The sequence below is a fragment of the Enterobacter cloacae complex sp. P42RS genome, assembly GCF_014930595.1.
Lineage (GTDB): Bacteria > Pseudomonadota > Gammaproteobacteria > Enterobacterales > Enterobacteriaceae > Enterobacter > Enterobacter bugandensis.
Map to the genome: position 1 here is coordinate 81,263 of NZ_JADBRK010000009.1, position 57,671 is coordinate 138,933.

48 protein-coding genes and 1 tRNA gene (1 of these 49 cut by a window edge) are annotated in these 57,671 nt (G+C 55.4%); 28 read left to right on the forward strand and 21 right to left on the reverse strand.

Annotated features, from left to right (window positions below; genetic code table 11):
* Window position 1 precedes the first annotated feature (1 nt).
* The 6 genes from IM314_RS13190 to nagB all read right to left on the reverse strand — a co-directional run bounded on the left by IM314_RS13190 (window position 2) and on the right by nagB (window position 6,249).
* A tRNA-Met gene (locus IM314_RS13190) sits at window positions 2-75 on the reverse strand.
* Between the two features lie 227 nt (window positions 76-302).
* On the reverse strand, window positions 303-1,967 hold the full coding sequence (gene asnB, locus IM314_RS13195) for an asparagine synthase B (protein WP_041910781.1): 1,665 nt from the start codon (window positions 1,965-1,967) through the stop codon (window positions 303-305).
* 250 nt (window positions 1,968-2,217) lie between these two features.
* Complete coding sequence (nagD, locus tag IM314_RS13200) at window positions 2,218-2,970, reverse strand: ribonucleotide monophosphatase NagD (RefSeq protein ID WP_028012353.1); 753 nt, start codon at window positions 2,968-2,970, stop codon at window positions 2,218-2,220.
* Between the two features lie 45 nt (window positions 2,971-3,015).
* Window positions 3,016-4,236 carry an N-acetylglucosamine repressor gene (locus IM314_RS13205; protein WP_028012354.1) on the reverse strand — a complete coding sequence of 407 codons (1,221 nt, stop codon included), beginning with the start codon at window positions 4,234-4,236 and terminating at the stop codon, window positions 3,016-3,018.
* Window positions 4,237-4,244: 8 nt separating this feature from the next.
* Window positions 4,245-5,393, reverse strand: coding sequence for an N-acetylglucosamine-6-phosphate deacetylase (nagA, locus tag IM314_RS13210; RefSeq protein ID WP_028012355.1), 1,149 nt, complete (start codon window positions 5,391-5,393; stop codon window positions 4,245-4,247).
* A 55-nt stretch (window positions 5,394-5,448) separates the two neighbouring features.
* Window positions 5,449-6,249: a glucosamine-6-phosphate deaminase gene (gene nagB, locus IM314_RS13215; RefSeq protein WP_028012356.1), complete on the reverse strand. Its 801-nt coding sequence runs from the start codon at window positions 6,247-6,249 to the stop codon at window positions 5,449-5,451.
* Window positions 6,250-6,577: 328 nt separating this feature from the next.
* Between nagB and nagE the strand changes: the two genes are divergently transcribed.
* The 4 genes from nagE (at window position 6,578) to chiQ (ending at window position 12,596) form a co-directional block, all read left to right on the forward strand.
* Window positions 6,578-8,530: a PTS N-acetyl glucosamine transporter subunit IIABC gene (nagE, locus tag IM314_RS13220; RefSeq protein ID WP_028012357.1), complete on the forward strand. Its 1,953-nt coding sequence runs from the start codon at window positions 6,578-6,580 to the stop codon at window positions 8,528-8,530.
* A 179-nt stretch (window positions 8,531-8,709) separates the two neighbouring features.
* Complete coding sequence (gene glnS, locus IM314_RS13225; RefSeq protein WP_041910779.1) at window positions 8,710-10,377, forward strand: glutamine--tRNA ligase; 1,668 nt, start codon at window positions 8,710-8,712, stop codon at window positions 10,375-10,377.
* Between the two features lie 447 nt (window positions 10,378-10,824).
* A complete protein-coding gene (chiP, locus tag IM314_RS13230; RefSeq protein WP_028012359.1) occupies window positions 10,825-12,222 on the forward strand; it encodes a chitoporin in 1,398 nt (465 codons plus the stop codon).
* A 47-nt stretch (window positions 12,223-12,269) separates the two neighbouring features.
* Entirely contained in the window at window positions 12,270-12,596 is a 327-nt protein-coding gene (gene chiQ / locus IM314_RS13235) for a ChiQ/YbfN family lipoprotein (RefSeq protein ID WP_028012360.1), read from the forward strand.
* A 92-nt stretch (window positions 12,597-12,688) separates the two neighbouring features.
* On the opposite strand, the gene fur is transcribed toward chiQ, so the two are convergent.
* The 4 genes from fur to ybfF form a co-directional block, all read right to left on the reverse strand.
* On the reverse strand, window positions 12,689-13,135 hold the full coding sequence (gene fur / locus IM314_RS13240; protein WP_028012361.1) for a ferric iron uptake transcriptional regulator: 447 nt from the start codon (window positions 13,133-13,135) through the stop codon (window positions 12,689-12,691).
* Between the two features lie 288 nt (window positions 13,136-13,423).
* Window positions 13,424-13,954 carry a flavodoxin FldA gene (gene fldA / locus IM314_RS13245; protein WP_008501067.1) on the reverse strand — a complete coding sequence of 177 codons (531 nt, stop codon included), beginning with the start codon at window positions 13,952-13,954 and terminating at the stop codon, window positions 13,424-13,426.
* A 155-nt stretch (window positions 13,955-14,109) separates the two neighbouring features.
* Window positions 14,110-14,397 (reverse strand): LexA regulated protein, encoded by a 288-nt coding sequence (gene ybfE, locus IM314_RS13250; RefSeq protein ID WP_014883017.1) that lies wholly within the window; start codon window positions 14,395-14,397, stop codon window positions 14,110-14,112.
* Window positions 14,398-14,525: 128 nt separating this feature from the next.
* Window positions 14,526-15,299 (reverse strand): esterase, encoded by a 774-nt coding sequence (gene ybfF, locus IM314_RS13255; RefSeq protein WP_193359057.1) that lies wholly within the window; start codon window positions 15,297-15,299, stop codon window positions 14,526-14,528.
* A gap of 183 nt (window positions 15,300-15,482) precedes the next feature.
* Here ybfF and seqA point away from each other — a divergent pair, with 183 nt between their 5' ends.
* Both seqA and pgm read left to right on the forward strand, forming a co-directional pair.
* A complete protein-coding gene (gene seqA / locus IM314_RS13260) occupies window positions 15,483-16,031 on the forward strand; it encodes a replication initiation negative regulator SeqA (RefSeq protein WP_028012363.1) in 549 nt (182 codons plus the stop codon).
* A gap of 24 nt (window positions 16,032-16,055) precedes the next feature.
* Complete coding sequence (pgm, locus tag IM314_RS13265) at window positions 16,056-17,696, forward strand: phosphoglucomutase (alpha-D-glucose-1,6-bisphosphate-dependent) (protein WP_062935923.1); 1,641 nt, start codon at window positions 16,056-16,058, stop codon at window positions 17,694-17,696.
* A 104-nt stretch (window positions 17,697-17,800) separates the two neighbouring features.
* On the opposite strand, the gene potE is transcribed toward pgm, so the two are convergent.
* The 9 genes from potE to kdpF all read right to left on the reverse strand — a co-directional run bounded on the left by potE (window position 17,801) and on the right by kdpF (window position 29,733).
* Window positions 17,801-19,114 (reverse strand): putrescine-ornithine antiporter, encoded by a 1,314-nt coding sequence (gene potE / locus IM314_RS13270; protein WP_193359058.1) that lies wholly within the window; start codon window positions 19,112-19,114, stop codon window positions 17,801-17,803.
* Complete coding sequence (gene speF, locus IM314_RS13275; RefSeq protein ID WP_193359059.1) at window positions 19,111-21,309, reverse strand: ornithine decarboxylase SpeF; 2,199 nt, start codon at window positions 21,307-21,309, stop codon at window positions 19,111-19,113. Before speF ends, potE begins: the two co-directional genes overlap by 4 nt.
* A 254-nt stretch (window positions 21,310-21,563) precedes the next feature.
* The gene (gene speFL, locus IM314_RS13280; protein ID WP_003858645.1) at window positions 21,564-21,668 is read right to left on the reverse strand and encodes a leader peptide SpeFL; all 105 of its coding nucleotides are present in this window, start codon (window positions 21,666-21,668) and stop codon (window positions 21,564-21,566) included.
* A gap of 279 nt (window positions 21,669-21,947) precedes the next feature.
* Entirely contained in the window at window positions 21,948-22,625 is a 678-nt protein-coding gene (gene kdpE, locus IM314_RS13285; RefSeq protein ID WP_008501074.1) for a two-component system response regulator KdpE, read from the reverse strand.
* Window positions 22,622-25,309 carry a two-component system sensor histidine kinase KdpD gene (gene kdpD / locus IM314_RS13290; RefSeq protein WP_060573616.1) on the reverse strand — a complete coding sequence of 896 codons (2,688 nt, stop codon included), beginning with the start codon at window positions 25,307-25,309 and terminating at the stop codon, window positions 22,622-22,624. Before kdpD ends, kdpE begins: the two co-directional genes overlap by 4 nt.
* Window positions 25,310-25,885 carry a potassium-transporting ATPase subunit KdpC gene (kdpC, locus tag IM314_RS13295; RefSeq protein WP_048957829.1) on the reverse strand — a complete coding sequence of 192 codons (576 nt, stop codon included), beginning with the start codon at window positions 25,883-25,885 and terminating at the stop codon, window positions 25,310-25,312.
* A 12-nt stretch (window positions 25,886-25,897) separates the two neighbouring features.
* Window positions 25,898-27,946 carry a potassium-transporting ATPase subunit KdpB gene (gene kdpB, locus IM314_RS13300; protein ID WP_193359060.1) on the reverse strand — a complete coding sequence of 683 codons (2,049 nt, stop codon included), beginning with the start codon at window positions 27,944-27,946 and terminating at the stop codon, window positions 25,898-25,900.
* Window positions 27,947-27,964: 18 nt separating this feature from the next.
* A complete protein-coding gene (gene kdpA / locus IM314_RS13305; RefSeq protein WP_193359061.1) occupies window positions 27,965-29,644 on the reverse strand; it encodes a potassium-transporting ATPase subunit KdpA in 1,680 nt (559 codons plus the stop codon).
* On the reverse strand, window positions 29,644-29,733 hold the full coding sequence (kdpF, locus tag IM314_RS13310) for a K(+)-transporting ATPase subunit F (protein WP_014069365.1): 90 nt from the start codon (window positions 29,731-29,733) through the stop codon (window positions 29,644-29,646). The genes kdpA and kdpF overlap by 1 nt, the downstream gene beginning before the upstream one ends.
* 309 nt (window positions 29,734-30,042) lie before the next feature.
* Here kdpF and IM314_RS13315 point away from each other — a divergent pair, with 309 nt between their 5' ends.
* The 7 genes from IM314_RS13315 (at window position 30,043) to nei (ending at window position 36,148) form a co-directional block, all read left to right on the forward strand.
* Window positions 30,043-30,249, forward strand: a complete 207-nt coding sequence (locus IM314_RS13315; protein ID WP_014069366.1) for a YbfA family protein — start codon at window positions 30,043-30,045, stop codon at window positions 30,247-30,249.
* 598 nt (window positions 30,250-30,847) lie between these two features.
* Window positions 30,848-32,260, forward strand: a complete 1,413-nt coding sequence (phrB, locus tag IM314_RS13320; RefSeq protein ID WP_193359062.1) for a deoxyribodipyrimidine photo-lyase — start codon at window positions 30,848-30,850, stop codon at window positions 32,258-32,260.
* 10 nt (window positions 32,261-32,270) lie between these two features.
* Window positions 32,271-33,014 carry a type 2 GTP cyclohydrolase I gene (locus IM314_RS13325; RefSeq protein ID WP_028012373.1) on the forward strand — a complete coding sequence of 248 codons (744 nt, stop codon included), beginning with the start codon at window positions 32,271-32,273 and terminating at the stop codon, window positions 33,012-33,014.
* A gap of 14 nt (window positions 33,015-33,028) precedes the next feature.
* A complete protein-coding gene (pxpB, locus tag IM314_RS13330) occupies window positions 33,029-33,685 on the forward strand; it encodes a 5-oxoprolinase subunit PxpB (protein ID WP_193359063.1) in 657 nt (218 codons plus the stop codon).
* On the forward strand, window positions 33,679-34,611 hold the full coding sequence (gene pxpC, locus IM314_RS13335) for a 5-oxoprolinase subunit PxpC (RefSeq protein WP_028012375.1): 933 nt from the start codon (window positions 33,679-33,681) through the stop codon (window positions 34,609-34,611). Before pxpB ends, pxpC begins: the two co-directional genes overlap by 7 nt.
* Window positions 34,598-35,338: a 5-oxoprolinase subunit PxpA gene (gene pxpA, locus IM314_RS13340; protein WP_193359064.1), complete on the forward strand. Its 741-nt coding sequence runs from the start codon at window positions 34,598-34,600 to the stop codon at window positions 35,336-35,338. The genes pxpC and pxpA overlap by 14 nt, the downstream gene beginning before the upstream one ends.
* A gap of 18 nt (window positions 35,339-35,356) precedes the next feature.
* Window positions 35,357-36,148 (forward strand): endonuclease VIII, encoded by a 792-nt coding sequence (nei, locus tag IM314_RS13345; protein WP_193359065.1) that lies wholly within the window; start codon window positions 35,357-35,359, stop codon window positions 36,146-36,148.
* Window positions 36,149-36,247: 99 nt separating this feature from the next.
* On the opposite strand, the gene IM314_RS13350 is transcribed toward nei, so the two are convergent.
* Window positions 36,248-37,531, reverse strand: coding sequence for a citrate synthase (locus tag IM314_RS13350; protein ID WP_028012378.1), 1,284 nt, complete (start codon window positions 37,529-37,531; stop codon window positions 36,248-36,250).
* A 638-nt stretch (window positions 37,532-38,169) separates the two neighbouring features.
* On the opposite strand from IM314_RS13350, the gene sdhC reads away from it, so the two are divergent.
* The 8 genes from sdhC (at window position 38,170) to sucD (ending at window position 47,935) form a co-directional block, all read left to right on the forward strand.
* Entirely contained in the window at window positions 38,170-38,574 is a 405-nt protein-coding gene (sdhC, locus tag IM314_RS13355) for a succinate dehydrogenase cytochrome b556 subunit (protein ID WP_026080740.1), read from the forward strand.
* A complete protein-coding gene (sdhD, locus tag IM314_RS13360; protein WP_003858621.1) occupies window positions 38,568-38,915 on the forward strand; it encodes a succinate dehydrogenase membrane anchor subunit in 348 nt (115 codons plus the stop codon). The genes sdhC and sdhD overlap by 7 nt, the downstream gene beginning before the upstream one ends.
* Window positions 38,915-40,681, forward strand: coding sequence for a succinate dehydrogenase flavoprotein subunit (sdhA, locus tag IM314_RS13365; RefSeq protein WP_041910764.1), 1,767 nt, complete (start codon window positions 38,915-38,917; stop codon window positions 40,679-40,681). The genes sdhD and sdhA overlap by 1 nt, the downstream gene beginning before the upstream one ends.
* A 15-nt stretch (window positions 40,682-40,696) precedes the next feature.
* Window positions 40,697-41,413: a succinate dehydrogenase iron-sulfur subunit SdhB gene (gene sdhB, locus IM314_RS13370; RefSeq protein WP_008501090.1), complete on the forward strand. Its 717-nt coding sequence runs from the start codon at window positions 40,697-40,699 to the stop codon at window positions 41,411-41,413.
* A gap of 348 nt (window positions 41,414-41,761) precedes the next feature.
* Window positions 41,762-44,569, forward strand: a complete 2,808-nt coding sequence (gene sucA / locus IM314_RS13375) for a 2-oxoglutarate dehydrogenase E1 component (RefSeq protein WP_041910763.1) — start codon at window positions 41,762-41,764, stop codon at window positions 44,567-44,569.
* A gap of 14 nt (window positions 44,570-44,583) precedes the next feature.
* Window positions 44,584-45,804, forward strand: a complete 1,221-nt coding sequence (gene odhB / locus IM314_RS13380) for a 2-oxoglutarate dehydrogenase complex dihydrolipoyllysine-residue succinyltransferase (protein WP_041910762.1) — start codon at window positions 44,584-44,586, stop codon at window positions 45,802-45,804.
* A gap of 95 nt (window positions 45,805-45,899) precedes the next feature.
* A complete protein-coding gene (gene sucC / locus IM314_RS13385; RefSeq protein ID WP_006809579.1) occupies window positions 45,900-47,066 on the forward strand; it encodes an ADP-forming succinate--CoA ligase subunit beta in 1,167 nt (388 codons plus the stop codon).
* Window positions 47,066-47,935, forward strand: coding sequence for a succinate--CoA ligase subunit alpha (gene sucD, locus IM314_RS13390; RefSeq protein ID WP_008501094.1), 870 nt, complete (start codon window positions 47,066-47,068; stop codon window positions 47,933-47,935). Before sucC ends, sucD begins: the two co-directional genes overlap by 1 nt.
* 83 nt (window positions 47,936-48,018) lie before the next feature.
* Here sucD and IM314_RS13395 read toward each other — a convergent pair whose 3' ends face one another.
* Window positions 48,019-48,735: a GntR family transcriptional regulator gene (locus IM314_RS13395; RefSeq protein ID WP_153656207.1), complete on the reverse strand. Its 717-nt coding sequence runs from the start codon at window positions 48,733-48,735 to the stop codon at window positions 48,019-48,021.
* 170 nt (window positions 48,736-48,905) lie between these two features.
* Here IM314_RS13395 and mngA point away from each other — a divergent pair, with 170 nt between their 5' ends.
* From mngA to ybgC, 7 genes are all read left to right on the forward strand, one after another.
* Window positions 48,906-50,822 (forward strand): PTS 2-O-a-mannosyl-D-glycerate transporter subunit IIABC, encoded by a 1,917-nt coding sequence (gene mngA, locus IM314_RS13400; RefSeq protein ID WP_193359066.1) that lies wholly within the window; start codon window positions 48,906-48,908, stop codon window positions 50,820-50,822.
* A 24-nt stretch (window positions 50,823-50,846) separates the two neighbouring features.
* Window positions 50,847-53,477, forward strand: a complete 2,631-nt coding sequence (mngB, locus tag IM314_RS13405) for a mannosylglycerate hydrolase (RefSeq protein ID WP_193359067.1) — start codon at window positions 50,847-50,849, stop codon at window positions 53,475-53,477.
* A gap of 680 nt (window positions 53,478-54,157) precedes the next feature.
* On the forward strand, window positions 54,158-55,726 hold the full coding sequence (gene cydA, locus IM314_RS13410) for a cytochrome ubiquinol oxidase subunit I (RefSeq protein ID WP_028012385.1): 1,569 nt from the start codon (window positions 54,158-54,160) through the stop codon (window positions 55,724-55,726).
* Window positions 55,727-55,741: 15 nt separating this feature from the next.
* A complete protein-coding gene (gene cydB, locus IM314_RS13415) occupies window positions 55,742-56,881 on the forward strand; it encodes a cytochrome d ubiquinol oxidase subunit II (protein WP_028012386.1) in 1,140 nt (379 codons plus the stop codon).
* Window positions 56,882-56,895: 14 nt separating this feature from the next.
* On the forward strand, window positions 56,896-57,009 hold the full coding sequence (cydX, locus tag IM314_RS13420) for a cytochrome bd-I oxidase subunit CydX (RefSeq protein WP_003858598.1): 114 nt from the start codon (window positions 56,896-56,898) through the stop codon (window positions 57,007-57,009).
* A complete protein-coding gene (gene ybgE / locus IM314_RS13425; RefSeq protein WP_008501100.1) occupies window positions 57,009-57,299 on the forward strand; it encodes a cyd operon protein YbgE in 291 nt (96 codons plus the stop codon). The genes cydX and ybgE overlap by 1 nt, the downstream gene beginning before the upstream one ends.
* 148 nt (window positions 57,300-57,447) lie before the next feature.
* Window positions 57,448-57,671: the 5' portion of a tol-pal system-associated acyl-CoA thioesterase gene (ybgC, locus tag IM314_RS13430; RefSeq protein WP_003858593.1), read on the forward strand. The gene runs 181 nt beyond the window's last position; 224 of the gene's 405 nt are visible here — the first part of the coding sequence; the start codon lies at window positions 57,448-57,450; the stop codon falls past the right edge of the window.

A 57,671-nucleotide genomic window follows, 5' to 3' on the forward strand; every position in this document is an offset into this window, starting at 1 on the left:
GTGGCTACGACGGGATTCGAACCTGTGACCCCATCATTATGAGTGATGTGCTCTAACCAACTGAGCTACGTAGCCATCTTTTTTTCGCGTTACCTTATCGGCGTTGCGGGGCGCATTATGCGTATAGACCCTTGCAGCGTCAACACCTTTTTCAACGAAAATAGCCGGAATGTGACTGTTTGGTTAGGTTGCGAACAGCGTGACCGAATATTCGGCAATTATTGGTTATTAATCGATTTTTGGTGGTGAAATGTGAGGCAAAAAAAACAGGCCCCTTAGGAGCCTGTTTGAAATCGTTGTGATTATTTGTAGGCGGACTGGTGAACGCCTACCGCACGCCCCGATGGATCGTTCATCGCCTTGAAAGATTCATCCCATTCAATGGCTTTCGCGGATGAACAGGCCACTGACGGACCGCCAGGAACACACTCGGCAGCGCTCGGCACCGGGAACAGTTCTTCAAAGATCTCACGGTAGAGGTACGCTTCTTTCGAGCCCGGCGTGTTGTACGGGAAGCGGAAGCTTGCGGTTTCCAGCTGCTGGTCAGAAATCTGCTTCGCCGCCACCTCTTTCAGGGTGTCGATCCAGCTGTAGCCAACGCCATCAGAGAACTGCTCTTTCTGACGCCATGCCACGCTCGCCGGCAGGTAAGATTCAAAACATTCACGCAGGATATGTTTTTCCATTTTGCCGTTGCCGCACATTTTATCCTGCGGGTTGATGCGCATCGCCACGTCGAGGAATTTCTTATCCAGGAACGGCACGCGCGCTTCCACGCCCCAGGCCGACATCGCTTTGTTGGCACGGGCACAGTCGAACATATGCAGCGCCTGCAGCTTACGCACGGTCTCTTCATGCAGCTCTTTGGCGTTTGGCGCTTTATGGAAGTACAGGTAGCCGCCAAACACTTCGTCAGAACCTTCGCCGGAGAGCACCATCTTGATGCCCATCGCCTTGATCTTACGCGACATCAGGTACATCGGCGTGGAGGCGCGAATGGTGGTCACGTCATAGGTTTCAATGTGATAGATCACATCGCGGATCGCATCCAGACCTTCCTGCACGGTGAAGTGAATTTCATGGTGCACGGTGCCGAGGTGGTTTGCCACTTCCTGCGCGGCTTTCAGATCCGGTGCCCCTTCCAGGCCCACGGCAAAGGAGTGCAGCTGCGGCCACCAGGCCTCGGAGCGCTCCTGATCTTCCACGCGACGAGCCGCGAATTTCTTGGTGATCGCGGAGATCACGGAGGAGTCCAGACCGCCGGAGAGCAGTACGCCGTAAGGCACGTCTGACATCAGGTGGCTTTTCACGGAATCTTCCAGCGCCTGACGCAGCTCGGCTTTATCCGTCACGTTGTCTTTCACCGCGTCATAGTCAAACCAGTCGCGCTGGTAGTACGAACGGATTTCACCGTCTTTACTCCACAGATAGCTGCCCGCCGGGAACTCTTTGATGGTGCGGCAGACCGGTACCAGGGCTTTCATTTCGGACGCGACATAGAAGTTGCCGTGTTCATCGTGACCCATGTACAGCGGGATAATACCGATATGGTCACGGCCAATCAGGTAAGCGTCTTTTTCGCTGTCGTACAGCGCGAAGGCAAACATGCCCTGCAGGTCGTCGAGAAACTCGGGACCTTTCTCCTGATACAGCGCCAGGATCACTTCACAGTCAGAGCCGGTCTGGAAGGCGTAGCGGTCGCCGTACTCGGCGCGCAGCGCCTGATGGTTATAAATTTCACCGTTGACAGCCAGCGCGTGCGTTTTTTTCTCGTTATACAGCGGCTGTGCACCGGCGTTGACGTCAACAATAGACAGGCGTTCGTGAGCCAGAATCGCTTTGTCGCTGGCGTAAACGCCTGACCAGTCCGGGCCGCGATGGCGCATCAGGCGGGACAATTCGAGTGCTTTTTTACGCAGTTCGCCCGCGTCAGTTTTAATATCCAGTACGCCAAAAATTGAACACATAACCTTCTCCGTTAACCCTGTTGCATTGTGATGTTGCTTGCTTATGAAAATGCCGCAAAAGGGGGGAGGGGCGCAAGGGTTTTACGGGCCAAAACGGAAAAAGTGCAATAGTGATTGCTGAATAGTGAAAAAAGAGTACGTCAAACATCCTTTTATTGATGATTATGCAATGAAAAGGGTTTTTTGTTAGATGGTGTTTTGTTTGTATAAGCTGAAAATGAAAAACCACGCCCTGGGACGTGGTTCAGAATCAAATAACGTCGATTTCGTCGACAGAGGGGTAAATCCAGCTTGGTCGGAAGGGCATCGTATCGATGTCATCAAGCTGCGAGACGCCAGAAAGTACCAGGATGGTTTCAAGCCCTGCCTGGAAGCCAGCCAGAATATCGGTGCGCAGGTTGTCGCCAACAATGACGGTTTCTTCTGAGTGTGCCTGCATCGTATTCAACGCGGCGCGGATGATCCACGGGCTCGGTTTGCCGACAACAAAAGGCTTACGGCCTGAGATTTTTTCAATACCGGCGCACAGCGCGCCGCAGGCCGGATAGAAACCACGGCCGTGCGTATCCGGGTTGGTGGCAATAAAACGCGCACCATTGGCGACAAAGTAGGCTGCTTTATGCATCATCTCCCAGTTAAAGGAACGCGTTTCACCCACGATCACAAAGTCCGGGTTCACATCGGTAATGGTAAAGCCTGCTTTATACAGCTCGTGGATCAGCGCGCCTTCACCGACCACGTAGGCTTTTTTTCCTTCCTGACGCTTCAGGAAATCCGCCGTTGCCATTGCGGAGGTATAAAACACGCTGTCCGGCACGTCGACGCCTGCGGTGGCAAAGCGATTCGCCAGATCCTGACCGGTTTGGGAAGGGTAGTTCGTGAGTAGAACCAGTGGCATTCCTTTGTCGATGATGCGGTGAAGAAACTCCGCAGCACCCGGCACGGCAACGTTGTCGTGCATCAGCACGCCGTCGATATCACAAATTACATTCTTAATGGTCATGGACATTCCGACATCAAAAAAAGAAGGCGTTACTATAAGGTCCGATCAGGATTCCAGCAAATGCTGGAGCAGGATCCCGTTGAGCATGGCGCGCTTGACCAGCGCAAACGCGCCAATCGCCGAGCGATGGTCAAGCTTCGAACGAACCACCGGGAGGTTCTGTCGGAATGCTTTCAGCGCCTGGGTGTTGATACAGCCTTCGATGGCGGGCAGCAGCACCTTTTCCGCTTCAACAATCTCTCCGGCGATCACCACTTTCTGCGGGTTAAACAGGTTAATGGCGATGGCGATGGTTTTCCCCAGATGGCGACCTACCTGCTCGATTACCTCACAGGCCAGCGCGTCGCCTTTATTGGCGGCTTTGCAGATGGTGCCTATCTTGCAATCGTCCAGCGTGACGCGGCTTTGATAACCCTGCTCAAGCAGGTGGCGAACGCGCTGCTCGATGGCCGTGTTGGCGGCGATGGTTTCAAGGCAGCCGAAGTTGCCGCAGTGGCAGCGTTCGCCGAGCGGTTCAACCTGGATGTGGCCGATCTCGCCAACGTTACCGTTACGACCAATAAAAATACGGCCATTGGAGATAATGCCTGCGCCCGTACCGCGGTGTACGCGCACCAGAATAGAGTCTTCACAGTCCTGACTCGCACCAAAGTAGTGCTCAGCCAGCGCTAAAGATCGAATATCATGACCGACAAAGCAGGTCACCTTAAAGCGTTTTTCCAGCGCGTCGACCAGCGCCCAGTTCTCAACCTGAATATGCGGCATGTATCGGATCACACCGCTTTCCGGGTCGACCAGGCCAGGCAGAATGACGGAGATGGCGATCAGTTCGCGGATCTTGCGCTGACAGCTTTCAATAAAGTGCGCGATAGTATTCAGCAGCGCGTGTTCCAGCGTCTCCTGAGTGCGCTCGGGCAGCGGGTAGTGCTCTTCCGCAATGGCTTTGCTGCTCAAATCGTACAGCGTGAGCGTGGTGTCATGACGACCAAGCCGGACGCCAATAGCCTGAAAGTTACGGGTTTCGGTAATGATGGAGATGGCGCGGCGGCCCCCGGTGGAGGCCTGCTGATCGACTTCTTTGATCAAACCGCGCTCAATGAGCTGGCGGGTAATTTTTGTCACGCTGGCGGGAGCAAGCTGGCTTTGTTCGGCTATCTGGATCCGCGAGATTGGACCATGTTGGTCAATCAGGCGATAAACCGCCGCACTGTTAAGTTGTTTAACGAGATCGACATTACCGATTTGAGCTTGTCCGCCTGGTGTCATACTTTTACTTACTCAGTGACGACCTCGTTACCATTAACGATGGTCTTAATAATTTTATAATCGTGTGTGAATGCCGTCAGGTTTGCAACCATACCCGGTGCAATTCCGCCGAGCTGTTTATCCACGCCGATGGCGCGAGCCGGATAAAGGGTGGCCATACGCAGGACTTCATCAAGCGCAATCCCACAATGCTCCACCAGATTACGCACCCCTTCAATCATGGTCAAAGAGGAGCCACTCAGCGTACCGTTTTCATCCACACACAGTCCATTGCGGTAGTATATTGTTTTACCAGCAAAAATGAACTGCTCAATATTTGCACCTGCTGGCGCGGTGGCATCGGTGACCAGGCAGAGCTTGTCACCTTTCAGCCGTTTGGCGTTGCGAATGTTGGTGTAATCAACGTGCATGCCATCAGCGATAATGCCGCAGTAGACGTCTGGTTCGTCGAGAATCGCCCCGACCAGACCCGGTTCACGGCCGGTAATATACGGCATGGCGTTGTAAAGGTGGGTCGCAAAGGTAATGCCGGCACGGAAGCCCGCTTTGGCTTCTTTCAGTGTGGCGTTTGAGTGGCCTGCTGAAACCACAATCCCGGCGGCAGCCAGTTTGCTGATGACCTCAGTACCGGTCATTTCAGGAGCCAGCGTCACTTTAGCGATCACATCAGCATTGGCACACATGTAGTCGACCAGTTCAGCATCCGGCTTGCGCACGTAATCCGGGTTATGCGTGCCTTTTTTCACTATGTTCAGCCATGGCCCTTCCAGATGCAGACCCAGCGCCTGGTTCGGGTGTTTGGCCAGGTATTCGCGCATCACGCGGATACCCTGTTTCATCAGGTCATCACTGCTGGTGATGAGCGTCGGCAGATAGCTGGTGCAGCCTGATTTCTCGTTAGCTTTCTGCATGATTTCCAGCGTTTCAACCGTCACCGCCTCGGCGGTGTCATTGAACTGCACACCGCCGCAGCCGTTAAGCTGTACGTCGATGAAACCGGGGGAGATTACTGCTCCATTGAGTGAGCGCTGTTCTATCTCCGGCGGCAGTTCTGCCAGCGGGCAAACACGTTCAATCAGGCCATTGGCGATAACAATCGCATGGTCATCCAGAATTTCATGGCCGGTATAAATCCGACCGTGGGTTAAAGCGTACATATCGACCCCCGGTTAAAAAAAGCGACCGCCTCTGACAGAAGAGGCGGTTATTCAATTACAGACCTTTGATGTTCTCAGCTTCTAACTCGTTGAAGTATTTCAGCGTTTTCACCTTCAGTTCCATGGTGGACGGTTCGTCGCAGACGATGACTGATTTTGGATGCAGCTGCAGGCAGCTGATGGTCCACATGTGGTTAACGTTGCCTTCAACGGCTGCCTGGAGCGCCTGCGCTTTCACGCCGCCCAGTACCAGAATCATCACCTCTTCGGCATCCAGCAGGGTGCCTACGCCAACGGTCAGGGCGTATTTTGGAACCTGGTTCACGTCACCGTCAAAGAAGCGGGAGTTTGCCACGCGAGTGTCATGGGTCAGCGTTTTAATACGGGTACGGGAAGCCAGAGAAGAGGCTGGTTCGTTAAACGCGATATGACCATCGTTGCCCACGCCACCCATGAACAGGTGGATTTTACCGTAAGAACGGATTTTTTCTTCGTACTGACGGCATTCTGCGTCAATATCAGGCGCATTACCATTCAGCAGGTTAATATTTTCAGCTGGGATATCAACGTGATCAAAGAAATTGCGGTGCATGAAGCTATGGTAGCTTTCAGGATGCTCCTTTGGCAGGCCGACATATTCGTCCATGTTGAAGGTCACAACGTGTTTAAAGCTAACCTGGCCCGCTTTATGCATTTCAACCAGCGCTTTGTACGCGGTCAGTGGGGTACCACCGGTTGGAAGGCCAAGAACGAAAGGACGATCGGCAGTAGGCTTGAAGGCATTAATACGGTTAACGATATGGCGAGCGGCCCATTTACCGACTTGTTCAGCAGTTGCCAGGGGAATCAGTCTCATTGTTCACCTCAAAGTTTAAGTAGAAGAGTGGGCGGATGGGTATCGGAACCTGATGCTAAAGCGTAACCTGGAACCTTTCAGGCCGGATCAATCCGTCTTGATTTTTTGAATGATAAAATAAGTTTTGGCTGTTAGCCAGTGAAAGGGAGGAGGGAATACGATATTTGGTGACAATAATCACAAAAAATAGGTGTTTAATTTGCGATACGAATTAATTTTTCACACACTCAGACTGCCAGTGAATCATCAACTGTATCTATCGTTCGTGACACAATAAAAACATAGTTTATGCGCGAGTCTTAATAATGGGTCTCGTAGGGGGAATAGGATGAATATTTTAGGTTTTTTCCAGCGCCTCGGTAGGGCTTTGCAGCTCCCTATCGCCGTGCTACCGGTTGCAGCGTTGCTGCTGCGATTTGGGCAACCCGATCTTCTTAACGTGCCGTTTATTGCCCAGGCAGGCGGCGCCATTTTTGACAACCTTGCGCTGATTTTCGCCATCGGCGTGGCGTCAAGCTGGTCAAAAGACAGCGCCGGTGCTGCGGCACTGGCAGGGGCGGTAGGTTACTTCATCCTCACGAAAGCGATGGTAACCATCAACCCGGAAATCAACATGGGTGTACTGGCGGGTATCATTACCGGTCTGGTCGGTGGTGCCGTGTACAACCGCTGGGCGGGTATCAAACTGCCTGACTTCCTGAGCTTCTTCGGCGGTAAACGTTTTGTGCCAATTGCGACGGGCTTTTTCTGTCTGATCCTGGCAGCTATCTTTGGCTACGTCTGGCCGCCGGTGCAGCATGCTATTCATGCGGGCGGCGAGTGGATTGTTTCAGCAGGTGCTGTGGGCTCAGGTATCTTTGGCTTTATCAACCGTCTGCTGATCCCAACCGGTCTGCATCAGGTGCTGAACACCATCGCCTGGTTCCAGATTGGTGAGTTCACCAATGCTGCGGGCACCGTATTCCACGGCGACATCAACCGCTTCTACGCGGGCGACGGCACCGCGGGTATGTTCATGTCTGGCTTCTTCCCAATCATGATGTTTGGTCTGCCGGGCGCTGCACTGGCAATGTACCTGGCTGCGCCAAAAGCGCGTCGCCCAATGGTTGGCGGCATGCTGCTGTCCGTTGCGATTACCGCGTTCCTGACCGGTGTAACCGAGCCGCTGGAATTCCTGTTCATGTTCCTGGCGCCGGTGCTGTACCTCATGCATGCGGTGCTTACCGGTATCAGCCTGTTTGTGGCGACCCTGCTGGGCATCCATGCTGGCTTCTCTTTCTCTGCAGGCGCGATCGACTACGTGTTGATGTACAACCTGCCGGCGGCAAGCAAGAACGTCTGGATGCTGGTGGTAATGGGTCTGGTCTTCTTCGTCATCTACTTCGTGCTGTTCACTGCGGTTATTCGTATGTTTAACCTCAAAACACCAGGCCGCGAAGATACCAAAGACGAAGTGGTCACCAACGAAGCCAACAGCAATACCGAAGAGGGTCTGACTCAGCTGGCGACCAGCTATATCGCTGCCGTCGGTGGGACTGACAACCTGAAAGCGATTGATGCCTGTATCACCCGTCTGCGTCTGACGGTGGGTGACTCGGCGCGCGTAAGCGACGCAATGTGTAAACGCCTTGGTGCATCGGGCGTGGTTAAACTGAACAAACAAACTATCCAGGTTATCGTAGGCGCCAAAGCGGAATCCATTGGCGACGAAATGAAGAAAGTGGTTGCCCGTGGCCCGGTCGCAGCCGCATCAGCCGACAGCGCACCTGCGTCGACGGCTGCGCCAGTTGCTAAGCCGCAGGCCGTGCCGAACGCCGTGACGGTGGCCGCGCTGGTCTCTCCGGTAACGGGTGACGTGGTTGACCTTGAGCAGGTGCCTGATGAAGCCTTCGCCAGCAAAGCGGTTGGTGACGGTGTGGCGGTGAAACCAACGGATAAAACCGTTGTGTCTCCGGCGGCAGGCACCATCGTGAAAATCTTCAACACCAACCACGCGTTCTGCCTCGAAACCGAAAAAGGCGCGGAGATCGTTGTCCATATGGGGATCGATACCGTAGCGCTGAACGGTCAGGGCTTTACTCGCCTGGTGGAAGAGGGGGCTGAAGTGGTGGCAGGTCAGCCGATTCTGGAAATGGATCTGGACTTCCTGAACGCCAACGCGCGCTCGATGATTAGTCCGGTCGTGTGCAGCAACATCGACGACTTTAGCGGTCTGGTACTCCAGGCGAAAGGTCAGGTGGTTGCGGGTCAGACACCGCTGTATGAGATTAAAGGCAAGTAATCGCTCCTGAGTAGAGTCATGCCTTAAGCGGCGGGGGATATCCTCCGCCGCTTTTTTTTGCAGCAAACGCCCCCATTATTTTCATCTGATACGTATTTTCCGTAACTAAGGGTTGTCACTACGTCCGGCTTATAAGATCATACGCCGTTATACGTTGTTTACGCTTTGAGGAATCCACGATGAGTGAGGCAGAAGCCCGCCCGAGTAACTTTATTCGTCAGATCATCGATGAAGATCTGGCCAGTGGTAAGCACACCACGGTACATACGCGTTTCCCGCCGGAGCCGAACGGCTACCTGCACATTGGTCACGCGAAATCGATCTGCCTGAACTTTGGCATTGCGCAAGACTACCAGGGGCAGTGCAACCTGCGTTTCGATGACACCAACCCAGTAAAAGAAGACATCGAATACGTTGAGTCCATTAAAAACGACGTGCAATGGCTGGGCTTCAACTGGTCTGGCGATATCTGCTACTCCTCTGACTATTTTGATCAGCTGTATGCCTACGCGGTGGAGCTGATCAACAAAGGTCTGGCATACGTTGACGAGCTGTCTGCGGACGAAATCCGCGAGTATCGCGGTACGCTGACTGCACCAGGCAAAAACAGCCCGTTCCGCGATCGCAGCGTGGAAGAGAACCTGGCGCTGTTTGAAAAAATGCGTGCCGGTGGCTTCGAAGAAGGTAAAGCGTGCCTGCGTGCCAAAATCGATATGGCGTCGCCGTTTATCGTGATGCGCGATCCGGTGCTGTACCGCATTAAGTTCGCAGAACACCACCAGACCGGCAACAAGTGGTGCATCTACCCGATGTACGACTTCACCCACTGCATCAGCGATGCGCTGGAAGGGATTACGCACTCGCTGTGTACGCTGGAGTTCCAGGATAACCGTCGTCTGTACGACTGGGTGCTGGATAACATCACCATTCCTGTGCATCCGCGTCAGTACGAGTTCTCTCGTCTGAATCTGGAATACACCGTGATGTCCAAGCGTAAGCTGAACCTGCTGGTGACCGACAAGCACGTTGAAGGTTGGGACGACCCGCGCATGCCGACGATCTCCGGCCTGCGTCGTCGTGGTTACACTGCCGCTTCTATTCGTGAGTTCTGCAAACGTATCGGCGTGACCAAGCAGGACAACACCATCGAAATGGCGTCTCTGGAATCCTGCATTCGTGAAGATCTTAACGAAAACGCCCCGCGCGCGATGGCTGTTATCGATCCGGTGAAACTGGTTATTGAAAATTACCCGCAGGGTGGAAGCGAGCTGGTCTCTATGCCTAACCATCCGAATAAACCGGAAATGGGAAGCCGCGACGTGCCGTTCAGCGGTGAGATCTGGATCGACCGTGCTGACTTCCGTGAAGAAGCCAATAAGCAGTACAAGCGTCTGGTGTTGGGTAAAGAAGTTCGTCTGCGTAACGCCTACGTCATCAAAGCCGAGCGCGTAGAGAAAGATGCTGAAGGTAACATTACCACCATCTTCTGTTCGTACGATGCTGAGACGCTGAGCAAAGATCCGGCAGACGGTCGCAAGGTGAAAGGCGTGATCCACTGGGTGAGCGCTTCCCACGCGCTGCCGGTAGAAATTCGTCTGTACGATCGTCTGTTTAGCGTGCCTAACCCGGGTGCGGCTGAAGACTTCCTGGCGACCATCAACCCGGAATCTCTGGTGATCAAGCAAGGTTATGCGGAGCCATCGCTGAAAGCCGCTGAAGCGGGCAAAGCGTTCCAGTTCGAGCGTGAAGGTTACTTCTGCCTGGACAGCCGTTATAGCACGGCAGAAAAACCGGTATTTAACCGTACCGTAGGTCTGCGTGATACCTGGACCAAGATCGGCGAATAATAACGCTGCACTGGTCAATGAGAAACAAACGCCGCTTATAGCGGCGTTTTTTTATTTAATGATCATATCGTTAAAGTAGGCCCGTAATTAGGCCAGCTAAAATTTTTGGTCAATGCGGTGCTACTTATTTTTCTAAAAAAAGTTTGTCTGTTTCAGATAAAAGAGAATTAAGACAAATACGGGTTTTATTACGATCTAATACGCCGAAATTACCTGCTCTACTCCCGCCACACCTCGCATTCGGTCAAATGTTACAAAGCACTACCAATTATGTGCACTTCGTCATAATCCTGACTTTTGCCCACTGAAAAGCATTGATAATTCGCGTCGCGAAAAATAACCTAAAGACGGTAGTTAATTCGAGGGTATTTATAACTACCCCTGGCCTTTTGGTCTTTTATATTTTCGCCGTTTAAGGCGTTTTAATTCGTCAAAGAGGAATAATCTATGCGTACGTTCAGTGGCAAACGTAGTGCGCTGGCGCTGGCTATTGCCGGTGTGACAGCAATGTCGGGCCTGGTGGTGACACCAGAGGCAAAAGCAGCAGGTTTCATCGAAGATTCTACCCTCACTGGCGGTATTTATTACTGGCAGCGTGAACGTGACCGTAAAGATGTCACAGAAGATAAATACAAAACCAACCTCTCTCACTCCACCTGGAACGCCAACCTGGACTTCCAGTCAGGCTACGCCGCCGATATGTTCGGTCTGGATATTGCCGCGTTTACGGCGATTGAAATGGCTGAAAATGGCGACAGCGGCCACCCGAACGAAATTGCCTTCTCCTCCAGCAATAAAGCCTATGACGAAGACTGGTCAGGGGATAAAAGCGGTATCAGCCTTTATAAGGCCGCAGCGAAATTCAAATACGGCCCGGTATGGGCGCGTGGGGGCTATATTCAGCCAACCGGCCAGACGCTGTTAGCGCCGCACTGGAGCTTTATGCCTGGTACCTATCAGGGGGCAGAAGCCGGGGCTAACTTTGACTATGGTGATGCAGGTGCGTTGAGCTTCTCCTATATGTGGACCAACGAGTACAAAGCGCCGTGGCACATTGAGATGGACAAGTTCTACCAGAACGATAAGAAAACCAAAGTCGATTACCTCCACTCGCTGGGTGCGAAGTACGATTTCAAAAACGATCTGGTTCTGGAAGCCGCATTTGGTCAGGCGGAAGGCTATATCGATCAGTATTTTGCTAAAGCCAGCTACAAATTTGATATCGCCGGTAGTCCGCTGAGCACCAGCTACCAGTTCTACGGTACGCGCGATAAGGTCAGCGATGGAAGCGTAAATGACATTTATAACGGCACCGCGTGGCTGCAGGCGTTAACCTTCGGCTACAAGGTCGGTCAGGTTGATTTGCGTCTGGAAGGCACGTGGGTGAAGGCGGAAGGGCAGCAGGGCTACTTCCTGCAGCGTATGACGCCGACCTATGCCTCATCCAACGGTCGTCTGGATATCTGGTGGGATAACCGCTCAGACTTCAACGCCGACGGCGAGAAAGCGGTCTTCTTCGGCGCCATGTATGACCTGAAAAACTGGAACCTGCCGGGCTGGGCGGTGGGCGCTTCTTACGCTTACGCCTGGGATGCAAAACCAGCAGACATGGCGACGCCGGATGCGTACTACGATCCAAACTATCGCCTGAAAGAGTCCTCCTACAGCCTGGATGCTATCTACACCCTGCAGGATGGCCGCGCGAAAGGCACGATGTTCAAGCTGCACTTTACGCAGTATGACAACCACTCCGATATCCCAAGCTATGCGGGCGGTTACGGCAACATCTTCCAGGATGAACGTGACGTCAAATTCATGGTTATCGCCCCATTCACCATCTTCTGATGAGCACACCGGCGGGCTGAGTCCCGCCGGTCTGGAGACTGCACATGATGAAAAAAATCGTAATCGTCGCGCTGATGGCATCAGGGCTGGTGGCGTGTGTTCAGACTCAGGCGCCGAAAGAGGACGCCCGTCTGAAGGAGGCGTATAGCGCCTGTATTAATACCGCGGAAGGATCGCCTGAGAAGATTGAAGCCTGCCAGAGCGTGCTAAATGTGTTAAAGAAAGAGAAAGCGCATGAGGCGTTCGCGACGCAGGAGAATGTTCGCGTGATGGATTATCAGGCCTGCATCCAGGCACGTAAAACCGGTAACGATCAGGAAGTGGCGAAGCGTTGCGATAAAATCTGGAACGAGATACGCAATAACAACAAATGAGTTGATCTCCGCCCGGTGGCACTTTGCTTACCGGGCTTTTTTCTGGCAAAAAAAAGCCAACCTTACGGCTGGCTCAGAGTATGAACGCTAACTTATTTTGTGTCGTGAGCGTGTTCATTCTCGCGGCAATCCCCTTCAGCGCAGTGACCGTAAAGGTACAGGCTGTGGTTGGTCAGGCGAATGCCATGACGAGCTGCGATTTCACGCTGACGCGCTTCGATGGAATCATCGCTAAATTCAATGACCTTGCCGCAATCGAGGCAGATCAGGTGATCGTGGTGATGCTGCTGGGTCAGTTCGAATACAGATTTACCGCCTTCGAAATTATGACGGGTAACAATGCCCGCGTCATCAAACTGGTTCAGCACGCGATATACGGTGGCCAGTCCAATCTCTTCACCCATGTCGATAAGACGTTTATAAAGGTCTTCCGCACTGACATGGTGATTGTCTGGACCCTGAAGCACTTCCAGGATTTTTAACCGAGGAAGCGTTACTTTCAGGCCAGCCTTCTTTAATGCGGTATTGTTGTCAGTCATGCGGAATCTGTCCTGTTGCTAAACGATTCACTTCTCTGGGAAGTGACAGAAAATGCACCTGGGATAATGCGTCTCATTATAGAACTGCCATGCCTAAATGAAAACTGCAAGTCTCAGGCAAAGTATGCTTATAAAAACGTGGTATCACCTACAAACTTGCTCAATGGAAACCACGTTTTGCCAGGGAGACATTGTACAGGTATGGGCGAAAAAGTTAAAAGTTTGTAGCAATTAATTTAATCGGTTTTACCTGGAAAAGGGGCGCAACCCGCGTTGCGCCGTAAAAAATCAGGCGTTGAGAATATCGTCCAGATGCAGTTCTTCGCGGATCTGCTTAACCCACTTCTCTACACGCTCTGCGGTCAGTTCTGGCTGACGGTCTTCGTCAATGGCAAGTCCGACAAAATGATCGTCATCGGCCAGGCCTTTAGAGGCTTCGAAGTGGTAACCGGCAGTCGGCCAGTGGCCCACAATAACCGCGCCATTAGGCTCAATGATGTCGCGAATCGTCCCCAGCGCATCACAGAAGTACTCGGCGTAATCTTCCTGATCGCCACAACCGAACAGGGCAACCAGCTTGCCGTTGAAGTCCACCTCTTCCAGCGTCGGGAAGAAATCGTCCCAGTCGCACTGGGCTTCACCATAGTACCAGGTTGGAATACCCAGCAGCAGAATGTCATAGCCCTCGAGATCTTCTTTGCTGCTCTTGGCGATGTCATGCACATCAGCAACGTCTTTACCGAGCTGTTTCTGAATGTTTTTTGCGATATTTTCGGTATTGCCGGTATCACTGCCGAAGAAAATGCCGATGATTGCCATGAGTAAAATAACCTCTTGAAACTTAATGGTATGGTGGCGCAATTCGGCCACGGATAAGGGCAATAATAGCAGAACTGGCAACCCTGCGGAAACCGCTATCGCGCAGGACTGCACTCTGTGCTACATGAAAAGGGCGATAAAGGGGTTTTTCAGACTTATGCCTGGCTGCGCAGCGTCTCAAGTTGGGCGATGAGCATCTCTTCAATAAGCTCGCTGCGGCTGATATTACGCGCCTCTGCCAGCTCGTTAAGCGCATCGACCGCGTCGGCGTTGAGCTTCAGTTCGACACGCTTAAGCCCACGATTTTTATCGCGTTTAAGCTGATTGCGTTTATTGATACGCAGCTGTTCATCGCGCGAAAGCGGATTCGTTTTCGGTCGTCCCGGTCGACGCTCATTCGCGAACAGATCTAGTGTCGTACGGTCCGTTTGTTCTTTGGCCATGATTATGAGACTTCGGGGGAAACACGCCGCCCTGCTAAAGCCCGGGCGATAAGCGCGCCATCATACATCACCAAAAACGGCACGCCAACGACTGGAAGCCCGTCATCTTCCAGTCGCTCTCTTTTTAATCAATTTGCAGTATCAGCGAGATAGCGGCGAATGGCGCGCAGTACAGCATCCGGTTTTTCCGCATGCACCCAGTGTCCGGCACCGGCAATGACGTGGGCGCGCGCCTGCGGGAATTGTGCCAGCAGCGTGTCCCGGTACGCGTCGGTAATATAAGGAGAGTTACCGCCGCGAATAAAGAGGGCAGGGTGCGGCCAGGCGGGAACGGTTTCCCAGCCCACAATGTGGTTGTACTGGTCCCACAGCACCGGCACGTTAAACCGCCACTGCCCGTCAACAAACGACTTCAAAAGGAACTGCACCACGCCTTCTTCATCAAGATGCTCACGCATAACCGCTGCCGCCTGCTGACGAGTGGAAACGCCAGCTTCGGTTACGGCATTGATCGCCGCGAAAATCTCATCGTGACGGCGAACGTCGTAATCCACAGGCGCAACGTCAATCACGACAAGCCCGGAAATTCGCTCTGGCGCCAGCGCGGTGAGCGCCATAACCGCTTTACCGCCCATTGAATGCCCGATGAGGGTCACCTTCTGCAGGTTGTGCGCGTCCAGCGTATCCAGCAGATCCTGCGCCATTGCCGCATAAGTCATTTCGTCTGAGCGGCCGGAAAGCCCGTGGTTGCGCATATCGACCTGCAAAATATTGTGATCGGTAACCAAATCGCGGGCCAGCACGCCCAGGTTATCCAGGCTGCCAAAAAGTCCATGAACCAGCACGATGGGGGAATTATTGTTCGGCGATTGTGCAGTTTGCGCTCGGGTATTCAATTTCATGGCAAAGTTCTTTTTTTACGTATGTCAGGTTAGGGTATCATGTTGACCATTCTGCCGCCCGGCTGCAAGGTTCCAGTTTAATCTGACTTTTGCCGCCAACCTGGTTTGACGCTATCCGCTGTTGGGATTTGACCTTATAATCCCAATGACTTGTATTCAGATAAGATATCGCACTGGATTAAGATGAAAACAATCGAAGTTGATGACGAACTCTATCAGTATATTGCCAGCCAGACGCGGCATATCGGGGAGAGCGCGTCCGACATTTTACGGCGCATGCTTAAAATTTCCGCCGCTTCACAGCCTGCCACCCCAGTTACCAAAGATGTCGTGTCTCAGCCGAGCGTTGCTGCACAAGCAAAACCTGCCGTGACGCCGGTGAAAGATAAAGTGCGCGCGATGCGCGAACTGCTGCTCTCCGACGAATATGCGGAGCAGAAAAAGGCGGTTAACCGTTTTATGCTGGTGCTGTCTACACTTTACTCCCTGGATAACAAAGCGTTTGCTGAAGCGACCGAGTCGCTGCACGGCCGTACCCGCGTCTATTTCGCGGGCGACGAGCAGACGCTGCTGCAAAATGGCAATCAAACCAAACCTAAACATGTCCCTGGCACTCCGTACTGGGTGATCACCAATACCAATACGGGCCGCAAGTGCAGCATGATTGAACACATCATGCAGTCCATGCAGTTCCCGGCGGAATTGATTGAAAAGGTTTGCGGTACAATTTAACCCTTGCATCATAAGGACCCGGTAATGGCAAATCACAGCCGTGCAGGCCAACCTGCACAACAAAGCGATTTGATTAACGTCGCTCAGCTGACCGCGCAGTATTACGTGCTGAAACCGGTCGTGGGCAACGCAGAACACGCAGTGAAGTTTGGTACATCTGGTCACCGCGGCAGCGCGGCGCGCCACAGCTTTAACGAACCGCACATTCTGGCCATTGCTCAGGCCATTGCGGAAGAGCGCGCTAAAAACGGCGTTACCGGTCCGTGCTACGTGGGCAAAGATACCCATGCGCTGTCTGAACCGGCGTTTATTTCCGTGCTGGAAGTGCTGGCGGCGAACGGTGTGGACGTGATTGTTCAGGAGAACAATGGGTTTACTCCAACACCGGCGGTATCAAACGCGATCCTTGTGCACAACCAAAAAGGTGGCGCGCAGGCTGACGGTATCGTCATCACGCCATCCCACAACCCGCCGGAAGACGGTGGTATCAAATACAACCCGCCTAACGGCGGCCCGGCTGACACTAACGTCACCAAAGTGGTGGAAGATCGTGCAAACGCGCTGCTGGCCGACGGTCTGAAAGGCGTTAAACGTATTTCTCTTGATGAGGCGATGGCCTCCGGCCACGTGAAAGAGCAGGATCTGGTTCAGCCGTTTGTGGAAGGGCTGGCGGATATCGTCGATATGGCGGCGATTCAGAAAGCTGGCCTGAAGCTGGGCGTGGATCCGCTGGGCGGCTCCGGTATTGAGTACTGGAAGCGCATCGCCGAGCACTACAAGCTGGATCTGACCATCGTGAACGATCACGTCGATCAGACCTTCCGCTTTATGCACCTGGACAAAGACGGCGCGATCCGTATGGACTGCTCCTCCGAATGCGCGATGGCGGGCCTGCTGGCGCTGCGCGATAAATTCGACCTGGCGTTTGCTAACGACCCGGACTATGACCGTCACGGCATCGTCACCCCTGCCGGGCTGATGAACCCGAACCACTATCTGGCTGTTGCGATCAACTACCTGTTCCAGCACCGTCCGCAGTGGGGCAAAGAGGTGGCTGTCGGTAAAACGCTGGTCTCTTCTGCGATGATCGACCGCGTGGTGGACGCGCTGGGCCGCAAGCTGGTGGAAGTGCCGGTGGGCTTCAAGTGGTTCGTTGACGGTCTGCACGACGGCAGCTTTGGCTTCGGCGGCGAAGAGAGCGCAGGCGCGTCCTTCCTGCGTTTCGACGGCACCCCGTGGTCAACCGATAAAGACGGCATCATCATGTGCCTGCTGGCGGCGGAGATTACCGCGGTTACCGGCAAGAATCCGCAGGAACACTACAACGAGCTGGCTGCACGCTTTGGTGCACCAAGCTATAACCGTATTCAGGCTGGCGCGACCTCTGCGCAAAAAGCGGCTTTGTCCAAACTCTCTCCGGAGATGGTCAGCGCAAGCACCCTGGCAGGCGATCCGATCACCGCGCGTCTGACGGCGGCACCGGGTAACGGTGCGTCTATCGGCGGCCTGAAAGTGATGACCGAAAATGGCTGGTTCGCCGCGCGTCCGTCCGGTACGGAAGATGCGTACAAGATCTATTGCGAAAGCTTCCTCGGCGCTGAGCATCGCCAGCAGATTGAGAAAGAAGCGGTAGAGATTGTCAGCGAAGTGCTGAAAAACGCATAAGTCGTGTTCTGGTGCGGGCTGATGCCCTCACCCCGGCCCTCTCCCGCGGGGAGAGGGAGAAAACACTAAAAACGGCAACCTCAGGGTTGCCGTTTTGCTTTTACCTAACTGTGTTTGTTCTTCAATTCAAATCTCGGCGACACCAGACCGTACAGCGTCCAGCCCATAAAGGTCACTATCGCCCCGTACAGCATCGCCTCCTGTCCGGACGAGTAGAGCGCATAGAAGCTGTATATCGCCCCAACCAGCGCCACGATATTCGCTACTCGCGCTTTGTGCGGATCCACCTTCGCCACCTTCTGAATGATCGCCAGCGCCGCCATCGACAGAATATACGGGATGATGTTCGTCACCACCGCCAGGTTGACCAGCACGTTGAACTGGTTGTTCAGCGACGGGCTGATGGTCATTAGCGATAATCCGCTCTGGAAGATGACAATTGCCAGCATACCCTGCACCGGCGCATCGGCTTTGGTCACGCGGGAGAAGATTTTCGGGAAATAGCCTTCATCTGCCGAAGATTTAAAAACCTGTGCAATGGTGAACTGCCAGCCAAGCAGCGATCCGCAGCAGGACATCACCATCAACCCCATGATCACTTTCCCGACTTCCGGGGTGAACATCTGCGCAAAGGCCAGTCCGAACGGTGCCGTGGAGTTAGCCAGATCCATGTTTGGCACGATCCCCGCTATCACGTTGGTTGAAACGATATAGATCACCGCCGCGCCCAGCGTCCCGCCGAGAACCGCAATCGGCACGTTCTTCTCCGGATTTTCCACCACTTCCGCATTTGCGCAGGCGGATTCCAGGCCCAGGAAAGCCCAGAGCGTCATGGCGATAGACGAGCCCACGGCGGTGAAGAACGGCACATGGTGCGGGTTCCAGGAGTTGGCGTACAGCGTCGGGCTAAACCAGAACCAGCCGATGATGCACAGGCCGACCACCGGGATGATCACGCCCCAGACGGTAATGCTGCTGAGCTGTCCGGTGATGCGCGCGCCGCCAAAGTTGGCGACGGTACAGATCCACAGCACGCCGATGGTTGCCAGCCCAATTTGCACCGGGCTGAGCGTCGCGCCAAACAGCTCCGTACCGTAGCCCACGGCGGAGATGGCAATCGCCACGTTGGCGATCAGCAGCGACACCCCATAGGTATAGTTCGCCATAAAGTTGCCGGACTTGCCGAAGGCGTACTCGGCATAGCCGCCCATGCCGCCTGACTTGCGGCTGAACATCCCGCACTTGGCAAACGCCCACGCCAGCGCCATCGATCCGACAGCCGTCACCAGCCAGGAGATGATCGAGATGGTCCCCACCTCGGCAAGCTTGGTGGGCAGCATGATAATCCCGGAGCCCATCATGTTAACCATGGTGAGGATAGTCAGCTGCACCACGCCCATCTTATTGGACTTGCTCATAATTTTTCTCCTTTCAGCAGCGTTGGCTGAGCAGCGGATTGTTTGATGACGTAGCAGCGAACCTGTTTGCGACCGTCACACTCCTCGACGTACACGCCCTGCAGCTCCGGCGCGAAGCCCGGCAGCAGGTTGATGCCTTCTTCCAGCGCGGCAAAGTAGCGCAGCACGGAACCGCCCCAGACTTCCCCTGGAACCACGCACAGTACCCCCGGTGGGTAAGGGAGAGCGCCTTCGGCGGCGATGCGGCCTTCCGCGTCGCGCAGGGAGACCAGCTCGACCTCACCGCGCAGGTAGGCGTAGTTCGCCTCTTGCGGGTTCATCATCACGCGCGGGAAGTGAGACTTGCGGAACATCTCTTTTTGCAGCTGCTTCATGTTGTGACGGACGTACAGGTCGTGCATCTCCTGGCAGATCTGGCGCAGGGTGTAACCCGCGTAACGTTCCGGATGCTGTTTGTAGAGGGAGGGCAGGACGTCTTTCAGCGGCACATCGCTCTCAAGCAGTTTTTCGAAGCGCACCAGCTGGGCGACCAGCTGCTGCAGCTTGCCCATGTCCTCCGCAGGGGTGAGCAGGAACAGGATCGAGTTGAGATCGCATTTTTCCGGCACGATGCCGTTTTCACGCAGGAAGTTGGCGAGAATGGTGGCGGGCACGCCGAAGTCGTCATACTCCCCGGTGCGGGCGTTAATGCCCGGCGTAGTCAGGAGGAGCTTGCACGGGTCGATAAAATACTGATGCTCAGCGTAGCCATCAAAAGCGTGCCAGCGTTCACCCGGTACGAAATGGAAGAAGCGCAGATCGGTTGCAATCTCTGCCGTGTCCCAGCTTTCCCACGCGCGGCCATCCACCGTCTCGGGCACAAATGGACGAATAAATCGGCAGTTCTCCAGGATCAGCTTGCGCGCCTCAATGCCCGTCACCACGCAGTCCATCCACATGTTGCGGCCGCTTTGCCCCTCATGCATGCGGGCGTTAATGTCCAGCGCGGCAAACAGCGGATAAAACGGGCTGGTGGAGGCGTGCATCATAAAGGCATTGTTGAGCCGCTTATGTGGGACATAGCGCTGCTGGCCTTTGATGTGGCTGTCCTTCTTGTGAATTTGCGAGGTCTGCGAGAAGCCAGCCTGCTGTTTATGCACGGACTGGGTGACCAGAATCCCCGGATCGTTTTCGTTCAGCTCCAGCAGCAGCGGCGAGCAGTCGGCCATCATCGGAATAAACTGCTCGTAACCCACCCAGGCCGAGTCAAACAGGATGTAGTCGCACAGGTGCCCAATCTTATCCACCACCTGACGGGCGTTGTAGATGGTGCCATCGTAGGTGCCCAGCTGGATCACCGCCAGGCGGAACGGACGCGCATCGCGTGCACGGCCAGGCGCCACCTCTGCCACCCGTTCACGCAGGTAGCTCTCCTCAAAGCAGTGCGCGTCAATGCCGCCGATAAAGCCGTACGGGTTGCGCGCGGTTTCCAGATAGACCGGCGTTGCCCCAGCCTGAAGGAGGGCACCGTGGTGGTTAGACTTGTGGTTATTACGGTCAAACAGCACCAGGTCGCCTGGTGTGAGCAGGGCGTTAAGCACCACTTTGTTGGACGACGAGGTGCCATTCAGCACGAAGTAGGTCTTATCGGCGTTAAAGACTTTTGCCGCATGCTGCTGGGCAATGCACGGTGCGCCTTCGTGGATCAGCAGATCCCCCATCGCCACGTCGGCGTTGCACAGATCGGAGCGGAATAACGTCTCGCCAAAGAAATCGACAAACTGATTGCCGGCAGGATGACGGCGGAAAAACTGCCCGCCCTGATGCCCCGGGCAGTCAAACGCGCTGTTGCCCTGCTTCACGTAGTCGACAAGGGCGCGGAAAAACGGCGGGCGCAGCTGGGTTTCATACTTCTGCGCGGCCGCTTCCAGCTGGCGTCCATAAAAGTCTTTGCTGGTGTCTGAATGCTCAAATACGCCGTGAATGCGCGATAAATAATCTGCCGGGATGATCTCTTCTTTGTGCGTCGCCACAAATACGGGAATGCCAAAACCGGTAGCTTCTATTTCTTCCAGGATACCGCTGGCAATATCCGTGACCGCCAGAACAATGGCGGCAACATCAATATAATCAGAAGCGCGGACATCCACCACTTCACGCTGGGTAGTAAAGCAGTCCGGACATGCACGGCTGGCTGCGATTTTTAAATTTTTCATCTTTCTCTCTTTATTTTAGGTAATAAGCGTCCCTCGATTTCTTGCAAGAAAGAAATCGATAATTTTCCGGAAAAAAAGCAATGGGTAGCCGCTGATTAAAATCAGTGAATTGCTTTTTTGATGATTGAAATTCAGTCCGCCCGGTGCGGATGAGTCTGAATCAAGATGAATGAGCGCACGAGTTCACAGGCAATTGCCTGTAAGCTAAGGTTTTTCAGGATAACCTGTAAGCGAGTGCGCCAGAAGTCGAAGGACTACCGGGCATTAAAGAGATGAAAGTCAAAGCAGTTTCGGTGGGCAAACATCATAATATGCGTTGTCCGCCTTATATGGGGCATTAAGCGATTGTTGTTTTCCATGTTTCATTTTCCTTTCAGTAATTGAAAGCATGGTCATTTTATCCAGGCAAAGGCGATTAACCGTGAAGCAGATCACCATTAACCGATCATTTCAGAAATAATTAGTCGTTTTTGATGAATAATGCAGATCAAAATTCTGAATTGTTAGTGTCGCGTTAATAGATTGTGTTGTGAATGTTTGATGTGAGCGTAAATAATCAAAAAAAATAACGGTTGGGATATTTGTGAAATATTTTCTGAGAGGTTTCGTTTTTATTTAAAAATAAATTGAATAGTTATTCAAAGCATAAACCGATAACCGATACCGGTTTCAGTTAATAAATGACGGGGGCGCGCGGGGTCAACTTCAAGTTTCTGGCGAAGATGTCCCATATATATGCGTAAATAGTGACTATGCTCCACCGCGTTGGGTCCCCACACCTGACTTAACAGCTGGCGCTGGGTGAGTACTTTACCGTGATTATTAAGCAGCACGGCGAGCAGGCGAAACTCGATTGGCGTGAGATGGATTTCTTCTTCACCGCGCACAATACGTCGCGCGGCCAGATCAACCCGGATATCCCCAAACGTGTAGGTTGGGTCAGCAGGCGTGGTTGCGCTGTGGCGGCGCAGGGCCACGCGCAGGCGAGCCTGTAGCTCGCCGATACCAAAAGGTTTTATCAGATAGTCGTCCGCCCCGGCATCCAGCGCGGCGATTTTATCCGTCTCTTCAGTACGGGCGGAGAGCACCAGAATCGGCATCTGGCTCCACTGACGTACCTCGCGGATAAAATCGATGCCGTCACCGTCCGGCAGGCCAAGATCGAGGATCACCAGGTCCGGCTTGCGGGTTGCGGCTTCAATTAACCCCCGCTGAAGCGTACCCGCATCATGAACGCGCAGACCATCGCCTTCCAGCGCTGCGCGCAGAAACCGGCTAATGGCGATCTCATCTTCAACAATCAGAACGTTGATCACAAATCCTCTGGTAATTCATTCAGTTCCGGCGGGGTTTCCAGAGGAAGTGTAACACAAAAACGCGCGCCGCCTTCCGGACGATTCTCCGCGAAAATGGTTCCGCCATGAACATCAATTATTGCCTGACAAATCGCCAGCCCCAGCCCCACGCCCGGGATGGCAGACTCCTTATTGCCGCGTGCGAATTTTTCGAAAATAGCCATCTCCTGTCCGGCAGGAATGCCCGGTCCGGTATCCCAGACGTCAAGACGAAGCGTGTCGTCGTCCACCGTCGCATCCACCCCAATCCGGGCGCTGGCACCTGCATATTTGCCGGCGTTTTCCAGCAGGTTAATCAACACTCGTTCAAACAGCGGACCGTCGACGTGAATTAACGTCAGGGGCTCGGGCATGTTCAGCGCAATATGCCGCCCACCGAGGCCGGGTTCGAGCATTTTCAGCGCGCTGCCCACCACCTCTTCAAGCGTGAGCCACTCTTTTTTGAGGTTAAAACCGCCCGACTGGATCCGCGCCATATCGAGCAGGTTATTCACCAGGCGCGTGGTATTGAGCACGTGCTGACGGATTTCGCTGGCCTGCATGGCGTGTTTTGAACCTTCCGCTGCCAGGTCCAGCGTCAGGATTTCCGACTGGCCAAACAGGACGGTAAGAGGTGTGCGCAGGTCATGTGATAGCGCCGCCAGGAGCGAGTTACGGATGCTTTCGCGCTCGCTTGCCAGCCGGGCCTGCTCTTCGCTGGCGGTGAGGGCCAGCCGTTCCAGCGCGCTGGCAACCAGCAGCGTAAAGGTCTCCAGCAGTCGCTGCTGTTCGGGGATCATCAGCTGGCGCAGATTGGAGGGCTCCACGATAACCAGCCCCAGGTTTTTATCGGCGCTGCGCAGGGGCAGAATTTGATAGGGCACGCCGGGCAGGGTGTCGGTCCCTGCACCCGCCGGTAGCCCTTTATCAAAGCTCCAGCGGGCGATGGCTTCGTCCCAGGGCGTCATGCCCGAGGCCGACGTCAGCGGGCGCAGCTTGCCGTGATCGTCCGGGAGTAAAATCAGGTTGCTGGCATGAAAGGTCGAGCGAATAAACTGCTCGCTGGTCTGCACAATATCCAGCGGCGTGCGGCCTACCGCCAGCGATTTCGACATCTCATAAAGATGCCGCGTGCGCTGTTCGCGATAGCGGGCGATACGCGCCTGGTAGCGCACGCCAGCCGTTAAGTTCCCGATCACCAGCCCGACGGTAAGCATCACGGCGAAGGTGAGGATGTACTGTACGTCCGAGACGGCGAGCGTCCCGCGGGGGGCAATAAAGAACAGATCGAAGCTGATGACGTTAATAACCGTCGCCAGTACCGACGGCCAGCGTCCGTAAAAGAGCGCCACCACTACCACGCCCAGCAGGTAGATCATCACCAGGTTGGCCGCGTCGAAGGCAATCAGCCATTTGCTGGCGATTATAGTGATCAGGGCGCAGAGCACGACGGCGACAAAACAGCCGCGGAGCTGAATGCGCCATTTATCGCTGAAGGCCCGGCTGTCCGGCGCGCGGCTGGGGAGGGGAGCAGGTTTATCATCCAGCGCCACGATCACCAGGTCCAGATCCGGCGCGCGGCGGGCCAGCTTGTCGGCAAAGGATTCGCGGCTAAACCAGCGGCGATGCTGGCGGCGGCCAATGACAATTTTCCCCAGGTTATGCTCCCGCGCGTAGCGCAGAATGGCCTTATCTTCCTGCGGATCGGAAAGGGTAGCGGTTTCGGCACCCAGCTCCTGCGCCAGGCGCAGCGAGCTCAGGATCGCGCGGCGCTGATTTTCGGGCAGAGCGTGCAGCTGCGGTGTTTCGACATACACCGCATGCCAGACGCTGCCAAATTTGGCCGCCAGGCGCGCGGCGGTGCGGACCAGTTTTTCATTGCCGCTGCCGTGCCCCACGCACAGCAGAATGGCATCCCGCGTATGCCAGACGCGCTCCTGTCCCTGCAGGTCGCGCCAGGCGCGCATCTGATCGTCAACGCGATCGGCAGTACGCCGCAGGGCCAGCTCGCGCAGGGCAATCAGGTTACCTTTGCGGAAGAAATGTTCGATGGCGCGCTCGGCCTGGCCGGCAATATAAACCTTGCCTTCGTGCAGGCGCTGGCGCAAATCGTCAGGAGGCAGGTCAACCAGTACCACCTCATCGGCAGAATCAAAGAACGGGTCGGGCACCGTCTCGCGCACCTGAATGCCGGTCACGCCGCTGACCACGTCGTTCAGGCTTTCAAGATGCTGAACGTTAACCGTTGTGAACACATCAATGCCGGCCTCGAGCAGCTCTTCAACATCCTGCCAGCGTTTGGGATGGCGTGAGCCTGGCGCATTGCTGTGCGCCAGTTCGTCCATCAGGATAAGCGCGGGACGGCGGGCGAGGGCGGCATCGAGATCGAATTCAGTGACTAACCGACCGCGATGGCTGATGCGGCGGGGCGGCTGGGTAGCCAGCCCCTTCAGCAGCGACGCCGTCTCTTTGCGTCCGTGGGTTTCGACCACGCCGATCAGAATATCGAGCCCCTGCGCCCGAAGCCGCTGGGCTTCCGTCAGCATGGCGAAGGTTTTCCCGACGCCCGCGCAGGCGCCAAAGAAAATTTTCAGTTTGCCGCGATGGGCTTCAGCCGTCTGTTCAAGCAGCCTGTCCGGATCCGGGCGCATGGGCTCGTCGGTCATTTAGTTTTTCCTTAGCGCGTCCAGCGCCAGATTCAGCTCAACAATATTTACCACGGGCATGCCGATGAAGTTGACCAGCGGCTTTTGCGTGTGCTCTGCCACCAGCTTGCTCACCTGTTCGACGGTCAACTGACGGGCGGCGGCGACGCGCGGGATCTGCCAGGCCACCGCTGCCGGCGTCAGGCTGTAGTCCAGCCCGCTGGCAGAGGCGGTCACCAGCTCTACGGGCACCTCGCGGCTGGCCTGAGGATTGGCGGCACGCAGGGTTGCCACGCGTTCAGCGACGGCTTTGTCCAGCTCCGGGTTGCTGCCCGCCAGGTTACTGCCGCCGGATGCCATCGGATTATACGGGCTTTCGGCAGTGGCGGAAGGGCGTCCCTGGAAGTAGCGAGCATCCGTAAAGTTCTGACCAATCAGGCGTGAACCGCGGTTTTCGCCGTTTTGTATAATCAGCGAGCCGTTGGCCTGATCCTTAAACCACCACTGGCCCAGCGCGGTGGTCACCAGCGGGTACAGCCCGCCGGTAATGAGAGACAGCAGTATGAACAGAAGTATAGCGGGGCGTAACATGGTCATTTGATTCACCTTTTAAACCAGGCCGAACAGCGTCAACAGCAGGTCGATAACCTTGATACCGACGAAGGGCACCACCAGCCCGCCCAGGCCGTAAATCCACAGGTTACGGCGCAGCATGGCGGCCGCCGTGAGCGGCTTATAGCTCACGCCCTTCAGCGCCAGCGGGATCAGGAAGACAATAATCAGGGCGTTAAAAATCACTGCGCTCAGAATGGCCGAGGCCGGAGAGTGCAGGTGCATCACGTTCAGGGCGTTTAATTGCGGATAGGTCGCAGCAAACGCGGCCGGAATGATGGCGAAATACTTCGCCACGTCGTTAGCGATACTGAACGTGGTCAGCGAGCCGCGCGTCATCAGCATCTGCTTGCCGATGTGCACCACTTCAATCAGCTTGGTCGGGTTAGAGTCGAGGTCGACCATGTTGCCCGCCTCTTTTGCGGCCTGGGTACCGGAGTTCATCGCCACCGCCACGTCGGCCTGCGCGAGGGCAGGAGCATCGTTGGTCCCGTCACCGGTCATCGCCACCAGACGGCCTTCCGCCTGATACTGACGAATCAGTGCCAGCTTGGCTTCCGGTGTGGCTTCGGAAAGGAAATCATCCACGCCCGCTTCGGCGGCAATCGCCGCGGCGGTAAGACGGTTATCCCCGGTGATCATCACCGTTTTGATCCCCATCTTACGCAGCTGGGCAAAGCGCTCCTTGATGCCGCCTTTGACGATGTCCTTCAGGGCAATGACCCCGAGCACGCGCGCGCCTTCGGCCACCACCAGCGGCGTCGCGCCCTGACGGGCCACGCTTTCGACCAGGCTGTCCACTTCCGGCGGGAAGTGACCGTTGTTGGCCTCAATGTGGCGGCGGATGGCGTCAACCGAGCCTTTACGGATCATGCGATCCTGGATGTTGATGCCGCTCATGCGGGTTTGCGCCGTGAAGGGCACGAACGTGGCGTGCAGGCTCTGAACGTCGCGCTGGCGCAGGTTAAAGCGCTGCTTGGCGAGGATCACTATACTGCGGCCTTCCGGAGTTTCATCGACAAGGGATGAGAGCTGGGCGGCATCCGCCAGCGTTTTTTCATCCACGCCCGGGGCGGGTAAGAAATCCGACGCCTGGCGGTTACCGAGGGTAATGGTCCCGGTTTTATCCAGCAGCAAGACATCCACGTCACCGGCGGCTTCTACGGCACGCCCGCTGGTGGCGATGACGTTGGCACCGAGCATGCGGCTCATGCCGGCCACGCCGATGGCCGACAGCAGGCCGCCGATGGTGGTGGGGATCAGACAAACCAGCAGCGCCACCAGCACTGTGACGGTGACCGCGGTACCGCCATAGGCAGAGAACGGCCACAGCGTCGCGGTTGCCAGCAGGAAGACAATGGTCAGGGCCACCAGCAGGATGGTCAGGGCAATCTCGTTTGGCGTTTTCCGGCGCTGTGCGCCTTCCACCATGGCGATCATCCGGTCGAGGAAGGTTTCACCCGGGTTAACGCTGCACTGGATCACCAGCCAGTCGGAGAGAATGCGCGTCCCGCCCGTCACGGAGGCGAAATCGCCGCCGGACTCACGGATCACCGGCGCGGATTCGCCAGTGATGGCGCTCTCATCCACCGATGCGCCCCCTTCAATGACTTCGCCGTCGCAAGGGATGATGTCACCGGCTTCCACCAGCACCACATCGCCTTTACGCAGTTCATCCGCCGGAACGTGGTCCATCTGGGCACCGTATTTCGGCTCACGTAACTTGCGCGCGAAGGCGGTTTTTTTCACCCCTTTCAGGCTGTTGGCCTGGGCTTTACTCCGGCCTTCCGCCAGCGCTTCCGCAAAGTTGGCGAACAGCACGGTAAACCACAGCCACAGGCTGATGGCGCCGGTAAACATCGCATTTCCCGGCATATGGCCCGTTCCCATGGCAATCGCCAGGGCGGTGGTCAGGACGCTTCCCGCCCAAACGATAAACATCACCGGGTTGTGCCACTGCACGCGCGGGCTCAGCTTTTTCACCGCATCCATGAGCGCCTGGCGAACTAATGACGGTTCGAACAGGGCCAGTTGTTTACGACTCATGACAATTTCTCCGCAAAATCAGCGTAAAGAGAGGTATTCCGCGACCGGGCCTAACGCGAGGGCGGGGATAAAGGTCAGGGCGCCGACCAGCAACACGGTGCCCGTCAGCAGGCCGATAAACAGCGCGCCGTGGGTTGGTAACGTCCCGGTGGTGGTCGGTTGGATTTTTTTGTTCACCAGCGATCCGGCAATCGCCATAACCGGCACAATGATCCCGAAGCGGCCCACGAACATGCAGAACGCCAGCAGGCAGTTCCAGAACGGAGAGTTGGCGCTTAAGCCTGCAAAGGCGCTACCGTTGTTGTTGGCGGCCGAGGAGACGGCATACAGCACTTCGCTAAAACCGTGAATGCCGGGGTTAAAGATGCCGCTGCGTCCGGCCTCGGTCATCAGCGCCAGCGCGGTGCCGAGCAGCACGAGAGCCGGGGTGACCAGAATCGCCAGCGCGGTTAACTTCATCTCGCGAACGTCGATCTTTTTACCCAGATATTCCGGGGTGCGGCCAATCATCAGACCGGCAATAAACACCGCCAGCAGCACGAAAAGCAGCATGCCGTAAAGACCGGAGCCCACGCCGCCAAACACCACCTCGCCAATCTGCATTAGCCACATTGGGATCATGCCGCCCAGCGCCGTAAAGGAATCATGCATGGCATTGACGGCCCCGCACGACGCTGCCGTGGTGACCACCGCATACAGGCTGCTGGCGAGAATGCCAAAGCGGCTCTCTTTACCTTCCATGTTGATGGCGCTATCGGCCCCGAGTGAGAGGAAGTGCGGATTACCCTGCCATTCGGCCCACATCACCAGCGCAACGCAGACCACGAAGATAAGCGACATGGTCCAGAGCAGGGTACGCCCCTGACGGCGATCGTTGACCACATCACCAAAGGCGAAACAGAGCGCGGCGGGGATCAGGAAGATCGCCAGCATCTGCACAAAATTGGTCAGGGCGGTAGGGTTTTCAAACGGATGCGACGAGTTGGCGTTGAAGAAGCCGCCGCCGTTGGTGCCGAGCATTTTGATGGCTTCCTGCGACGCCACTGGCCCCATCGGCAGGAGCTGTTTTGCTCCTTCCAGCGAGGTATACGGGGCGTAAGGCAGCAGGTTTTGCAGGGTGCCCTGCTGAATAAAGAACAGCGCGATGAGCAGCGCAATCGGCAGCAGGATCCACAGCGTAATGCGCGTCAAATCCACCCAGGCGTTACCCAGGGTACCGATTTTCTGACGCGCAAACGCGCGCGTCAGCGCGAAAATTACCGCGATACCGCTGGCTGCAGAGAGGAAGTTCTGCACGGTTAATCCAGCCATCTGGCTGAAATAGCTCAGCGTGGTTTCACCGGCATAGGACTGCCAGTTGGTGTTGGTAACAAAACTGACCGCCGTGTTCAGCGCAAGATGCCAGGACAGGCCCGGTAACCGTTGCGGATTCAGCGGCAGGATGCCCTGCAGCATCAGCATGGCAAAAAGTGCAAAAAGCCCAACGATGTTCAGCAGCAGAATAGCGAACAGATATTCACGCCAGCTCATCTCCCGATCGTCGATTCCCAGCACGCGCCAGATCCCTTTTTCAACGCTTCCCGTGCCGGGCAGGGGGACGTTGTTGATAAGCCTGGCCAGCCCCGTTCCCAGCGGCCTTGCCAGAACGAACAATACCACTAAGAAGCTGGCAATAAGCAAAAACGCCTGAGCAGCCATCAGAATGCCTCCGCGTTAATCAGGGCATAGACCAGATAACCCAATAACAGGAACACCAGCACGATGCCGGCAATAAGACCTGCACTCACAATCCACCTCCGGGTGACTTTTGTTGTTGTGTTAACGGTAGGATTTATGGCGCAAAGATTTCGCAAAAATGAGAAGGGCGGGTGTAAAAAAAGTATAAAAATGGCAAAGCCCACAATTTAACTATTGATAAGTAAATCGTTAACTTTTTTGTAACTTAATTACGGTGCGAGTGTAAATTTTTGCTAAACGGACGAAAATAAGTGGTCGGATGAGTAGTAAAATTACAAACAAAGCGATATTATTTTATCCAGGTCACAGATTTCACATTTTCCGGAGAAGGTTTCCGGCCAACTACAGGGGAGAAAAATATGGATCTTTATAAAGAGTATCCGGCTCATATCGTGTTCATGCGTCGCACTTTCGCCGTAGTGGCTGGCGTGCTGGCCCTGCCGGTGATGTTGTTCTGGAAAGATCGCGCGCGTTTTTATAGCTATCTGCACCGCGTCTGGGCGAAAACCAGCGAGAAGCCGGTGTGGATGGATCAGGCAGAGAAAGCGACCTGCGATTTCTATTGATACAACGCTGACGCGTAGCCATAAAAAAACCGCCAATAGCAATATGGCGGTTTTTTTGTCCCTCGGGATTCGCGGTCCGTTGGGTGGTCTTGCAGCCCCTACCCGGGATTTTTATCATACCCTTCTGTAAGAAGATGGCAATCCCTCGAAGTCTTTATAAATTCCTAATTTTATTCGGGTATCTTACCTTTGCAGCGGATAGTAATTATGATGCTGCGTCCCTTTCCGCCATCTCGCAAATGGGCATCGGTCCTGGGAAAGGTGTATTTTCAGCCGTAAAGCAGCCCGCCTACCCGGGCTTGTGTCCACCGATTTATCACCGGTGGTGAACGGTGGAGCGGTTAGCAGCAGGGACCGCATAGTGAAACGCTATATATGCATCGCGTTCATTGTCGCCAGCGTACTCGTTGTAAAGAGTGATGAACCTAATGCGTTTGTCGCTTTAACCACGATAGCGCAGGACAAGTAGCGTTAAGGCCGCCCCGGGCGGCCTTTTTTATTTCATCCCGTCTACACTTCATGGCAAAGTAGTTCAATGCATGCTTTTTCCTTGTATGGCATGCCCTTATGGACATAATGGACAATAGCCTGGAGTTTTATGCCCACCCATCTGGTTTGGTTTCGCGCGGATTTGCGCGTACATGACAACATCGCTCTCGCGGCAGCCTGCCGCTCTGATGACGCCAGCGTACTGGCGCTATTTATCGCCACGCCTGAGCAGTGGCAGCAGCATGATATGGCACCACGGCAGGCGGCTTACCTCAAATCACACCTGAACGAACTGCAGCACGCGCTTGCCGAGAAAGGCATACCTCTTATCTACAAAGAGGTCAGCGATTTTACCGCGCAGCTTCATATGCTGCAGGAGATATGCCAGCAGAATGGCGTCACGCATCTTTTTTATAACTACCAGTACGAACTGAACGAACAGCAGCGGGACCGCCAGCTGGAGAAAATGCTGGGAGAGGTGGTATGTGAGGGATTTGATGACAGCGTGATGCTGGCTCCGGGCAGCGTTATGACCGGCGGTCACGAAATGTATAAAGTGTTTACGCCGTTTAAAAATGCTTTTGTTAAGCGCCTGAAAGAGGCGCTGCCGGAGTGCGTACCCGCGCCCGCCGCCAGAGGAGAGGCTATAACCGATCTCCCCGAATTAACGTTCAACTATCCCCTGCGGGCATTTGATGAACTTCTGTTCCCTGCCAGTGAGAAGGCCGCTATTGCGAAGCTGCGCCAGTTTTGCAAGCAGGGCGCGGGAGAATATGACGCGCGCAGGGATTTCCCGGCAATTGAAGGGACAAGCCGGTTATCGGCCTGCCTGGCGCTGGGCGTGCTCTCTCCTCGCCAGTGTTTGCATCGTCTTCTGGCCGAACAGCCGCAGGCGCTGGACGGTGGTGCGGGCTCGGTGTGGCTGAACGAACTTATCTGGCGTGAATTCTACCGCCATCTGATGACGTACCATCCCAATCTCTGTAAGCATCGTCCGTTCATTACGTGGACCGACAGCGTAAAATGGCAGCACGATGAGGCACTTTTACAGGCCTGGCAAAAAGGGGAGACGGGCTATCCGATTGTGGACGCCGCTATGCGCCAGCTAAATGAAACCGGGTGGATGCACAATCGTCTGCGAATGATTACCGCGAGCTTCCTGGTGAAAGATCTGCTTATCGACTGGCGAATCGGAGAGCGCTATTTTATTTCTCAGCTGATCGATGGCGATCTGGCGGCGAATAACGGTGGCTGGCAGTGGGCGGCCTCTACCGGCACCGATGCGGCTCCCTATTTCAGGATTTTTAATCCGACCACGCAGGGGCAAAAATTTGATGCCAACGGCGACTTTATTCGCCGCTGGTTGCCCGCGCTCAGGAACGTTCCTGAAAAAGCGATCCATGACCCGTGGGCATGGGCGGATAAACAGGGCGTAAAGCTCGATTATCCCCGCCCGATTGTCGACCATAAACAGGCGCGCGTCGCCACGCTGGCGGCGTACGAAGCCGCCCGAAAAGTTTGAGAGAATGATGATGAAAAACAGTGAACTGGAACGCCTGATTAACGAAAAACTTAATACCGCCTCCTTTAGCGACTATGGCCCGAATGGCCTGCAGGTCGAAGGGCGCGAAACGGTGCAGAAAATCATCACCGGCGTGACGGCAAGCCAGGCGCTGCTGGATGAGGCGGTGCGTCAGGAAGCCGACGCGGTGATTGTCCATCACGGTTACTTCTGGAAAAACGAATCGCCGATTATCCGCGGCATGAAGCGCAACCGCCTCAAAACGCTGCTGTCGAATGATATCAACCTGTACGGTTACCATCTGCCGCTGGATGCGCATCCTGAACTGGGAAATAACGTCCAGCTGGCACAGCTGTTAGGGATTACCGTGATGGGTGAAATCGAGCCGCTGGTGCCGTGGGGCGAACTGTCGATGCCGGTACCGGGGCTGGAGCTGGCATCGTGGATCGAAGCGCGGCTGGGGCGTCGTCCGCTGTGGTGCGGAGATACCGGGCCGGATACCGTGAAGCGCGTGGCGTGGTGTACCGGCGGCGGCCAGGGCTTTATCGACAGCGCCGCGCGCTTTGGTGTTGATGCGTTTATTACCGGCGAAGTCTCCGAGCAGACGGTTCACTCTGCCCGCGAGCAGGGGCTGCATTTCTACGCGGCAGGCCACCACGCTACCGAGCGCGGCGGTATTCGCGCCCTCAGCGAGTGGCTGACGGAAAATACCGATCTGGATGTGACCTTTATTGATATCCCTAATCCGGCCTGATGAGAGGTAGTTAAGTGCAGCGAGCGCGTTGTTATCTTCTGGGTGAAACCGCGGTAGTTCTGGAGCTTGAGCCTCCCGTGACGCTTGCCACGCAAAAGCGTATCTGGCGCCTGGCTCAGCGGCTGCCCGAGCTACCCGGCGTGGTTGAAGCTATTCCGGGTATGAATAATATCACCGTGGTGCTGCGCGATCCGCACACCGGGGCGCTGGATGCCATTGAGCGTCTGCAGCGCTGGTGGGAAGAGAGCGAGGCGCTGGAGCCAGAATCGCGGGCGATTGAGATCCCGGTTGTCTATGGCGGCAAAGGTGGCCCTGACCTGGGCGTGGTGGCCGAACACTGTGGATTAACAGTAAAGCAGGTTGTGGAGCTGCACAGCTCGGTGGATTACGTCGTCTGGTTTCTGGGTTTTCAGCCGGGCTTTCCGTATCTGGGCGGATTATCTCCCCGGCTGCATACCCCGCGTCGGGCTGAGCCGCGCCTGAGCGTACCCGCAGGAACGGTGGCGATTGGCGGTGAACAAACCGGAATTTATCCGCTTACTTCACCGGGCGGCTGGCAGCTTATCGGGCACACCTCTATGACACTATTTAAACCGGGGCAGGAGGCACCGATCCTCCTGCGTCCGGGTGATACCCTGCGCTTTATCCCGCAGAAGGAGGGGGTATGTTAACGCTTATTCGCGCGGGGCTTTATACCTCCGTTCAGGATGCCGGACGCTTTGGCATGCGCCAGTCCGGCGTGAGCTACTGCGGTGCGCTCGATCGTCCTTCGCTGGAGATTGCCAACCTGCTGGTAGGCAACGCGGGCAGCACGGCGGCGTTAGAAATTACGCTGGGTCAGTGCGTTATTGAATTTGGTGAGGAGACCTGGTTCGCCTTAACCGGCGCGGGCTGTGACGCAACGCTGGACGGCAAAGCGGTGTGGACCGGCTGGCGATTGCGGGCGAAAGCCGGGCAGCGTCTGACGCTTAAGCGTCCTCTGCACGGCGTGCGCAGCTATCTTGCCGTAGCGGGGGGCATCGACGTGCCGGAGGTGTTGGGGTCGTCCAGCACCGACCAGAAAGCGGGAATGGGCGGCCATGAGGGACGGCTGCTGCGCGACGGCGATCGTCTTGCGATTAAGCCATCAGCGCGCCATTTCACCACCACGCAGGGCGTGAAGCAGCTGCTGTGGGGGAACGTGATCCGCGCCTTGCCGGGACCGGAATATCAGGAGTTTGATGAAGCCTCAAAAGAGTCTTTCTGGCGTTCGCCGTGGAAAATCAGCCCGCAGAGTAACCGTATGGGTTACCGGCTTCAGGGGCAGCCGCTGACCCGCACGACTGACCGGGAGCTGCTTTCCCACGGGCTGCTGCCGGGGGTGATTCAGGTGCCGGGCAACGGGCAGCCCATCGTACTGATGAACGATGCGCAAACTACCGGCGGCTATCCGCGTATTGCCTGCATTATCGAAGCGGATCGCTACCATCTGGCGCAAATCCCTCTCGGTCAGCCGATTCATTTCGTGCAGTGTACGCTGGAGGAGGCGCTAAAGGCGCGGCAGGATCGGCAGCGCTATCTCGAACAGCTGGCGTGGAGGCTTGATGGTAAAGATTGATTTAAACGCCGATCTGGGGGAGGGCAGCAGCGCCGATGCGGAACTGATGACCCTGGTCTCCTCGGTCAATATCGCCTGCGGTTTTCACGCGGGCGATGCGCAAACCATGCTGGAGAGCGTGCGTAATGCCATTAAAAACGGCGTGGCGATTGGCGCTCACCCGAGCTTCCCGGACCGGGAGAACTTTGGCCGTACGGCGATGGATCTGCCCCCTGAGACGGTCTACGCTCAGGTGCTCTACCAGATCGGCGCGCTGGAGGCGATAGCGCGCGCTGAGCATGGCGTGCTGCGTCACGTCAAACCGCACGGCATGCTCTATAACCAGGCAGCGAAAGACCCGGCGCTGGCGGAGGCGATTGCCCGCGCGGTGCGGGACTGCAATCCGCAGCTGATTCTGGTTGGCCTGGCGGGTAGCGAGTTTATTCGTGCCGGAGAACGGCTGGGGCTGACGACGCGGCAGGAAGTCTTTGCCGATCGGGGATACATGCCGGACGGCAGCCTGGTGCCGCGCACGCAGGCCGGTGCGCTGATTACTGACGAAAATAAAGCGCTGGCGCAGACGCTGGCGATGGTGCGCTTCGGGCGGGTGACCGCTGTGGACGGCACGTCGGCACACGTTCAGGCTGATACGGTATGTTTACATGGTGATGGCGAGCATGCGCTCCAGTTTGCGCGCCGCCTGCGGGCGGCGTTCTCTGAAGAGGGCATTCTCGTCAGCGCAGATTGATTATAAAAGGACAATGACATGCCTGAAGGTCCGGAGATCCGCCGTGCGGCGGATAGCCTGGAGGCGGCGATAAAGGGCAAACCGCTGACCGATGTCTGGTTTGCCTTTCCTCAACTTAAGCCGTTTGAAACAGAGCTGGTGGGACAGACGGTGACCCATATTGAAACGCGCGGCAAAGCGTTGCTCACGCATTTTTCCCATAACCTGACGTTATATAGCCATAACCAGCTCTACGGTGTGTGGCGCGTAGTCGATGCGGACGAGCAGCCGCAAACGACGCGCGTGCTGCGCGTCCGGTTACAAACGGCGGATAAGGCGATCCTGCTCTACAGCGCCTCTGATATCGAAATGTTAACGCCGGAGCAGCTGCTGACGCATCCGTTCTTACAGCGCGTCGGGCCGGACGTGCTGGACATGCGCCTGACGGCGAGCGATGTGAAGGCCCGACTGTTATCGCCCAAATTCCGCAACCGCCAGTTTTCCGGATTGTTGCTCGATCAGGCTTTTCTGGCGGGATTAGGCAACTATCTGCGGGTGGAAATCCTTTGGCAAGTGGGGCTGGCGCCGCAGCGCAAGGCCTCTCAGCTTAGCGATGAAAAGCTGGACGCGTTGTCTCACGCGCTGCTGGATATTCCGCGGCTGTCGTACAACACGCGCGGCGTGGTGGATGAGAACAAACATCACGGGGCGCTGTTCCGCTTTAAGGTGTTCCATCGGGCGGGGAAAAAGTGCGAGCGGTGCGGCGGGATTATCGACAGGATTATGCTCTCTTCCAGACCTTTTTACTGGTGCCCGCACTGCCAGAGATAAAAGCAAAACGGTAACCCAGGGGTTACCGTTTTTAAGGTTTGTTCCCTCTCCCTGTGGGAGAGGGCCAGGGTGAGGGCATCAGGCCGCACCCAACGTTTTTTAGCGCTTCAGGTCAGACTTAAAATCACGCTGCTCGTAGCCGGTGTACAGCTGACGAGGACGGGCGATTTTCATACCTTCGCTGTGCATTTCGTTCCAGTGCGCAATCCAGCCCACGGTACGCGCCATGGCGAAGATCACGGTGAACATGGAAGACGGAATGCCCATCGCTTTCAGAATAATGCCAGAGTAGAAATCGACGTTCGGGTAGAGTTTCTTCTCGATGAAGTACGGGTCGTTCAGCGCGATGTGTTCCAGCTCCATCGCCACTTCCAGCAGATCGTCTTTGGTGCCCAGCTCTTTCAGCACTTCATGGCAGGTCTCACGCATAACGGTTGCGCGCGGGTCGTAGTTTTTGTAAACACGGTGACCGAAGCCCATCAGGCGGAAGGAGTCATTCTTGTCTTTCGCGCGACGCACGAACTCTGGAATGTGCTCAACGGTGCTGATCTCTTCCAGCATCTTCAGCGCCGCTTCGTTCGCGCCGCCGTGCGCCGGTCCCCACAGGGAGGCGATGCCCGCAGCGATACAGGCGAACGGGTTCGCGCCTGAAGAGCCTGCGGTACGGACAGTAGAGGTAGAGGCGTTCTGCTCGTGGTCAGCGTGCAGGATCAAAATACGGTCCATCGCGCGTTCCAGCACCGGATTCACTTCATACTCTTCGCACGGCGTGGAGAACATCATGCGCAGGAAGTTGCCGGCGTAGGAGAGGTCGTTACGTGGGTACACAAACGGCTGGCCGATGGAGTATTTGTAGCACATCGCCGCCATGGTCGGCATTTTGGACAGCAGGCGGAACGCCGCGATATCACGGTGACGCGGGTTATTCACGTCAAGTGAGTCGTGGTAGAACGCCGCCAGCGCACCGGTAATCCCGCACATCACCGCCATTGGGTGAGAGTCACGACGGAACGCATGGAACAGACGGGTAATCTGCTCATGGATCATGGTGTGACGGGTTACGGTGGTTTTGAATTCATCGTACTGCGCCTGCGTCGGCTTTTCGCCGTTCAGCAGGATGTAGCACACTTCCAGGTAGTTGGATTCGGTGGCTAACTGATCGATGGGGAAGCCGCGATGGAGCAGGATACCTTCGTCACCGTCAATGTAGGTGATTTTGGATTCGCAAGATGCGGTAGAGGTAAATCCAGGGTCAAAGGTAAATACTCCTTTGGAACCCAGCGTACGGATATCAATAACATCCTGACCGAGCGTGCCTTTTAGCACATCCAGTTCAATAGCATCATCACCATTTAGGGTGAGTTTTGCCTTTGTATCAGCCATTTACGGTCTCCTTAGCGCCTTATGCTTAAGACTGCTTTTACCGGATTTGCCTTCAGCTGTTAATCACCGTTACCAGATTGTTATTTGGCTTACCGCTCAGCTCACGAGGAGTAACCAGGGTACAGAGCTATGGCGCCTTGCAGGTAAACGAATGAAATATCAGTGAAACAACAGCAAATCAGCGTTTTTGCAGTCCGAATTATTCAAACCTGTATATCACTAATAACTGTCCTGATAACTTCGGTCAATACCATCACACTGTTACATAACTATTTGTCAGGTGAAAGAGAGACCTCATAACTTTTGCGCATTATATGCCTTTTCTGATGACGTTTGTAACAATATTGTTTAACATTTGTCAAATCAGATGATTAAAAATTAAAAAGATGTTGTTATCGTGACCCTGATCACTGTTCCAGAGAAAACCCAACAAACTGTATGTAGGTTAATTGTAATGATTTTGTGAACGGCCTATACTGCCGCCAGGTCTCCGGAACACCCTGCAATCCCGAGCCACCCAGCGTTGTAACGTGTCGTTTTAGCATTTGGAAGCAATGTTTTGCATGACGCGCAGTTATAGAAAAGGAACGCTGCTTGACCCGCATCGCAGTCCGGAGGAAGGAAACAATAAGAACAGCATGTGGGCGTTATTCATGATAAGAAATGTGAAAAAACAAAGACCTGTCAATCTGGATCTCAAAACGATCCGGTTCCCCGTAACAGCAATAGCGTCCATTCTGCACCGTGTTTCTGGTGTGATTACGTTTGTGGCGGTCGGTATTTTGCTGTGGTTACTGGGCACCAGCCTCTCTTCCCCTGAAGGATTCCTCCAGGCCTCGGCCATCATGAATAGCTTCTTCGTGAAATTTATCATGTGGGGCATTCTCACCGCGCTGGCCTATCACGTTGTTGGCGGCGTACGCCACATGCTGATGGACTTTGGCTATCTGGAAGAGACGTTCGAGGCCGGGAAACGTACCGCGAACATTTCATTTGTGATCACTGTCGTGCTTTCACTTCTCGCAGGAGTTCTCGTATGGTAAGCAACGCCTCCGCATTAGGACGCAACGGCGTACATGACTTCATTCTGGTCCGCGCTACCGCCATCGTCCTCACGCTTTACATCATCTATATGATCGGTTTCTTCGCGACCAGCGGCACGCTGACGTGGGAAATCTGGAGTGGTTTCTTCGGATCGGCCTTCACCAAAGTGTTCACCCTGCTGGCCCTGTTCTCCATCCTTATCCATGCCTGGATCGGCATGTGGCAGGTGTTGACCGATTACGTTAAACCGCTGGCGATTCGCCTTCCGCTGCAACTGATTATTGTTGTTGCGCTGCTGGTTTACGTCATTTATGGATTTGTTGTGGTGTGGGGTGTGTAATGAAACTGCCAGTCAGAGAATTTGATGCTGTTGTGATTGGTGCGGGTGGCGCAGGTATGCGCGCCGCACTGCAAATTTCCCAGAGCGGCCAGACCTGTGCGCTGCTCTCTAAAGTGTTCCCGACCCGTTCCCACACTGTGTCCGCGCAGGGCGGTATTACCGTTGCGCTGGGTAACTCCCATGAAGATAACTGGGAATGGCACATGTACGACACGGTAAAAGGTTCCGATTATATCGGCGACCAGGATGCCATCGAATATATGTGTAAAACCGGCCCGGAAGCGATTCTGGAGCTGGATCACATGGGTCTGCCGTTCTCCCGTCTGGAAAATGGCACCATCTATCAGCGTCCGTTTGGCGGCCAGTCGAAAAACTTCGGCGGCGAGCAGGCGGCACGTACCGCGGCGGCGGCTGACCGTACCGGTCACGCACTGCTGCACACCCTGTATCAGCAGAACCTGAAAAACCACACCACCATCTTCTCCGAGTGGTATGCGCTGGATCTGGTGAAAAACGCCGATGGCGCAATTGTTGGCTGTACCGCGCTGTGCATCGAAACCGGTGAAGTGGTTTACTTCAAAGCCCGCGCGACCGTGCTGGCGACCGGCGGTGCAGGCCGTATTTATCAGTCCACCACTAACGCCCACATTAACACCGGTGACGGTGTTGGTATGGCTATTCGCGCCGGCGTACCGGTGCAGGACATGGAGATGTGGCAGTTCCACCCAACCGGTATCGCCGGTGCGGGCGTGCTGGTCACCGAAGGCTGCCGCGGTGAAGGTGGCTACCTGCTGAACAAACACGGCGAGCGCTTCATGGAGCGTTATGCCCCGAATGCGAAAGACCTGGCGGGTCGTGACGTGGTGGCGCGTTCCATCATGATCGAAATCCGTGAAGGCCGCGGCTGCGATGGCCCATGGGGTCCACACGCGAAGCTGAAGCTCGACCATCTGGGTAAAGAAGTGCTGGAATCCCGTCTGCCGGGCATTCTGGAACTGTCCCGTACTTTCGCGCACGTCGATCCGGTGAAAGAGCCGATCCCGGTTATCCCAACCTGCCACTATATGATGGGCGGTATTCCGACCAAAGTGACCGGTCAGGCGCTGACCGTGAACGAGCAGGGCGAAGACGTGGTCATTCCTGGCCTGTTCGCGGTAGGCGAAATCGCCTGCGTATCCGTACACGGCGCAAACCGTCTGGGCGGCAACTCGCTGCTGGACCTGGTGGTGTTTGGTCGTGCGGTGGGTCTGCATCTGCAGGAGTCCATTGCCGAGCAGGGCGCGCTGCGTGATGCAACCGACGACGAAATCGACGCCTCTCTTGAACGCCTCAACCGCTGGAACGGTAACCGTAACGGCGAAGATCCGGTGGAAATCCGTAAAGCGCTGCAGGAGTGCATGCAGCACAACTTCTCGGTATTCCGCGAAGGCGATGCGATGGCCAAAGGCCTTGAGCAGCTGAAGGCGATCCGCGAGCGTCTGAAAAATGCCCGTCTGGACGACACCTCCAGCGAGTTCAACACCCAGCGCGTTGAGTGCCTGGAGCTGGATAACCTGATGGAAACCGCATTCGCAACCGCGATGTCGGCAAACTTCCGTACCGAAAGCCGTGGCGCCCATAGCCGCTTCGACTTCCCGGATCGTGACGATGAAAACTGGCTGTGCCATTCCCTGTATCTGCCAGAGTCGGAAACCATGACGCGTCGTAACGTCAACATGGAACCGAAACTGCGTCCGGCGTTCCCGCCGAAGATTCGTACTTATTAATGCGGAGACAGGATAATGAAACTCGAATTCTCAGTTTATCGTTATAACCCGGATGTTGATGACGCTCCGCGCATGCAGGACTATACCCTCGAAGCGGAAGAAGGTCGTGACATGATGCTGCTGGATGCCTTAATCCAGCTGAAAGAGAAAGATCCTACGCTGTCGTTCCGCCGCTCCTGCCGTGAAGGGGTATGTGGCTCTGACGGTGTGAACATGAACGGCAAAAACGGCCTGGCCTGCATCACGCCAATTTCAGCGCTGCAGCGTCCCGGTCAGAAAATTGTTATCCGTCCTCTGCCAGGCCTGCCGGTCGTGCGTGATTTGGTGGTAGACATGGGGCAATTCTATGCACAATATGAGAAGATTAAGCCTTACTTATTGAATAATGGGCAAAATCCACCCGCTCGCGAGCACTTACAGTCTCCTGAGCAGCGTGAAAAACTCGATGGTCTGTACGAGTGTATTCTCTGCGCATGCTGTTCAACGTCCTGCCCGTCGTTCTGGTGGAACCCGGACAAGTTTATCGGCCCTGCGGGTCTGCTGGCTGCCTATCGCTTCCTGATCGACAGCCGCGACACCGAAACCGACAGCCGTCTGGAAGGATTAAGTGACGCTTTCAGCGTATTCCGCTGCCATAGCATCATGAACTGCGTCAGCGTGTGTCCGAAGGGGCTGAACCCGACGCGTGCCATCGGCCATATTAAGTCGATGCTGCTGCAGCGCAGTGCGTAAGTAGTGAGAGGGGAGCGCTGTTCCCCTCACCCTAACCCTCTCCCAAAGGGAGAGGGAATAAATTGCAGAAACCTTTAAAAACTGCCAGATAAGTAAATAATCGAGACGTTCAGCGCGAGACAAGGCGCGGTTGAACGAATCCCCAGGAGCATAGTGAACTATGTGACTGGGGTGAGTGAAAGCCGCAACGCAGTCGCAGCCTGAACGACGAAGATTATTTAGACAGTTTCTAAAGGTTCCTTCGCGGGCCAAAGTAAAAGAGCTCGCAGGTGAACCCCGGCACGTACACGCGGTGTGCGTGGTAGTTTCTACGGCGAAAGTAAGCATAAAAATGCTTAAGGGATCACGATGCAGAACGGCGCAATGAAAGCCTGGCTGGACTCTTCTTACCTCTCTGGTGCCAACCAGAGCTGGATAGAACAGCTCTATGAAGACTTCTTAACCGATCCTGACTCAGTGGACGCAAACTGGCGTTCCATGTTCCAGCAGTTGCCTGGTACAGGGGTCAAACCGGATCAATTCCATTCCAAAACACGTGATTATTTCCGTCGTCTGGCGAAGGATGCCTCACGTTACTCTTCTGCGATTTCCGACCCTGACACCAATGCGAAGCAGGTTAAAGTCCTGCAGCTTATCAACGCTTATCGCTTCCGCGGTCACCAGCATGCGAATCTCGATCCGCTGGGACTGTGGCAGCAGGAACGTGTGGCCGATCTCGATCCGGCGTATCACGATCTGACCGAGGCCGATTTCCAGGAAAGCTTTAACGTAGGTTCCTTTGCTATCGGCAAAGACACGATGAAGCTGGGCGATCTGATTGACGCGCTCAAGCAAACCTACTGCGGCTCCATCGGCGCGGAATATATGCACATTACCTCTACCGAAGAGAAACGCTGGATCCAACAGCGCATCGAATCCGTAGCGGGCCACGCGACCTTCTCGGCCGACGAGAAGAAACGCTTCCTCAGCGAACTGACCGCAGCGGAAGGGCTTGAGCGCTATCTGGGCGCGAAGTTCCCGGGCGCAAAACGCTTCTCGCTGGAAGGCGGCGACGCGCTGGTGCCGATGCTGAAAGAGCTGATTCGCCACGCAGGCAAGAGCGGCACCCGTGAAGTGGTGCTCGGCATGGCGCACCGAGGTCGTCTGAACGTGCTGGTCAACGTGCTGGGTAAAAAACCGCAGGACCTGTTCGACGAATTCGCGGGCAAACACAAAGAACACCTCGGCACCGGTGACGTGAAGTACCACATGGGCTTCTCGTCGGATATCGAAACCGAAGGCGGTCTGGTTCACCTGGCGCTGGCGTTTAACCCGTCACACCTGGAAATCGTCAGCCCGGTGGTTATCGGTTCCGTGCGCGCGCGTCTGGATCGTCTGGACGAGCCGAGCAGCAATAAAGTGCTGCCAATCACCATCCACGGTGATGCGGCGGTCACAGGGCAGGGCGTGGTTCAGGAAACCCTGAACATGTCGAAAGCGCGTGGTTATGAAGTGGGCGGTACCGTTCGCATCGTGATCAACAACCAGGTGGGCTTCACCACCTCTAACCCGCTGGATGCGCGTTCTACCCCGTACTGCACCGACATCGGTAAGATGGTACAGGCGCCAATCTTCCACGTTAATGCGGATGACCCGGAAGCCGTTGCTTTCGTTACCCGTCTGGCGCTGGACTTCCGTAATACCTTTAAGCGCGATGTGTTCATTGACCTCTTCTGCTACCGCCGTCACGGCCACAACGAAGCGGATGAGCCAAGTGCAACCCAGCCGCTGATGTACCAGAAAATCAAAAAACACCCGACCCCGCGCAAAATCTATGCTGACAAGCTGGAAAGCGACAACGTGGCGACGCTGGAAGATGCGACCGAAATGGTCAACCTCTACCGCGACGCGCTGGACGCGGGTGAATGCGTGGTGAAAGAGCTGCGTCCGATGAACATGCACTCCTTTACCTGGTCGCCGTACCTCAACCACGAGTGGGATGAGAGCTACCCGAACAAGGTTGAGATGAAGCGCCTGCAGGAGCTGGCTAAACGCATCAGCACCGTGCCGGACGCTATCGAGATGCAGTCTCGCGTGGCGAAAATCTACGCCGACCGTCAGTCCATGGCGGCAGGCGAGAAGCTGTTCGACTGGGGCGGGGCGGAAACGCTGGCCTACGCAACGCTGGTTGACGAAGGCATTCCTGTTCGTCTGTCCGGTGAAGATGCGGGCCGTGGGACCTTCTTCCACCGTCACGCAGTGGTTCACAACCAGTCTAACGGTTCAACCTACACTCCGCTGCAGCACGTGCATAACGGTCAGGGCCAGTTCAAGGTCTGGGACTCCGTGCTGTCTGAAGAAGCGGTCCTGGCATTCGAATACGGCTACGCCACTGCGGAACCGCGCACCCTGACCATCTGGGAAGCGCAGTTCGGCGACTTCGCCAACGGTGCGCAGGTCGTTATCGACCAGTTCATCTCCTCCGGCGAGCAGAAGTGGGGCCGCATGTGTGGCCTGGTGATGCTCCTGCCGCACGGTTATGAAGGCCAGGGTCCGGAGCACTCCTCCGCGCGTCTGGAACGTTATCTGCAGCTCTGCGCCGAGCAGAACATGCAGGTCTGCGTGCCGTCCACCCCGGCTCAGGTGTACCACATGCTGCGTCGTCAGGCGCTGCGCGGTATGCGCCGTCCGCTGGTGGTGATGTCGCCGAAATCCCTGCTGCGTCATCCGCTGGCGGTCTCCAGCCTGGAAGAGCTGGCGAACGGTACCTTCCTGCCGGCCATCGGTGAAATTGACGAGCTGGATCCGCAGGCCGTGAAGCGTGTGGTGATGTGTTCTGGTAAGGTTTATTACGACCTGCTGGAACAGCGCCGCAAGAACGATCAGAAAGATGTCGCCATCGTGCGTATCGAACAGCTTTATCCGTTCCCGCATCAGGCGATGCAGGAAGTGCTGAAACAGTACGCTCACGTACATGATTTTGTCTGGTGCCAGGAAGAGCCGCTCAACCAGGGCGCATGGTACTGCAGCCAGCATCATTTCCGTGAAGTGATTCCATTTGGGTCAGCCCTGCGCTATGCAGGTCGCCCGGCCTCCGCCTCTCCGGCGGTAGGGTATATGTCCGTTCACCAGAAGCAGCAACAAGATCTGGTCAATGACGCGCTGAACGTCGATTAATTAAAGGATACATAATGAGTAGCGTAGATATTCTTGTTCCCGACCTGCCTGAATCCGTAGCAGATGCGACCGTCGCTACCTGGCACAAAAAACCAGGCGATGCCGTTAAGCGCGATGAAGTGCTGGTAGAAATCGAAACTGACAAAGTGGTACTGGAAGTACCGGCTTCGGCGGATGGCGTTCTGGACGCGGTGCTGGAAGATGAAGGCACCACCGTCACCTCTCGTCAGATCCTGGGGCGCCTGCGTGAAGGCAACAGCGCGGGCAAAGAGTCCAGCGCGAAGTCTGAAGAGAAAGCCTCTACGCCGGCTCAGCGCCAGCAGGCTTCTCTGGAAGAACAGTCTAACGACGCCCTCAGCCCGGCGATCCGTCGCCTGCTGGCTGAACACAGCCTTGACCCGGCAGCCATCAAAGGCACCGGTGTGGGCGGTCGCCTGACCCGCGAAGACATCGACAAGCACCTGGCGAAAGCGCCTGCTCAGGCGGAAGCGAAAGCCCCTGTGGCCGCGCCGGCAGCTCAGCCTGCTCTGGGTGCCCGCAGCGAAAAACGCGTACCGATGACGCGCCTGCGTAAGCGCGTGGCCGAGCGTCTGCTGGAAGCGAAAAACTCCACCGCGATGCTGACCACCTTCAACGAAGTGAACATGAAGCCAATCATGGATCTGCGTAAGCAGTACGGTGACGCGTTTGAAAAACGTCACGGTATCCGTCTGGGCTTTATGTCCTTCTACGTGAAGGCGGTGGTTGAAGCGCTGAAACGCTACCCGGAAGTGAACGCGTCTATCGATGGCGATGACGTGGTTTACCACAACTACTTCGACGTCAGCATGGCGGTTTCTACCCCACGCGGCCTGGTGACCCCGGTTCTGCGTGATGTGGATACCCTGGGTATGGCTGACATCGAGAAGAACATTAAAGAGCTGGCCGTGAAAGGCCGCGACGGCAAGCTCACCGTAGACGACCTGACCGGCGGTAACTTCACCATTACCAACGGCGGCGTATTCGGCTCGCTGATGTCTACCCCGATCATTAACCCGCCGCAGAGCGCGATCCTGGGTATGCATGCCATTAAAGATCGCCCGATGGCGGTAGACGGTAAAGTTGAGATCCTGCCGATGATGTACCTGGCGCTCTCTTACGACCACCGCCTGATCGACGGCCGCGAGTCCGTGGGCTTCCTGGTAGCCATTAAAGAGCTGCTGGAAGATCCAACGCGTCTGCTGCTGGACGTCTAGTAACGATTTAGCATCACCTGCCCCGTGGACCGGCACACGCTGCGCCGGTCTACAGGTTTGAAGATAACGATTACCCTGAAGGATGGATAGAACACATGAACTTACATGAATATCAGGCCAAACAGCTGTTTGCCCGGTATGGCTTACCGGCTCCGGTGGGTTATGCCTGTACTACCCCGCGTGAAGCAGAAGAAGCCGCATCTAAAATCGGTTCCGGCCCGTGGGTAGTTAAATGTCAGGTTCACGCTGGTGGCCGTGGTAAAGCGGGCGGTGTGAAGGTTGTTAAGAGCAAAGAAGAGATTCGTGCGTTTGCTGAACATTGGCTCGGCAAGCGTCTGGTGACCTACCAGACAGATGCGAATGGCCAGCCGGTTAACCAGATCCTGGTCGAAGCGGCGACCGACATCGCGAAAGAGCTGTACCTGGGCGCGGTGGTTGACCGTAGCTCCCGTCGCGTGGTGTTCATGGCGTCTACCGAAGGCGGCGTGGAAATTGAAAAAGTGGCGGAAGAGACCCCGCACCTGATCCACAAAGTGGCTATCGATCCGCTGGCGGGCCCAATGCCTTATCAGGGTCGCGAGCTGGCGTTTAAGCTGGGTCTGGAAGGCAAGCTGGTTCAGCAGTTCACCAAGATCTTCATGGGCCTGGCGACTATCTTCCTTGAGCGCGATCTGGCGCTGATCGAGATCAACCCGCTGGTGATCACCACCCAGGGCGACCTGATCTGCCTCGACGGCAAGCTGGGCGCTGACGGCAACGCGCTGTTCCGCCAGCCGGATCTGCGCGAAATGCGCGACCAGTCTCAGGAAGATCCGCGTGAAGCACAGGCTGCTCAGTGGGAGCTGAACTACGTGGCGCTGGATGGCAACATCGGCTGCATGGTTAACGGTGCGGGCCTGGCGATGGGCACCATGGACATCGTTAAGCTGCACGGCGGTGAGCCGGCGAACTTCCTTGACGTGGGCGGTGGCGCAACCAAAGAGCGCGTAACCGAAGCGTTCAAAATCATCCTCTCTGACGACAACGTTAAAGCGGTACTGGTTAACATCTTCGGCGGCATCGTCCGTTGCGACCTGATTGCTGACGGCATCATCGGTGCGGTAGAAGAAGTGGGTGTTAACGTTCCGGTGGTTGTGCGTCTGGAAGGTAACAACGCTGAACTCGGCGCGAAAAAACTGGCTGACAGCGGCCTGAATATTATTGCAGCGAAAAGTCTGACGGATGCAGCTCAGCAGGTTGTTGCCGCAGTGGAGGGGAAATAATGTCAGTTTTAATTAATAAAGATACCAAGGTTATCTGCCAGGGCTTCACCGGTAGCCAGGGGACTTTCCACTCCGAACAGGCGATTGCCTACGGCACGCAGATGGTTGGCGGCGTAACGCCAGGTAAAGGCGGCACCACGCACCTGGGCCTGCCGGTGTTCAACACCGTGCGTGAAGCGGTAGAAGCGACGGGCGCAACCGCGACCGTGATCTACGTTCCGGCACCGTTCTGCAAAGACTCCATTCTGGAAGCGATCGACGCAGGCATCAAGCTGATCATCACCATCACCGAAGGCATCCCGACCCTGGATATGCTGACCGTGAAGGTGAAGCTGGACGAAGCAGGCGTGCGCATGATCGGCCCGAACTGCCCAGGCGTGATCACTCCGGGCGAATGCAAAATCGGCATCATGCCTGGCCACATTCACAAGCCGGGCAAAGTGGGCATCGTTTCCCGTTCCGGTACCCTGACCTATGAAGCGGTTAAGCAGACCACCGACTACGGCTTTGGCCAGTCCACCTGCGTGGGCATCGGCGGTGACCCAATCCCGGGATCTAACTTCATCGACATCCTGAAGCTGTTCCAGGAAGATCCGCAGACCGAAGCGATCGTGATGATCGGCGAGATCGGCGGTAGCGCGGAAGAAGAAGCGGCTGCTTATATCAAAGAGCACGTAACCAAGCCTGTTGTCGGTTACATCGCGGGCGTGACCGCGCCGAAAGGCAAGCGTATGGGCCACGCGGGCGCGATCATCGCCGGCGGTAAAGGTACGGCTGATGAGAAGTTTGCTGCGCTGGAAGCCGCAGGCGTGAAGACCGTTCGCAGCCTGGCGGATATCGGCGAAGCACTGAAATCCATCATTAAGTAAGTCCTCTCTGCTCCCCGAACGGGGAGCGATGAAGTATAAAAATGTCCGTTTCGACATGGTTGGCCGCTGTAAAGCGGCCTTTTTTATTGCCTGCGTCTGGCGACGAGAGTGAACTTGTAGTCGTCGGTATTGAACACGTTGCGGCTGTATTCAAACACCCGTCCGTCCTTCAGGAACCCGCGGGAAACTTTTTCCAGGATCGGCTTTGCCGGATCGAGCGACAGCGCGGCGATCGCCTCCTCTGACGGCATGATCGGCATCAGCTCCTGCTCGCTGCGATCGATAACCAGCTTTTTGATCTGCTCAACGTAGTGATATTTCGAATTCTCCATCACTTCCCAGGTGAGGTCGGGAAACATGGCCAGCGGCATCCATGTCTCCTCCAGGTTCACCGGCTTCTGCTTGATGAAACGCACGCGCTTAACGTGCCAGACTTTATCGTCCGGGCTGATCGCCAGTTTTGCTGCGAGCCTCTCATCGGCTTTCACCACTTCGAAGACGCTGACGTCGCTGTGCGTATCGACGTTTCGGTCCGCCAGCTTTTCGTAAAAGCCCGTGAGCTGGTAAATGTCGTAGTTAACGCGTTCTTCTTTTACGTAGGTACCGCTGCCCTGAATGCTCTCGACGATCTGCTCTTCTGTAAGCAGCTTCAGCGCCTGTCTCACCGTTACACGGCTAACGTTGAACGCCTCCTGAAGGCTGGATTCCGTCGGTAACGCATCGCCGGGTTTTAACTCACCCGCATTGATTTTCTCGCGAAGCGCATCGGCTATCTGCCGGTACATCGGTTTGTTACCCATAGAACCTGCCTTTCTAATACCTTTTCACGGAATTATGCCTTCAGCTTAAAATTTGTAAATAATACAATTTAAATACAAATTTGCACTGTTAGTGAAAATGATCACATAAATGTATTGTGTTGCCTGCCACAATTGCCGCCAGACAATAACAACTTAGGTGTGAGGATCTTATGAACCTGACGACTCTGACCCACTCCAGTGCTGTCTGCGTGCAGGCGCACTATGCCAGCCGTGATGAGGCCATTCGCCAGCTTACGATGCGGCTGGTGGCGCTGGGCAAAATTACCGATGGCGATGCTTTTCTGGCGGAGGTCTACCGTCGTGAATCTCAGGGGCCAACCGCACTGGGAGAAGGGCTGGCTGTCCCGCATGGTAAATCGAGCGTGGTGAGCGAAGCGGCTTTTACGGTTGCTACGCTGTGCGAACCGCTGGAGTGGGAGGGGGTAGACGGCCCTGAAAACGTTGAGCTAATCGTCCTGCTTGCTATCCCACCTGCTGAAGCGGGATCCACGCATATCCAGGTGCTGACGGCGCTGACGTCTCGCCTGGCAGATGACGCACTCCGGGAACGCGTTATGGCTGCAGCGACGGCGGAGGATCTGCTTGATGCGCTGAACGGTGTCTCGCAGGAAGACGAGGTTGCCACATTGGTGAATGCACCAACCGTCATCTGCGTCACCGCCTGTCCGGCCGGGATTGCCCATACCTATATGGCAGCTGAGTACCTGGAAAAAGCGGGACGTAAGCTGGGCGTCAACGTGGTGGTCGAAAAGCAGGGGGCGAACGGCATTGAGGGGCGCATCACCGCGCAGCAGTTGCAGGAGGCCAAAGCGTGCATCTTTGCGGCGGAAGTGGCGATCAAAGAGAACGAGCGTTTTCAGGGGATCCCCACCATTTCCGTGCCCGTCGCGGAGCCTCTGCGCCATGCTGAAGCGCTTATTGAGCGCGCGCTGGCGCTGCAGCCTGCATCCGATGCGCGTCCTGCGCATGTCGATACCGAAACGAAAAAGAGCGTTAAAACTGAACTCAAGCAGGCACTTCTCAGCGGTATCTCTTTTGCGGTGCCGCTGATCGTCGCTGGCGGTACGGTGCTGGCCGTGTCGGTACTGCTGGCGCAAATCCTGGGTCTGCAGCACCTGTTTGACCAGGAAAACTCGTGGCTGTGGATGTACCGCAAGCTTGGCGGCGGCATGCTCGGCATTCTGATGGTACCTGTTCTGGCGGCCTATACCGCGTATTCGCTGGCGGATAAACCTGCGCTGACGCCGGGTTTTGCGGCCGGTCTTGCTGCCAATATGATCGGCTCCGGTTTTCTGGGCGCTATCGTCGGTGGGCTGATCGCGGGCTATCTGATGCGCTGGGTGAAAAACCACATTCGGCTCAGTAGCCGCTATAACGGCTTTCTGACCTTTTATCTCTATCCGGTGATTGGCGTGCTGGGCGCGGGCAGCCTGATGCTGTTTGTGATTGGCGAACCGGTGGCCTGGCTCAATAACACGCTCACTGTCTGGCTTAACGGTCTCTCCGGCGCGAATGCGCTGCTTCTGGGGGCAATCCTCGGGTTTATGTGCTCATTCGATTTGGGTGGCCCGGTCAACAAAGCCTCTTACGCGTTTTGCCTGGGGGCGATGGCGAACGGCGTTTATGGTCCTTACGCAATCTTTGCCTCCGTCAAAATGGTCTCAGCCTTCACCGTCACGGCGTCGACGATGCTGGCGCCGAAGCTGTTTAAACCATTTGAAATTGAAACCGGTAAATCAACGTGGCTGCTCGGCCTGGCGGGCATTACCGAAGGGGCGATCCCGATGGCGATTGAAGATCCGCTTCGCGTCATTGGCTCATTTGTACTTGGATCCATGGTGACAGGCGCGGCTGTCGGTGCGATGGGGATCGGGTTGTCTACCCCGGGGGCCGGGATTTTCTCTCTCTTTTTACTTCACGATGCCGGGTTGGGCGGTGTGGTTGCGGCGGCGGGCTGGTTTGGCGCGGCGCTGGCGGGGACCGCTGTCTCCACGTTTGTTCTGCTGCTCTGGCGACGTCAGGCGGTAAAAAAGGGCAAATACCTCACAGAAGACGCCATACCGTAAAAACTCACAAAACAGGAAACGAAGATGAAAGCTGTATCTCGCGTTCATATCACGCCGCATATGCACTGGGACCGTGAGTGGTACTTCACCACTGAAGAGTCGCGCATTCTTCTGGTCAATAATATGAAAGAGATCCTGACCCGTCTGGAGCAGGACGACGAGTATAAATATTACGTCCTTGATGGCCAGACGGCGGTGCTGGAAGATTATTTTGCCGTCGTGCCCGAAAACCGCGCGCGGGTAAAGGCGCTTGTGGAGCGCGGAAAACTGATTATCGGCCCCTGGTATACCCAGACCGATACCACGATTGTCAGCGGCGAGTCGATTGTCCGCAACCTGATGTACGGCATCCGGGACTGTATGGTGTTCGGCGAGCCGATGAAGATCGGCTATCTGCCGGATTCGTTTGGTATGTCCGGCCAGCTTCCGCATATCTATAACGGATTTGGCATTACCCGGACGATGTTCTGGCGCGGCTGCTCGGAACGACACGGGACCGATAAAACCGAATTTCTCTGGCAGAGCCAGGACGGCAGTGAAGTCACGGCGCAGGTGCTGCCGCTGGGCTACGCGATTGGTAAGTACTTACCGGAGGACGAAGCCGGGCTGCGAAAACGGCTCGACAGCTATTTCGACGTTCTGGAAAAGGCCTCCGTCACCAAAGAGATTTTGCTGCCTAACGGTCACGATCAGATGCCGCTGCAGCAGAACATTTTCTCCGTGATGGATAAGCTGCGTGAAATCTATCCGCAGCGTCAATTTGTAATGAGCCGCTTTGAAGAGGTGTTTGACCACATTGAGGCACGCCGCGATGAACTGGCGACCCTGAAAGGGGAGTTTATCGACGGGAAATACATGCGCGTGCACCGGACAATCGGCTCCACGCGTATGGATATCAAAATTGCCCATGCGCGTATTGAGAACAAAATTGTCAACATCCTCGAACCGCTGGCGACGCTTGCATGGACGCTGGGCTTCGATTATCACCACGGCCTGCTGGAGAAGATGTGGAAAGAGATCCTTAAAAACCACGCTCACGACAGCATCGGCTGCTGCTGCAGCGACAAGGTGCATCGTGAGATTGTCTCTCGTTTTGAACTGGCTGAAGACATGGCAGATAACCTGGTGCGTTTCTATATGCGCAAGATTGTCGACAACATGCCGCAAAGCGACGCCGACAAACTGGTGATGTTCAACCTGATGCCCTGGCCGCGTGAAGAGGTGATGAACACCACGATTCGACTGCGCGCCAGCCAGTTCCGTCTGTTGGATGATAAAGGCAACGAGATCCCGTATTTCATTCGCAGCGCGCGCGAGCTGGACCCTGGTCTCATTGACCGGCAAATTGTCCATTACGGTAATTATGAGCCGTTTATGGAGTTTGATATTCAGCTCAGCCAGATACTGCCGTCGATGGGCTACCGTACGCTGTTTATCGAGCCAAACGTGACCGGAAAGGTGGTCTCTCCGGTGATAAACACCGAATCCTTGCTCGAAAACGCCTTCTGGCAGATTGATTTAAATAACGACGGTACGCTGCGCCTGCGCGACAAAGAAACCGGGCTGATTTATGACCGGGTGCTGGAAATCGAAGAGAGTTCGGATGATGGCGATGAGTACGACTACTCACCTTCGCGGGAAGAGTGGAGACTCACTTCAGCGCAGGGCGAGCATCAGGTCGAGGTTATACACGAAGGCTGGCAGAGCAGGGCGGTGATTCGCCATCAGATCGCGGTACCGGCTAATCTGGCCGAACGCGCGGCGGGTCAGCGAAACGGGTCTCTCGGCGCTGAGGTTGAAATCACGCTTAGCCACCACAGCAGATGTATTGATGTGGCGGTGCGTCTGGATAATCAGGCTGACGACCACCGCGTTCGCGTGCTGATCCATACGCCGTTTACAACCCAGGGCGTGTTAGCGGATACGCAGTTTGGCACCCTCACTCGTCCGGTGCAGGATGCGGCGATGGAAAACTGGCAGGAGGAGGGGTGGAAAGAAGCGCCGGTTCCCGTCTGGAATTTACTCAACTATGCCGTCCTGCAGGAAAAACGAAACGGGCTTGCGCTGTTCACCGAAGGACTGCGCGAGTTTGAAGTAGTAGGCGAGGATAAAAAAGCCTTTGCCCTGACCCTGCTGCGCGGCGTGGGGTTACTCGGCAAAGAAGATTTGCTGTTGCGCCCCGGTAGGCCTTCAGGAATCAAAATGCCTGTTCCTGACTCCCAGGTGCGCGGTTCGTTAAGCTGTCGCTTTAGCCTCTTCAGCTTCAGTGGAACGCCGGAAAACGCGGGCGTCGCGCAGCAGGCTAAATCGTGGTTAACGCCTGTGCAGTGCTATAACAAAATTCCCTGGGACGCGATGAAGCTCAATCGCTCGTCGTTTACCACGCCGGAAAGTTACAGCCTGCTGGCGCTTTCGCCCACGGGATGCGTGCTCAGTACGCTCAAAAAGGCTGAAGATCGAGACGAGCTCATTCTTCGTCTGTTCAACCCTTCCGAGTCCAGCGCATGTGACGCGACGTTATCCGTGGATCCGACCGTGAAACGGTGCTGCGAAACGGACTTGAATGAACGGATAATAGACAATCGTGAAGAAGAGGGCATCGTCGGGGCGTTCAGACCGGGACAGTCACGAACCTTCAGCATCCTTCTTGCCTGAAAACCGCTGACACGATCAAAAGGCCGCAGAGTTTGCGGCCTTTTTCCATTAAATAGTCACGCTTCGGTGTTAACTTCCGGGATAATAAAAGTAAATTAAATGTAATTTCTAAGAGTTGCAAAAACAGAATGGAAAAATAAACTGGCCCAGCTACGCTTATTGTTTGTCCCGCTTCGACAGGGCATTTTTCTCTCGCGTTAATTAAAATCACTTCTGTTTATATTTTTTTTGGTCTTCGATAACCAATCGCATCTTTGCATGCACATATCATTAACATGGTTTTTACCATTCTTACCGCAGCTAAACATGATTAACATCAAGACCGGTTTTTGATTTAAATCAAAGTTTAATGCTTGGAAAAAGATGCCGAAAAGCGCTAAATTGTCCCCGATCAAAATGGCCGAAAAGTGGTAATTTTGCTATAAATTGATCGCCGTCGAAAAACGTAAATGTGATTCAATAAAAACCTGTTTATTGTAAGGGTTTTGCAGCGTATTATATTTGCGGGATCAATTTGAGTTTTTTATTAACCTATTTGTAACCTGTCGTCATCGTTTTTATCCTTCTCCAGGGTAATAACGACGACCAGGATGCGAATAATTTGTATTGGGGCATGCGTGTGAATCTCTTTCTGACGGGGTTCACTCTCGGAGTCTTCATGCGATGAGCAAGGAGTCATAATGTTAGACGTAGTCGAACTGTCGCGCTTACAGTTTGCCTTGACCGCGATGTACCACTTCCTGTTTGTGCCGCTGACGCTCGGTATGGCGTTCCTGCTGGCAATTATGGAAACGGTTTACGTCCTCTCCGGCAAACAGATTTATAAAGATATGACCAAGTTCTGGGGCAAGTTGTTCGGTATCAACTTCGCGCTGGGCGTGGCAACCGGTTTGACCATGGAGTTTCAGTTCGGGACTAACTGGTCTTACTATTCCCACTATGTAGGGGATATCTTCGGTGCGCCGCTGGCCATTGAAGGTCTGATGGCCTTCTTCCTCGAATCCACCTTTGTAGGTCTGTTCTTCTTCGGTTGGGACCGTCTGGGTAAAGTCCAGCACATGGCCGTAACCTGGCTGGTGGCATTAGGTTCGAACCTGTCCGCGCTGTGGATCCTGGTGGCGAACGGCTGGATGCAGAACCCGATCGCGTCTGACTTCAACTTCGAAACCATGCGTATGGAGATGGTCAGCTTTGCCGAGCTGGTCCTGAACCCGGTTGCTCAGGTTAAATTTGTTCACACCGTGGCATCTGGCTACGTGTGCGGCGCGATGTTCGTGTTGGGTATCAGCTCCTACTATATGCTGCGCGGTCGTGACTTCGCGTTTGCCAAGCGCTCCTTTGCTATCGCTGCAAGCTTCGGTATGGCTGCAATCCTCTCCGTTATCGTTCTGGGTGATGAATCCGGTTACGAAATGGGTGACGTGCAGAAAACCAAACTGGCCGCTATCGAAGCCGAATGGGAAACCCAGCCGGCACCTGCTGCCTTTACGCTGTTCGGTATTCCCGATCAGGACGCGCAGGAAAACCGCTTCGCCATCCAAATTCCTTACGCGCTGGGTATCATCGCAACCCGTTCTGTCGATAAGCAGGTAACGGGTCTGAAGGAGCTGATGGTTCAGCACGAAGAGCGTATCCGTAACGGTATGAAGGCTTACTCGCTGCTGGAACAGCTGCGTGCCGGCTCTACCGATCAGGCCGTTCGCGATCAATTTAACGACGTGAAGAAAGACCTGGGCTACGGTTTGTTGCTGAAACGTTATACCCCGAACGTTTCTGATGCGACGGAAGCACAGATTCAGATGGCGACCAAAGACTCGATTCCACGCGTTGCGCCACTGTACTTCGCATTCCGTATCATGGTGGGCTGCGGCATCATCATGCTGCTGATCATTGCGGCGTCCTTCTGGTCCGTGATTCGTAACCGCATCGGCGAGAAAAAATGGCTGCTGCGCACCGCGCTGTACGGTATTCCACTGCCGTGGATCGCGATTGAATCCGGCTGGTTTGTAGCGGAGTATGGCCGTCAGCCATGGGCGATTGGTGAGGTACTGCCAACGGCGGTAGCGAACTCTTCCCTGACGGCAGGCGACCTGATCTTCTCCATGCTGCTGATCTGTGGTCTGTACACCCTGTTCCTGGTGGCTGAACTGTTCCTGATGTTCAAGTTCGCGCGCCTTGGCCCAAGCAGCCTGAAAACCGGTCGCTATCACTACGAGCAGTCCACTGTGACTACTCAGCCGGCACGCTAAGACAGGAGTCATCAAATGATCGATTATGAAGTATTGCGTTTTATCTGGTGGCTGCTGGTTGGCGTTCTGCTGATCGGTTTCGCCGTCACGGATGGTTTCGACATGGGGGTGGGGATGCTCACCCGTTTCCTCGGTCGTAATGACACCGAGCGTCGAATCATGATTAACTCCATCGCCCCTCACTGGGACGGTAACCAGGTGTGGCTGATCACCGCAGGCGGCGCGCTGTTCGCTGCCTGGCCGATGGTCTACGCGGCTGCGTTCTCCGGCTTCTATGTGGCGATGATTCTGGTGCTGGCCTCTTTATTCTTCCGTCCGGTCGGTTTCGACTACCGTTCCAAGATTGAAGATACCCGCTGGCGCAACATGTGGGACTGGGGCATCTTCATTGGTAGCTTCGTTCCACCGCTGGTGATTGGCGTGGCATTCGGTAACCTGCTGCAGGGCGTACCGTTCCACCTCGATGAATACATGCGTCTTTACTACACCGGTAACTTCTTCCAGTTGCTGAATCCGTTTGGCCTGCTGGCCGGTGTGGTGAGCGTGGCGATGATCATCACTCAGGGCGCAACTTACCTGCAGATGCGTACTGTGGGTGAACTGCACCTGCGTTCCCGTGCTACTGCTCAGGTGGCGGCACTGGTGACGCTGGTTTGCTTCGCTCTGGCAGGCGTGTGGGTGGTGTACGGTATTGATGGCTACGTGGTGACGTCTGCGATTAACCACTCGGCACCGTCTAACCCTCTGACCAAAGAAGTGGCGCGTCAGGCTGGTGCATGGCTGGTGAACTTCAACAATACCCCTGCGCTGTGGGCGATCCCGGCTCTGGGCGTGCTGCTGCCGCTGCTGACCGTGCTGACGTCTCGTCTGGAGAAAGGTGCTCTGGCGTTCGTGTTCTCTTCACTGACGCTGGCGTGCATCATCCTGACGGCGGGTATTGCCATGTTCCCATTCGTCATGCCATCCAGCACCATGCTGAATGCTAGCCTGACCATGTGGGATGCAACCTCCAGCCATATGACGCTGAACTTAATGACTTACGTTGCTTGCGTGTTCGTTCCGATTGTTCTGGCCTACACCATCTGGTGTTACTGGAAAATGTTCGGTCGTATCACCAAAGAACATATCGAAAGCAACACCCACTCTATGTACTAAGTAAGGAGCTGAATATGTGGTATTTCGCATGGATTTTAGGGACGCTTCTTGCCTGTGCTTTTGGTGTCATCACTGCCCTGGCGCTTGAGCACGTCGAAGCGACCAAAGCGGGTGAAGAAAAACACTGATGAATATTATCGCGAAGCTTTACGCGGTAATGGATAAGCGCCCGTTACGGGCGCTTTCTTTAGTGATGGCATTACTGCTGGCAGGCTGTATCTTCTGGGACCCGTCGCGCTTTGCGGCAAAGACCAGCGAGCTTGAGATTTGGCACGGCTTCCTCATCATGTGGGCAGTGTGTGCCGGGGTGATCCACGGCGTGGGCTTTCGTCCGAAAGCCGTTCACTGGCAGGGAATTTTTTGCCCGCTGATTGCCGATCTGGTGCTTCTCGCCGGTTTGATTTTCTTCTTCTTCTGAATAAGAAATGTCCGTTAACGTTATGGGCTTACCCGAGCCCATAAAAATTTACTCTCCGTTTACTTTCCCCCATTCCAAACCATCTTTCCCGCGCGTATAGTAGCGAAGTTTAAAAGCTCTAACTTTTGTTGCATTACTGGGATGTAAAGTGAATACAACGCTGTTTCGATGGCCGGTTCGTGTCTATTACGAAGATACCGATGCCGGTGGTGTGGTTTACCACGCCAGCTACGTTGCTTTTTATGAACGGGCACGCACAGAGATGCTGCGCCATCATCACTTTAGTCAACAGGTGCTGTTGGCTGAGCGAGTTGCCTTCGTGGTACGCAAGATGACGCTTGAGTATTTTGCGCCTGCCAGACTCGACGATAT

Bases quoted from the DNA above. Each gene is read 5' to 3' on its own strand.
- asnB (WP_041910781.1), bottom strand. From the start codon at position 1,967: ATGTGTTCAATTTTTGGCGTACTGGATATTAAAACTGACGCGGGCGAA.
- nagD (WP_028012353.1), bottom strand. From the start codon at position 2,970: ATGACCATTAAGAATGTAATTTGTGATATCGACGGCGTGCTGATGCAC.
- IM314_RS13205 (WP_028012354.1), bottom strand. From the start codon at position 4,236: ATGACACCAGGCGGACAAGCTCAAATCGGTAATGTCGATCTCGTTAAA.
- nagA (WP_028012355.1), bottom strand. From the start codon at position 5,393: ATGTACGCTTTAACCCACGGTCGGATTTATACCGGCCATGAAATTCTG.
- nagB (WP_028012356.1), bottom strand. From the start codon at position 6,249: ATGAGACTGATTCCCCTGGCAACTGCTGAACAAGTCGGTAAATGGGCC.
- nagE (WP_028012357.1), top strand. From the start codon at position 6,578: ATGAATATTTTAGGTTTTTTCCAGCGCCTCGGTAGGGCTTTGCAGCTC.
- glnS (WP_041910779.1), top strand. From the start codon at position 8,710: ATGAGTGAGGCAGAAGCCCGCCCGAGTAACTTTATTCGTCAGATCATC.
- chiP (WP_028012359.1), top strand. From the start codon at position 10,825: ATGCGTACGTTCAGTGGCAAACGTAGTGCGCTGGCGCTGGCTATTGCC.
- chiQ (WP_028012360.1), top strand. From the start codon at position 12,270: ATGAAAAAAATCGTAATCGTCGCGCTGATGGCATCAGGGCTGGTGGCG.
- fur (WP_028012361.1), bottom strand. From the start codon at position 13,135: ATGACTGACAACAATACCGCATTAAAGAAGGCTGGCCTGAAAGTAACG.
- fldA (WP_008501067.1), bottom strand. From the start codon at position 13,954: ATGGCAATCATCGGCATTTTCTTCGGCAGTGATACCGGCAATACCGAA.
- ybfE (WP_014883017.1), bottom strand. From the start codon at position 14,397: ATGGCCAAAGAACAAACGGACCGTACGACACTAGATCTGTTCGCGAAT.
- ybfF (WP_193359057.1), bottom strand. From the start codon at position 15,299: ATGAAATTGAATACCCGAGCGCAAACTGCACAATCGCCGAACAATAAT.
- seqA (WP_028012363.1), top strand. From the start codon at position 15,483: ATGAAAACAATCGAAGTTGATGACGAACTCTATCAGTATATTGCCAGC.
- pgm (WP_062935923.1), top strand. From the start codon at position 16,056: ATGGCAAATCACAGCCGTGCAGGCCAACCTGCACAACAAAGCGATTTG.
- potE (WP_193359058.1), bottom strand. From the start codon at position 19,114: ATGAGCAAGTCCAATAAGATGGGCGTGGTGCAGCTGACTATCCTCACC.
- speF (WP_193359059.1), bottom strand. From the start codon at position 21,309: ATGAAAAATTTAAAAATCGCAGCCAGCCGTGCATGTCCGGACTGCTTT.
- speFL (WP_003858645.1), bottom strand. From the start codon at position 21,668: ATGGAAAACAACAATCGCTTAATGCCCCATATAAGGCGGACAACGCAT.
- kdpD (WP_060573616.1), bottom strand. From the start codon at position 25,309: ATGACCGACGAGCCCATGCGCCCGGATCCGGACAGGCTGCTTGAACAG.
- kdpC (WP_048957829.1), bottom strand. From the start codon at position 25,885: ATGACCATGTTACGCCCCGCTATACTTCTGTTCATACTGCTGTCTCTC.
- kdpB (WP_193359060.1), bottom strand. From the start codon at position 27,946: ATGAGTCGTAAACAACTGGCCCTGTTCGAACCGTCATTAGTTCGCCAG.
- kdpA (WP_193359061.1), bottom strand. From the start codon at position 29,644: ATGGCTGCTCAGGCGTTTTTGCTTATTGCCAGCTTCTTAGTGGTATTG.
- IM314_RS13315 (WP_014069366.1), top strand. From the start codon at position 30,043: ATGGATCTTTATAAAGAGTATCCGGCTCATATCGTGTTCATGCGTCGC.
- phrB (WP_193359062.1), top strand. From the start codon at position 30,848: ATGCCCACCCATCTGGTTTGGTTTCGCGCGGATTTGCGCGTACATGAC.
- IM314_RS13325 (WP_028012373.1), top strand. From the start codon at position 32,271: ATGAAAAACAGTGAACTGGAACGCCTGATTAACGAAAAACTTAATACC.
- pxpC (WP_028012375.1), top strand. From the start codon at position 33,679: ATGTTAACGCTTATTCGCGCGGGGCTTTATACCTCCGTTCAGGATGCC.
- pxpA (WP_193359064.1), top strand. From the start codon at position 34,598: ATGGTAAAGATTGATTTAAACGCCGATCTGGGGGAGGGCAGCAGCGCC.
- nei (WP_193359065.1), top strand. From the start codon at position 35,357: ATGCCTGAAGGTCCGGAGATCCGCCGTGCGGCGGATAGCCTGGAGGCG.
- IM314_RS13350 (WP_028012378.1), bottom strand. From the start codon at position 37,531: ATGGCTGATACAAAGGCAAAACTCACCCTAAATGGTGATGATGCTATT.
- sdhC (WP_026080740.1), top strand. From the start codon at position 38,170: ATGTGGGCGTTATTCATGATAAGAAATGTGAAAAAACAAAGACCTGTC.
- sdhD (WP_003858621.1), top strand. From the start codon at position 38,568: ATGGTAAGCAACGCCTCCGCATTAGGACGCAACGGCGTACATGACTTC.
- sdhA (WP_041910764.1), top strand. From the start codon at position 38,915: ATGAAACTGCCAGTCAGAGAATTTGATGCTGTTGTGATTGGTGCGGGT.
- sdhB (WP_008501090.1), top strand. From the start codon at position 40,697: ATGAAACTCGAATTCTCAGTTTATCGTTATAACCCGGATGTTGATGAC.
- sucA (WP_041910763.1), top strand. From the start codon at position 41,762: ATGCAGAACGGCGCAATGAAAGCCTGGCTGGACTCTTCTTACCTCTCT.
- odhB (WP_041910762.1), top strand. From the start codon at position 44,584: ATGAGTAGCGTAGATATTCTTGTTCCCGACCTGCCTGAATCCGTAGCA.
- sucC (WP_006809579.1), top strand. From the start codon at position 45,900: ATGAACTTACATGAATATCAGGCCAAACAGCTGTTTGCCCGGTATGGC.
- sucD (WP_008501094.1), top strand. From the start codon at position 47,066: ATGTCAGTTTTAATTAATAAAGATACCAAGGTTATCTGCCAGGGCTTC.
- IM314_RS13395 (WP_153656207.1), bottom strand. From the start codon at position 48,735: ATGGGTAACAAACCGATGTACCGGCAGATAGCCGATGCGCTTCGCGAG.
- mngA (WP_193359066.1), top strand. From the start codon at position 48,906: ATGAACCTGACGACTCTGACCCACTCCAGTGCTGTCTGCGTGCAGGCG.
- mngB (WP_193359067.1), top strand. From the start codon at position 50,847: ATGAAAGCTGTATCTCGCGTTCATATCACGCCGCATATGCACTGGGAC.
- cydA (WP_028012385.1), top strand. From the start codon at position 54,158: ATGTTAGACGTAGTCGAACTGTCGCGCTTACAGTTTGCCTTGACCGCG.
- cydB (WP_028012386.1), top strand. From the start codon at position 55,742: ATGATCGATTATGAAGTATTGCGTTTTATCTGGTGGCTGCTGGTTGGC.
- cydX (WP_003858598.1), top strand. From the start codon at position 56,896: ATGTGGTATTTCGCATGGATTTTAGGGACGCTTCTTGCCTGTGCTTTT.
- ybgE (WP_008501100.1), top strand. From the start codon at position 57,009: ATGAATATTATCGCGAAGCTTTACGCGGTAATGGATAAGCGCCCGTTA.